Annotated in this window: 38 protein-coding genes, 1 tRNA gene and 2 pseudogenes; 22 read left to right on the top strand and 19 right to left on the bottom strand. The window is 34.4% G+C overall.

Translation table 11 applies throughout. The features are described 5' to 3' along the window. Positions 1-1,175 precede the first annotated feature (1,175 nt). The gene (locus BW942_RS16455) at positions 1,176-2,042 is read right to left on the bottom strand and encodes an MBL fold metallo-hydrolase (protein WP_000013299.1); all 867 of its coding nucleotides are present in this window, start codon (positions 2,040-2,042) and stop codon (positions 1,176-1,178) included. 188 nt (positions 2,043-2,230) lie between these two features. Here BW942_RS16455 and BW942_RS21850 point away from each other — a divergent pair, with 188 nt between their 5' ends. Both BW942_RS21850 and BW942_RS16465 read left to right on the top strand, forming a co-directional pair. After that, the gene (locus BW942_RS21850; RefSeq protein ID WP_000639084.1) at positions 2,231-2,410 is read left to right on the top strand and encodes a hypothetical protein; all 180 of its coding nucleotides are present in this window, start codon (positions 2,231-2,233) and stop codon (positions 2,408-2,410) included. Between the two features lie 638 nt (positions 2,411-3,048). Then, a complete protein-coding gene (locus tag BW942_RS16465) occupies positions 3,049-4,257 on the top strand; it encodes a DegT/DnrJ/EryC1/StrS family aminotransferase (RefSeq protein ID WP_001281953.1) in 1,209 nt (402 codons plus the stop codon). 1,257 nt (positions 4,258-5,514) lie between these two features. Here BW942_RS16465 and BW942_RS16480 read toward each other — a convergent pair. Then, on the bottom strand, positions 5,515-5,916 hold the full coding sequence (locus BW942_RS16480) for a hemerythrin domain-containing protein (protein WP_001019234.1): 402 nt from the start codon (positions 5,914-5,916) through the stop codon (positions 5,515-5,517). A 502-nt stretch (positions 5,917-6,418) separates the two neighbouring features. Between BW942_RS16480 and BW942_RS16485 the strand changes: the two genes are divergently transcribed. Next, entirely contained in the window at positions 6,419-8,086 is a 1,668-nt protein-coding gene (locus tag BW942_RS16485) for a GGDEF domain-containing phosphodiesterase (RefSeq protein WP_000512762.1), read from the top strand. A gap of 594 nt (positions 8,087-8,680) precedes the next feature. On the opposite strand, the gene BW942_RS16490 is transcribed toward BW942_RS16485, so the two are convergent. Beyond that, a complete protein-coding gene (locus BW942_RS16490; RefSeq protein WP_000254081.1) occupies positions 8,681-9,553 on the bottom strand; it encodes a hypothetical protein in 873 nt (290 codons plus the stop codon). Positions 9,554-9,629: 76 nt separating this feature from the next. Here BW942_RS16490 and BW942_RS16495 point away from each other — a divergent pair, with 76 nt between their 5' ends. Further along, positions 9,630-10,190 carry a polyhydroxyalkanoate synthesis regulator DNA-binding domain-containing protein gene (locus tag BW942_RS16495; RefSeq protein WP_000771343.1) on the top strand — a complete coding sequence of 187 codons (561 nt, stop codon included), beginning with the start codon at positions 9,630-9,632 and terminating at the stop codon, positions 10,188-10,190. A 50-nt stretch (positions 10,191-10,240) separates the two neighbouring features. After that, entirely contained in the window at positions 10,241-11,116 is an 876-nt protein-coding gene (locus BW942_RS16500) for a HEAT repeat domain-containing protein (RefSeq protein ID WP_000475809.1), read from the top strand. Positions 11,117-11,463: 347 nt separating this feature from the next. Here BW942_RS16500 and BW942_RS16505 read toward each other — a convergent pair. Together BW942_RS16505 and BW942_RS16510 are read right to left on the bottom strand one after the other, a co-directional pair. Continuing rightward, positions 11,464-11,540: transfer RNA gene (locus tag BW942_RS16505), tRNA-Val, on the bottom strand. Between the two features lie 218 nt (positions 11,541-11,758). Beyond that, positions 11,759-12,325 (bottom strand): DUF1569 domain-containing protein, encoded by a 567-nt coding sequence (locus BW942_RS16510; RefSeq protein WP_001170928.1) that lies wholly within the window; start codon positions 12,323-12,325, stop codon positions 11,759-11,761. Positions 12,326-13,733: 1,408 nt separating this feature from the next. On the opposite strand from BW942_RS16510, the gene BW942_RS16525 reads away from it, so the two are divergent. Beyond that, on the top strand, positions 13,734-14,888 hold the full coding sequence (locus BW942_RS16525) for a helix-turn-helix domain-containing protein (RefSeq protein WP_001158527.1): 1,155 nt from the start codon (positions 13,734-13,736) through the stop codon (positions 14,886-14,888). Between the two features lie 1,515 nt (positions 14,889-16,403). On the opposite strand, the gene BW942_RS16535 is transcribed toward BW942_RS16525, so the two are convergent. Together BW942_RS16535 and BW942_RS16545 are read right to left on the bottom strand one after the other, a co-directional pair. After that, positions 16,404-17,429: a hypothetical protein gene (locus BW942_RS16535; RefSeq protein WP_000551215.1), complete on the bottom strand. Its 1,026-nt coding sequence runs from the start codon at positions 17,427-17,429 to the stop codon at positions 16,404-16,406. Between the two features lie 74 nt (positions 17,430-17,503). Then, the gene (locus BW942_RS16545; protein WP_375156404.1) at positions 17,504-18,007 is read right to left on the bottom strand and encodes a tellurite resistance TerB family protein; all 504 of its coding nucleotides are present in this window, start codon (positions 18,005-18,007) and stop codon (positions 17,504-17,506) included. Between the two features lie 116 nt (positions 18,008-18,123). On the opposite strand from BW942_RS16545, the gene metG reads away from it, so the two are divergent. Then, positions 18,124-20,271, top strand: coding sequence for a methionine--tRNA ligase (gene metG / locus BW942_RS16550; protein ID WP_001089002.1), 2,148 nt, complete (start codon positions 18,124-18,126; stop codon positions 20,269-20,271). 965 nt (positions 20,272-21,236) lie between these two features. Next, positions 21,237-23,867, top strand: a complete 2,631-nt coding sequence (locus tag BW942_RS16555; protein ID WP_001130948.1) for a bifunctional uridylyltransferase/uridylyl-removing protein GlnD — start codon at positions 21,237-21,239, stop codon at positions 23,865-23,867. Positions 23,868-23,910: 43 nt separating this feature from the next. Here BW942_RS16555 and BW942_RS16560 read toward each other — a convergent pair whose 3' ends face one another. The 3 genes and pseudogenes from BW942_RS16560 to BW942_RS16570 form a co-directional block, all read right to left on the bottom strand. Next, on the bottom strand, positions 23,911-24,456 hold the full coding sequence (locus tag BW942_RS16560; RefSeq protein ID WP_000680192.1) for a YceI family protein: 546 nt from the start codon (positions 24,454-24,456) through the stop codon (positions 23,911-23,913). Positions 24,457-24,471: 15 nt separating this feature from the next. Continuing rightward, positions 24,472-25,206 (bottom strand): hypothetical protein, encoded by a 735-nt coding sequence (locus BW942_RS16565; protein ID WP_000619825.1) that lies wholly within the window; start codon positions 25,204-25,206, stop codon positions 24,472-24,474. Positions 25,207-25,678: 472 nt separating this feature from the next. Then, positions 25,679-26,644, bottom strand: a pseudogene (locus BW942_RS16570) (NAD-dependent epimerase/dehydratase family protein). A gap of 963 nt (positions 26,645-27,607) precedes the next feature. On the opposite strand from BW942_RS16570, the gene BW942_RS16575 reads away from it, so the two are divergent. The 4 genes from BW942_RS16575 to BW942_RS16590 all read left to right on the top strand — a co-directional run bounded on the left by BW942_RS16575 (position 27,608) and on the right by BW942_RS16590 (position 37,107). Further along, a complete protein-coding gene (locus BW942_RS16575; RefSeq protein WP_000947424.1) occupies positions 27,608-30,775 on the top strand; it encodes an efflux RND transporter permease subunit in 3,168 nt (1,055 codons plus the stop codon). Between the two features lie 786 nt (positions 30,776-31,561). Further along, positions 31,562-33,433: a TolC family protein gene (locus tag BW942_RS16580; RefSeq protein ID WP_001049415.1), complete on the top strand. Its 1,872-nt coding sequence runs from the start codon at positions 31,562-31,564 to the stop codon at positions 33,431-33,433. Positions 33,434-33,502: 69 nt separating this feature from the next. After that, positions 33,503-35,263, top strand: coding sequence for an acyl-CoA dehydrogenase family protein (locus BW942_RS16585; RefSeq protein ID WP_000587238.1), 1,761 nt, complete (start codon positions 33,503-33,505; stop codon positions 35,261-35,263). Between the two features lie 860 nt (positions 35,264-36,123). After that, the gene (locus BW942_RS16590) at positions 36,124-37,107 is read left to right on the top strand and encodes a sensor domain-containing diguanylate cyclase (RefSeq protein WP_000172726.1); all 984 of its coding nucleotides are present in this window, start codon (positions 36,124-36,126) and stop codon (positions 37,105-37,107) included. Positions 37,108-37,325: 218 nt separating this feature from the next. Here the strand turns inward: BW942_RS16590 and murB are convergent, their stop codons facing one another. Then, on the bottom strand, positions 37,326-38,282 hold the full coding sequence (gene murB, locus BW942_RS16595; RefSeq protein WP_001978935.1) for a UDP-N-acetylmuramate dehydrogenase: 957 nt from the start codon (positions 38,280-38,282) through the stop codon (positions 37,326-37,328). Positions 38,283-38,377: 95 nt separating this feature from the next. Between murB and BW942_RS22010 the strand changes: the two genes are divergently transcribed. Continuing rightward, a complete protein-coding gene (locus BW942_RS22010; RefSeq protein ID WP_000465702.1) occupies positions 38,378-38,503 on the top strand; it encodes a hypothetical protein in 126 nt (41 codons plus the stop codon). A 787-nt stretch (positions 38,504-39,290) separates the two neighbouring features. Next, on the top strand, positions 39,291-39,548 hold the full coding sequence (locus tag BW942_RS16600; protein ID WP_001081088.1) for a hypothetical protein: 258 nt from the start codon (positions 39,291-39,293) through the stop codon (positions 39,546-39,548). A gap of 135 nt (positions 39,549-39,683) precedes the next feature. Here the strand turns inward: BW942_RS16600 and BW942_RS16605 are convergent, their stop codons facing one another. From BW942_RS16605 to BW942_RS16625, 5 genes are all read right to left on the bottom strand, one after another. Then, a complete protein-coding gene (locus BW942_RS16605) occupies positions 39,684-40,370 on the bottom strand; it encodes a phosphopantothenoylcysteine decarboxylase (RefSeq protein WP_001212530.1) in 687 nt (228 codons plus the stop codon). A gap of 16 nt (positions 40,371-40,386) precedes the next feature. Then, positions 40,387-40,929 (bottom strand): phosphopantothenoylcysteine decarboxylase, encoded by a 543-nt coding sequence (locus BW942_RS16610; RefSeq protein ID WP_000067295.1) that lies wholly within the window; start codon positions 40,927-40,929, stop codon positions 40,387-40,389. 15 nt (positions 40,930-40,944) lie between these two features. After that, positions 40,945-42,279, bottom strand: coding sequence for a hemolysin family protein (locus BW942_RS16615; protein ID WP_000420145.1), 1,335 nt, complete (start codon positions 42,277-42,279; stop codon positions 40,945-40,947). Between the two features lie 219 nt (positions 42,280-42,498). After that, positions 42,499-45,084 (bottom strand): tetratricopeptide repeat protein, encoded by a 2,586-nt coding sequence (locus BW942_RS16620; protein WP_000803603.1) that lies wholly within the window; start codon positions 45,082-45,084, stop codon positions 42,499-42,501. Positions 45,085-45,089: 5 nt separating this feature from the next. Then, positions 45,090-46,097 carry an NAD(P)H-dependent glycerol-3-phosphate dehydrogenase gene (locus BW942_RS16625; protein WP_000690432.1) on the bottom strand — a complete coding sequence of 336 codons (1,008 nt, stop codon included), beginning with the start codon at positions 46,095-46,097 and terminating at the stop codon, positions 45,090-45,092. Between the two features lie 128 nt (positions 46,098-46,225). Between BW942_RS16625 and BW942_RS16630 the strand changes: the two genes are divergently transcribed. The 5 genes from BW942_RS16630 (at position 46,226) to recG (ending at position 51,276) form a co-directional block, all read left to right on the top strand. Beyond that, the gene (locus BW942_RS16630; RefSeq protein WP_000886252.1) at positions 46,226-46,912 is read left to right on the top strand and encodes a hypothetical protein; all 687 of its coding nucleotides are present in this window, start codon (positions 46,226-46,228) and stop codon (positions 46,910-46,912) included. 111 nt (positions 46,913-47,023) lie between these two features. Further along, positions 47,024-48,025 (top strand): metallophosphoesterase family protein, encoded by a 1,002-nt coding sequence (locus BW942_RS16635; RefSeq protein ID WP_000692533.1) that lies wholly within the window; start codon positions 47,024-47,026, stop codon positions 48,023-48,025. Between the two features lie 2 nt (positions 48,026-48,027). After that, a complete protein-coding gene (locus BW942_RS16640; protein ID WP_000155756.1) occupies positions 48,028-48,705 on the top strand; it encodes a hypothetical protein in 678 nt (225 codons plus the stop codon). Beyond that, a complete protein-coding gene (locus BW942_RS16645; RefSeq protein ID WP_000145547.1) occupies positions 48,702-49,121 on the top strand; it encodes a hypothetical protein in 420 nt (139 codons plus the stop codon). Before BW942_RS16640 ends, BW942_RS16645 begins: the two co-directional genes overlap by 4 nt. Beyond that, positions 49,102-51,276 carry an ATP-dependent DNA helicase RecG gene (gene recG, locus BW942_RS16650; RefSeq protein ID WP_000798669.1) on the top strand — a complete coding sequence of 725 codons (2,175 nt, stop codon included), beginning with the start codon at positions 49,102-49,104 and terminating at the stop codon, positions 51,274-51,276. The genes BW942_RS16645 and recG overlap by 20 nt, the downstream gene beginning before the upstream one ends. A gap of 1,475 nt (positions 51,277-52,751) precedes the next feature. Here the strand turns inward: recG and BW942_RS16655 are convergent. Then, entirely contained in the window at positions 52,752-53,099 is a 348-nt protein-coding gene (locus BW942_RS16655) for a TIGR04452 family lipoprotein (protein WP_000726214.1), read from the bottom strand. A 200-nt stretch (positions 53,100-53,299) separates the two neighbouring features. On the opposite strand from BW942_RS16655, the gene BW942_RS16660 reads away from it, so the two are divergent. Next, entirely contained in the window at positions 53,300-54,034 is a 735-nt protein-coding gene (locus BW942_RS16660; RefSeq protein WP_000836548.1) for a M15 family metallopeptidase, read from the top strand. Here BW942_RS16660 and galE read toward each other — a convergent pair whose 3' ends face one another. Further along, complete coding sequence (gene galE, locus BW942_RS16665; protein ID WP_001984071.1) at positions 54,035-54,997, bottom strand: UDP-glucose 4-epimerase GalE; 963 nt, start codon at positions 54,995-54,997, stop codon at positions 54,035-54,037. Positions 54,998-55,002: 5 nt separating this feature from the next. Next, entirely contained in the window at positions 55,003-55,782 is a 780-nt protein-coding gene (lpxA, locus tag BW942_RS16670) for an acyl-ACP--UDP-N-acetylglucosamine O-acyltransferase (RefSeq protein WP_000690880.1), read from the bottom strand. A 145-nt stretch (positions 55,783-55,927) separates the two neighbouring features. Between lpxA and BW942_RS16675 the strand changes: the two genes are divergently transcribed. Further along, a complete protein-coding gene (locus tag BW942_RS16675; RefSeq protein WP_000959560.1) occupies positions 55,928-56,275 on the top strand; it encodes an Hpt domain-containing protein in 348 nt (115 codons plus the stop codon). A gap of 369 nt (positions 56,276-56,644) precedes the next feature. After that, positions 56,645-57,576, top strand: a pseudogene (locus BW942_RS21855) (Fic family protein). Positions 57,577-57,671 lie beyond the last annotated feature (95 nt).

A 57,671-nucleotide genomic window follows, 5' to 3' on the forward strand; every position in this document is an offset into this window, starting at 1 on the left:
ACTTGACTTCTTGACTTTCCATTTCTTTTCTCCTAAAATGAAAGAGGCGGAAGGACTTAACAAAGTCGGGTAATAACACCAGCACTCCCATCGAGCGATTCGTAAAGAGCGAGATGTTGAGTTTCCTACGCGGTCGACTTTGTTGAGTCGCCACACTTTGTTGCGGTGGCCGATTTGGATTCATCTATGAAACGGGGTCTTACAAAGCCCTAACGCTACGACCCATAGGAAGTAGCGTTATTGAGTTACGAGAGCGATCAATCTGCCACCGGCCTTCTTGACTCCGTCGATTCAAGAGTATCACACTTCGACTTGTCTTACGTCCAAGAATCATACTAATCTATGAATCGCGTTTGAAACTCAGCAAAACGCTTTCCTATGGATCGCGTTTTAGGTCGTGAGCCATTTTAATTATGAAATCCGCGAGCTGCTGCGACGACTCTGGGAGTCTGCATTGAGTTTTTTATTCGCCCAGATTTACTTACGTCGAACTTACGTATTTTACTACTCAAATACTATGAACCCTTTCTAAAAATTAAAATTTTCAACATTTAATGTGAGTTTAGCGTAAGAGGAATCCATGATTCTGAAAAAAGTTAGAATCTGAACTTTACAGATCGATTCTTTAAATGTGGGAACTATTACAAAATTAGATTTTTCTGTAATGATGTGAAAACTCCCGCGAATCACGATTTTACGAACAAATTCTGAAGTTGTAGGAACTCATACTTTTAGAAAGTTCTTTCTCGTTTTCTTATGCCGAACTCAAGTTAATTAGATTGCATTTGACAATTTGCAAACTTTCGAGCAGTTCTAATCCAGTTAAATTTTCATAGTAGTTTCCACATGAGAGCTATTGAAAAGTTTGGAGATTCGCAAAACTGCTTCAATTGATAGTTTCCATGAAATAGAAACAAATGGGGAATTAATTTTTCAACAATTCTAATAGAAACAGATGGAAAATTAATTTTCAACGACTTTATTTTATGTAAAAATCAGGTTTTCATAAAACAAATCTCTTATGTCGAACTCGCGTTAGGTTAGTATGAGGAATCTAACTCAAGAAAAGTTTTAAATTACGTTTTAGGATTAACCTATGAGAAAGCCAATTGTTTATTATAATTTACTAAAGTATTATCATTTATGTCTTTAGAAATTTGGAGAATATATTGAGACTAACGTGTTTCCATCCAGACAATACAACTTTTTAAAAGATCTAGCATGATTTTCTGTTCCTTGTTGACTGGATATCCGTGTCCTGGTAAAATCCATTCGAAAGAATAATTTTTCAATTTTTTCATAGAGTTTATTTGTTCCTGCCAAGAATACCAACATACGTTTTTGAATGCAATCAGACGATCTTTTAGAGGATCATAAGCAAGATGGTCTCCCGTAAATAGGAATCGGTTTTTATAAAGTAGAACCGAATGCCCTTGGGTATGTCCTGGAACTGGAATCATTTTTACTTCGTTATCTAATTCAAAAACTTTTTCTCCTTTTAAAACGATTTCGGCGGAAGGTAGTGATTTTAAATCGTTTTCGTGAATAATTCGATCACATCCAAACTTTTCCTTAAATTTTTGATGATCGGCCACGTCATCTTGATGGGTTAAAAAATGGTAACGGATTCCTCCTAAGGATTCGATTTTGTCAGCTAAAGAAGAAACAAATCGAGGAGAATCCACGAGAATATTTCCATTCTCTCTTAGAATGAGGTATGAAAATGCTCCAAAGGAATCTTTAGAATGATAACCGCAATAATATACGTTTTCTTCTATCTTAGAAGGAAACGTTTCTTTTGCTTCTTTTAAATCTATTCTATTTATTGTTCCGATGGAGGTGGTAGGACAGGCTATTAGGGCGCGGAGTGCGGCTATTTTCTCAGATTCTATTTCTGGTTGTTTCCAAACATAAGAGCCTCCGTTTTTTTCGGCGAATGTTTTCGGAGCGACGATTCTACACGTTTCACAATCAATACAAGTGGAATCTACATAAAAATTCCCTTCTTGATTTTCCGGTCGTTTTTTAAGTTGGTTTGCCATTAATTCTTAGACTTACTACTCAGACGCATAAAAATAATAACTCATTCTGAATTTGTTTCAAAATTTAAAATGTAGGATCTCCTTCAAAAAGCCAACAAATCTGGGGTAAATGCAATTTTTTGAAAACTTCTACATCTTTGATAATATCGATCTTTAACTTTTGGTGCTCCGAAGTAGTAAGTCGATTGATGATTTATTTTTACCATAAAGTTTTATTTGGATTTGTGGGAACTAACACTTTTTTAAAAAGCGTGAATTTGATACAACACGAAAGGATCGATACGAGCGGAACTCAGCAGAACGGTCTTTCAAACTCAGCGTCTCGCTTCTTAAATCCAATGCGTCGCTTCCTGAATGCCGATTCTTAGAAAGACATTCACTGAGTTTTTTGGGTCGCGTTCAAACTCAGCAAAACCCTACCTTAACTCAAATCTCGTTCCCGACGGATCACAGATAGGTCGCTCGACAGATCAAATTCTATAATCAATTGAAACTAAAGACAAAATATTGTATTACGTTTCTTTCATGCAATTTATTCACCAGAGCTGAGACCTAGTCTTGCCTGTTTGTGGTAGCTGGATTCGCTCCAATTTTTTTACGTGGAATTCATATTAAATTATTTAGAACTATAAAATAGAGTATCAAATATTTTGTATTTAAACAGTGTTTTGCGATAAATTTATGGTAGTAGGTTTTATAGAGATTCGTAAGTTAACGATCTATTTGTCCTTGGTCTTCTGAAACTGTTAAATTAAGAATGTCACTTTCAGGATTGGTCTTGTATTTAAGAATCTGCTTATATCTATGAAATACTTTTTAAACCCAGAAATGTTTAAGTTTCGTTTTCAATTTTTAAGTTACCGTGGAAAATTGGGTCTGTTGCGGTTCGGTAAAAATGAATTCGAAGACTAAAAATTATAGTAGTTCCCACATTTTTAGTTTTACGAATGAATTTCCAACTTAGGAAAAATGTAAATCTGCCGAAATATAAAGAACACAGAGGGTTATGTCCGATATGATCACAGCACGCAAAACCTTTCTCCCGTTCGCTCTACCTTGTATCTCCGAAAGAGCCATCGAAGAAGTATCTTCCGTACTACGTTCCGGATGGATCACTTCGGGGCCTAAAGTAAAAGAATTTGAAGAGGAATTTGCTCGTTATACCGGGGCTGATTATGCACTTGCTCTCAACTCAGCTACGGCCGGACTTCACTTGGCGCTTGAGGCGATCGGAATGAGCCGTGAAGATGCGGCTATTTGTCCCGCGGTTACATTTACCGCTACCGCAGAAGTGATCTGCTATTTTGACGCGGAGCCGATTCTCACGGACGTGGACCCGATCTTCAATCTTATGACTCCCGAAACCCTTCGTGATACGATCGAAAGGGAATGTATTTATCTGAACGGAACTCTCTTTCACAAAACAACAGGAAAGACCGTAAGGGCGATCTTGCCGGTTCATCTCGCCGGAGTAATCTGTGATATGGAAGGTATATTAGAAATTGCTAAAGAATACAATCTCTATGTGATAGAAGATGCAGCTCATGCTTTTCCTGCGGTTCGCAATGGAAGAAAGATCGGGACTTTTGGAGATTTTACTGTTTTTAGTTTTTATGCCACCAAGGGAATTACTACCGGAGAAGGTGGAATGGTTACGACTAAACATTCTCATTTTGCCGAAAGAATCAAATTGATGCGTTTGCATGGAATTAATCGAGAGACCTACGATCGACCAGGTTGGTATTACGAAGTGGTATCACCCGGTTTTAAATACAACATGACGGACGTGGCTGCGGCTCTTGGAATCGTTCAACTTTCTGAAGCAGACGAACTTTGGAAACGAAGAATTTTAATCGCCGAAAACTATAAGAGGGAATTTGCCGATCTACCATTTTTGCATCTTCCTCTTTCGGCCCCAAACGGTGAACATTCTTGGCATTTGTTTCGTGTAGAAGTAGATTGTGCTTCTTGCAAAATGGATAGAGATATTTTTGCATCCGAATTAAAAAAACGTAATATAGGTTCAAGTCTTCATTTTATACCACTTTATGAACATCCATTTTATTCTTCTCGTTTCAGATTTAAAAAGGAACATTTTCCGAATGCGAACGCGATGTATGCAAGATCTCTTTCTATTCCTCTTTTTCCGGGGATGAAGGATGAAGACGTTCAGGATGTGATCAGAGCGGTTAAAGAAATTTTTAGCGCGCTTTAAATTTGCAGTAGTGCTCGCATTTAAAGAAAACGGTATTCAATTTTATAGAGATCAGTAAGATTGTGTTTTATATAGCGGAATATAATCAAAGGCTTTTTCAATTTAAGTCTCTCTCTAAAAATCGATCATTCGTCTAAAAAATTACAGTCTGATTTTTTCTTTTACTGATCTATAGTAGAATTATTGAAAAATGAATTTTCCATTTATTTCTATTTCATGGAAATCGCCGATTGAAACAGCTTTGCTAATATGAACTATGGAATTTTTTAACAACTCTATTAGGAAATCATAAATTTTAAAACGAATTTCCATTGTAAAGGTAGTGTTTTAAACACTTTATTGTATAGTTTTAAGTAAAATATGAAATGTTTTTTATAGTGGTAGTTTTTATTTAAATTGTTTAGCAAATTCTTATTTCTGTTAAAAAGTTGAATTCTAAATTTTATGGTAGAACCTACATTTGTGGGAACTACTACTGAATTTAACAATAAAAAGATGATCTAAATAGTAATAATACAAAATCTGTAGGAACTCTGGCATTTGTTTAAAATTACAGAAAAATTGTAACTGAAATTGTTTTTACTACTCAGTTGTATGAAAATAATACTGAACTTGTCCTAAAATCTCAAAAGGTATGCAAACATTTTTTAAAAATTTCTAATATACTATTGTAGTTCCCACGGATTCATCACTAACCCCACAAGTTGAATCGGATTTTAGAATCAAAATGAACTCAACAGAAAGGACTTTCTATGGATCGCCGTTCTGGGCTCAAAAAGGCACATTTTTCAAGTGTTCCGACAAGAATGAGTCTTTTTACTTGCAAAAAGTATGTTTTTCTGATAAAGAAAACCTTTCCACCTCCTCCCCCACCCAAAAATAGGGGCGGGAACTAAGTTTTACAGAAGATTTTGTCGTAATTCTGACGATAGATCTTGAGATCCAATTATTTGTGGGGTTGGTTATGATAGAGAGCGTTTTACTGAGTTTCAAACGCTTTCATAAAAGCATTTCATTGAGTTTCTTGAACTCAATGCTACTTCTCTACGGACAGCATAATAATCGCTTTCGCATTTGTTATACCGAATTCACGTTAAAATTGAGTTTTCAATTTAATAGATCACCAAAACGGCGATATTGTTCAGAAGTTTAACTTTTAGAATCACTATGTTGATAGAAATTTTTAATTTTTACGATGTGGTCACCAAATATTGATTTTATGTAAAAATTTGATTGGAAGATTATATCAAGGTTCCTTTAAAATAGAACGTAAACCTCGCTTTCTTCCTTACGAATTCTATTTCTCAAATTAAAAATTAATTTCTCCGTTTCTTCTCGAAACTGACTTTCATTTCTTAGAATAGAAGAAGGAAGTAGCCAATTAAAATAATAATTTTTAAATGAGTTTTTTAAATCAACCGTACGACTTTTAAAACCTTCAGCAAGAGAAAGATTATTTTCCAATTGTAGATTTTTAATCTCAGGATAGATCCAATTCTCCTCCAAATTCAGATGGAGTTTTAATCTCGCAGAAAAACTTGCAAGTTCATGGAGAAGTTCGTCCATGTCTTCAGAAATTTCTCCAAGCAATCTCTTTTCAATATCGTTCAGCAGTTTCTGAATTTCTGCATATTGAATCTTATAGAACTCTATATTCAAAATTTTTATTCCTAATTTATAAAATCTTTTTCTACAACTCGTCAGAAATAAACTGGAAGATAAATCCAGAAAGAGGAATATCCTTTCTTAGGCCAAGTGATTAATTTGTTTTATGTTCGGAATTTATATGTGGTTCGAAAACAAACTCGAAATCGATTTTCTTTTAAAAAAACGATTCAACCATATCTACGATTTTATTGAAAAAAATCTTTAAATCGTAACCTCTTCTTTTTCTTAAACTTAAAAATCGACTGTAAGATAAATTCAAGTTTCAGATAAACAAACGTAATCTATTTTAACATTTCAAAATAAAAAGTTTTTCCATTCAGAAGAAAATTCTTATGGATTCAATCTATCCATCGAATTCATAAAAAACTAAAATTATTTTCTAAATCAAACAATCTGTAAAACATTCATTTTTTCATACAAGATTATAATAACATACTTTCTGAATTATAGAACGAACTTCATGGTTACGGTTTGACATGTTAAGATAAAATATATGGGAATACAAAACCTATCTCCATCTTTACAAAAATCGTTATTATATTTTTCAGATCAATCTGCAGAAGGAATTGTTGTTTTAGATCGAGATTGGAAGACAGTATATGAAAATCATAAGTTTCAAAACTTTTGGTCTTTTCCTAACTTCCAAGTGCTTTACGAAAAAATCATTCCACTTCTTAAATCCAAGAAAAAAGAACGTTTCGAAAACGATATAAGCATATCCAATCTTCTTCAAGAAATTGAAGACTCAAAAGATTCGTTTTTAAATGAAACAAATTTTCAACTCCAACTCAGTGTTCATGATTTCGAAGATTCTTATATGATTCGATTTAAACCTCAACCAAATGCTCAACCCAAAATAGAATACGAAACCGGTCATTGGGATCGAAACACTAATCTTCCCAATCAAAAATATTTTTTAAATCACTTCGGAAATCAAATCTCTGAGGAAACAACCTTTCTAGAAGAACATTTTTCTTTTTTAATTTCAATCTCCAATCCAGACGCAATCATATCCCAAGAAAGAAATTCCTATTTTGAATCCATTTACGTCAAAGTAGCAGATCGGTTGAAAAAACACCTAAATCGAAATGACCATCTATTTAGAATTGAGAGTGATAAATTTTTAATTTCATCCTTGCAAATAGATTCGGAAACCAAAGCGGAATGGTTCGCGGAATGTATTCGAATGCTTTTTGATTTTCCTTTTACTTACGAAGAAAGAGAATTTCATCTTAACGTTAATATAGGTTATACGAAATTCGATTTGAAATCAGGCTCGGACATGAACGCGCTCGGAATTTTAAAGGAAGCACTTCATCGTTCTTGTTTAATCGGTCCGAATTCTCTATTTTATTATGATCAAAATGCAATCATAACCACTTACGAAAAAGCGAAAATAGAAATCGATCTTAGAAAAGTATTAAATCGAAATGAACTGGAAATACACTTTCAACCTATTATCGATCTTAAAGAAAACCGCTTTTTTTCTATGGAAACCTTGGTACGTTGGAATCATCCGGAAAAAGGCAAACTTCTACCCGGTAGTTTTATCTCAATCGCCGAGAGTTCCAGTTTTATCAAAACCATCGGAGAATGGATGATCTGGGAAACGTTTCAATATTACGAAAATTCAATATTAAGATCCGAAAATATTTCTCTTTCTCTAAATATATCTCCAAAACAACTAGGAGATAAAAATATATTTCCTCTTCTTAAAGAAGCGAGTGATTATTATAAAATAGAACCTAATAATATCATTTTAGAAATCGTAGAAGATTCCTTCGACTTTAGAAAGTCTCAGATCAGCAAGGTAATCACCTCTCTCAAAGATTACGGATTTAAATTTGCAATCGACGATTTCGGGAAGGGATATTCTTCCTTGGGAAGACTGATCCATCTTCCAATCGATTACATCAAACTGGATAAGATGTTTTTATTTAATTACTTTCAAACTTCCACACGAGCTGTGATTACTTCTATGGTAAACTTAGTGCAAGCGATGGGTAAATCAATCATCGTAGAAGGAGTAGAAAACGAAACACAACACAATCTTTTAAAAGAACTCAATTGCGATTTCGGACAAGGGTATTATTATTCTCATCCGATGGAAATCGAGCTCGCAGAAAAACTAATTCAAAATAAGGCGATCCCCGCTACTTAAAAATGTAAATCCGACTTTTTGTCCTCAGATTTCCGCTTTTAAGAAAATTCCATTCCAACGTTAAAAAGTTCCTTCTATACGACGTTATTATCAAAAATTTGCTCCGAACCTAAAAATTTTTTTGAATCTCTTTGTAAAACGTGGCTGTTCTCACAGATTAAATCTCATTCCAGTATTTTAGAGATTCCGAAAGTTCGTAAAATTAAATATGAGTTTATTACAATAAATTAACATGAATTCGGTCTAAGAAAACGAGAAAGAATTTTCTAAAAGTATGAGTCCCTACATTTTGAAAATTTTACCGTAAAATCTAAGTTTGCAGTAGTTCCCACAAATTAAGTCGCATTGGCCCGTATTGAAGTTTAAAACAGATTTTCCATACTAATATTCATGTGGTAGTTCCCACATTTTAAGAATCGATTTGTAAAGTTCAAACCCTAACTTTTTTCAGAAAAATGAATTCATTACGCCGAACTCACATTAAATTAACGTGAGTTCTGAATTGTTATTTTTTTGAAGGATTCTAAGTTTTGAAACAAGCTCAATATAATACTCGTCCGAGTAGTAAAAAACGTAGTCTTCAAAAAGGAATTTCTAAAGAAACTCATTCATCCAATCGAGAGTTTTTTTCAATTTAATCTTTTCTAAATCTGATCCTAAAAATCGAATTGACTCGTTTTTTTCGATTCTCATTCCGGTAGGTTGAATTCCAGTTCTAAATTCAAATATTAATCTTTTATAATTTTCGGAAATATAATTTTCCTCTTCCAAATCAAAGATAGAATTATTCAATATACCTAATATTTGCTTTTCAGAATATAACTCCTGACAAAAATCCCTGATCCCAGCGGAAAGGTCCTGAAAAAGATTTTCCCTTTTTACATCTCTAATACCGATCACAGGAGGAAAAGTCGCCCTTTGAGGTAAATTTTTTAATCGTTCCACTGTATTTTTAACGTTTAATCTTTCCCAATCCACAAACAACAAACCAGGTTCATATTCTTTAAATTTTTCCGTAAGTGCGACTAACTCTCTGCAAGGAAACGTTTCCCATCCTAATATCTTAAGATGAGCGCGTATCCTTTGAAACAAAAGAGAATCGGGTCCAATCACGATCGAATTTAATCCTTTTTTTTGAGTCAAATTTTCTAAAGGTATATCGACGATTTGAGAAGTTTGAAGATCTAAAAAGTAATTTAGACCTTGCTGAAATAGTTTTCTTAAAAAGGAAGTTTCTATTCTTCCAATCAATATAGGTCGTTTAGACCAATCGATCGCGGTTTGCAAAGAATCGATCTCTATGTTTTTACGAACTACAATTTGCCCAGAACCAGACTCTGGAAATCTTTCTCCACTCGTCCATTCTTGCACTGAAAATTCTTTCCAATCTAAAAGTGAAAATAAAAGTTTCTCTTCCTTTTTTGAAAGTCCGTTTAAGAAGATACAATCGAACAGTAGGCTTACCATGGGTATTTTGCTTGACCGAAGACTTTTTTAGCGAATTCTAGAATTGTGCGATGCGCAAAAGACGCAACCAATTAAAATGAAACTTCTAAAACGATACGCGAATCGAAGACTCTATGATCCTGAGACGAGTAAAACAATCACTCTAGAAGACGTAGCAGAGATGATTATCAAAGGAGAAGAAATTCGCGTGATCGACAATATGTCCGGCTCCGATATTACTCCTAAAATTTTAGGACAAACCTTTCTAAAAGTTTCTCTCGGTCAAAGAAACGAAGAATTTTCAAATTTCATGCTTTCTTCTTTAATCCGCGAAACCGGAAAAGACATAAGTTCTTTATTCGGCAGATTGGTGTTAGGTGGAATTGGAACCAATTATCTAACCCGAGATCGTTTGGAAAAAATTCTACAATCCATGATTGCATTAGGCGAACTCAAACTCGAAACCGCCACCGAATACAGAGACGATCTATTGACCCGTTTAGCAAACAGAGCATCCGAGAATAAACTTAGGATTCAAGAAGACCTTAAAAAAATCGGTAAAGAACTGGAAGAGTCGGCGGAAACTGATTTACCCTTGGAAGATTTATCCGAAAAAATTCGCAAAATCGCAAAAAGCGTAAAAGAAAAGGATAGTTGAAACTTTAAGCCGAAGATTCCGAATACCGATATAATAAGAGAGGGAATTCCATGTTTAAGAATATTTCGATTTCTATCATTTTGTTTTCTATCAGTATTTTGCCTTTATTCTCCTCCGATAAAGCGATAGAATACGCTGATAGGGCCTATTTCGAACAAATCCGTAAACTTGAATCCGGTTCTTACGAAGAAAAAGTAGACGCAGCAGATTACCTCAAATTCGTAAATAACAAACTTGCGGTCCGACCTCTAATCAACGCACTTCGCGGAAATCCTAAAATTCCTAAGTCTCTCGAAAATCATCCTTATCTCAAATTTACGGTCGCACAGGCACTTGCAGTAATCGACCACGTGGATGCGATTAAACCAACTATAGAAGAATATAAAAAATTGGAACCCACCATCCAAGAGAAGGATGAACCTTACTTTACTTCAAGAGAAGACTATACAATGGTAATTGCCGCCGGTGAAATTTTAAGAACGATCGGAAGTTATCCTTATATGAAAGAATCCGAAGAAGTTTTGGTAAACGCATTAGGTCATACAAATTATTATATCCGTGCCTCCGCAGCAGATGGATTGAAGTACATGAATCGAAAGGAAACAGTAAACTTTTTAGTTTCTACCTTAGAAAAAGAAAAAAACGAATTTACCAAGGCCGCAATTTTAAATGCTATCGTTAATATTATGAAAGTTGCTGATAAAAGCTTTTATAGTCTCTGCGATATGTTAAAAAGTGAAAATCCTTCGGTTCGTTATCGCACTTCGATGGCTTTAGGAGAAGTGGATTTAAAAGCCGCCGAATTTTATCTTCGTCAGGCTCTTTTGGTAGAAGATAAACAAAACGTCAGAGACCAGATTCGTAAAGATTTGGCATCCGTCCTAGGTTTTAAACTACCTACAATTTCTGTAATCTTTGCAGAATAAAAAATTCAACTTTGAAACAATTCTAATACGAGCGAATTTAGTTTAAACTTTTTGCTTTAATAAACTGGATTTTATAAGATAAATCCAAAAATAAAAAACCAAACCAATGTCCTCATTCGAGGACATTTATTTTTGGGAAATTTCATAAAATGAATTTTTTATAGAATGATTAGAGATCACAAAACAGTGACTTTACGAACAGATTTTAAAATTGTAGTAGTTGATATTTTTTTAAAAATTTTTCCTAACTTTCTTACACCAAACTGATGTTATATGAAATTCTATTTATTGATTTTAAAATAAAAAAGAAATTCAATTTCTTTTAGAGAAAAAACAAACTGTGCAAGTGGTGGGAGATACTGGGATCGAACCAGTGACCTCTACCATGTCAAGGTAGCGCTCTAACCAGCTGAGCTAATCCCCCTACAGGTTCGTTTCCCAGAATTTGTTTTCCTTCTAATTCGTAAAGAAGATTCGCTTCTATTCTTAATTTTAATGAATTCTTAATCTGGCAATAATCCCAAAAACAAGTTTAAAATATGTTTGAATCAGTTTCAAAAATAAATTCCTTATACTAACAAAGGCTTTTAAAAATAGGTAAAATGTTTTTGAGACAATTTTAAAATTCAGAAACTTATTATTTTAAGACTGAAAAGTCAAAAAACTAAAATGATTAGCGATATGAATCGAGTGAGCCAAATCATATTCCTCTTTGGTCAAAGTCCCATATGCAAAATGAGGTTTTAATTCTCCTTCGTAAGACTGAAACTTAAGAATCGTTTCCCGTAAAATTGAAATACTTTCTTTCCAAGAAGTATCGGTTCGAATTTCCGTAGCTCCAGGAATTGGTGCTTCTAAATCGTGAGACATTTTTTGAGAAAATGCGAATTTTAAGAAAACGAGTTTTCCAATTGTATTTTGAAAAAATTTACTTTTATTTTCCGGATAACCTTGGATTGAATATTCAATTGACTGTGCACAGTGAAGAAACACTTTTCCAGCGTCCCAGGTTCCGTAACCCTGAATTGAATTCAATTTTTTGAATATTTCAAGTTCATTTAATACTTGAGATAGGGAAATAAAGGACAGGTTTTTATTGACAACCCCTTTAGGTCCGGAATTACATTCAGTAACACTAGCTCCCGCGCCAATTAAAATGAAAAACTTTAAGGAAGAATTTAAAAATTCTTTTCTATTTAACTTTTGCATATTGAAGTCCTATTATAATTTTTAGGGAAAGGTTTTTGCAAATCTAAATCGACAAATTTCCTAAGAAACTTGTCCCAAAACCTCAAAAAATTTTTACACGATAATTCTTTAGAAATTTTTAATAAAATGCAGTAGTTCCTACAAATTGAATCGCATTTGGCAATTTACGAACTTTCGAGTAGTTCTAATGTCGTTAAATTTTCGTAGTTCCCACGGACGGTTTTGGAACAAGCTCTAATCATTTCAAATATTTTTACGGATCCTTATATATTAGAGTACCATGAATTTTGAAAGAAATTCAGTTTTAGAAACAAAATTTAGAAACTCTATTACATAGAGTTCTAAGTAACGTGGGTTCGGTATAAAGAATCCATGATTCATTTTGTTAAAAAAATTAAGATCTGAACTTTACAAATCAATTCCTAAAACAGGGAACTACCGCAAATCACGATTTTACAAACATATTCTAAAATTGTAGGAACTCATACAAAAATTATAATAGAGTTATTGAAAAACAAATTCTCCATCTCTTTCGTTGTATATAAATGTACAATTGAAGCAGTTTTACTACGATTCACTATGGGATTTTTCAAAAACTTTACTATAAATCATTCAATATAACGATTTTTGTGGGAACTACCATATTTTTGGGGATTCTTCAAAGGTTTTGGAACAAGCTCTCAATTTTATCTTCATCTAATTTATAAATTTATAAAAAACAAATTGAGACTTCAAACAAGTTCTCTAAAAAATAAATCTTAACGTTTTATACCAATCTCAAAGACAATTTAAATTTTTAAAACGGTTTATAATTTTTATCAGAGCTTCTCCAATCAAAGTTTAAGAAGTATTTTCACATTTTAATTGTTTGGTTATAAAACCGAATAAAGATTTTTTCAAAAACAATCTACTTAGAATTGATGATCTATCTTACCAGGTTTCTAAAATACGTTAAAAAATATTCAAAAATATGTTTCTTTGGTTTCAAAAATTAGCCCTTGGAGACTTTTGGAATTTGCACGTTAGCGACGTTCGGATCTGTTTTTTAGAATTTAAAAGTTATTTTTAAAAGGATTTCAGAATTTTTGCATTTCATACAGATTTTTCTATAATTCGGGAAGAAGCTAAAATTTTCATACACAACTCAATTTTAGCGAAAAACCAAATTTATGAACTTCCGAAATTGTAAATTTTTTCAGGAATTACAAATTATAATTTTCAAAAAATAAAAAACGGGCAAAAGCCCGGAAATGTTTTGTTATAACTGATACAGAAGAAAACGACACGCTGAAACAAACATAAAGGTGTGTATTCAAAGAAATGTTTGCAGTTTCTCTACAAATATTTCTTCATTATAGATAAAAGTTTTTGGAGAAAATAGGAGTAAAAAAAACAAAAGGAATTGGATGTGCAAGAAGTTGAATATTATTCTTTAGCAGCAACATTGTATTTTATGATTGCTGCATTTGGGATTTTGAAAAGAAACAAACAAAAAAATATCGGTACTCCGGTGCTGTTTTTTTTGATGGCTTGTGTTTTTTGGTCTTTTACGGCTACGATTTTTATCTCGGAAAACGTTCTCGCAAAGAAGTTAGCTCAATATTTTTATGCTTATTTTTCAATGGCGATTGCTTTCTTTTTTATGAATTTTGTGATAAATACGAAAAAAAATAATTTACCGTATGTTTATTCTGATTTTACCACACTTCGAAAACTTCTTCTTCGCAGTTTTGCCTCCACTGCTGCGATCGTAGTCCTTTGGGACTTACTTGATGAATTCAAAATTCCTAATATTTCTGAAATAGTTTCTCTGGGAATTCTACTATTTTTCGTCTATCTTTTATTCCAAACCTTAATTCTTTTATATTCTTCTAAAAACAAGGATACCTTATTAAAAATTCTTCCATCCATCGGTCTATTGCTCGTCATTAAACTTACGGAAGTGTTTCGTTATTTTGAAGGTTCTAAAATCATGGAGCCGATTCATACGTTCCATTATTATTTCTTAATCCTTTCTCCAATCATACTGAATGAATGTATTTCAATGATCTCTTCAGATATTCAAAAAACCCAAAATAAATTTCTGTTAGACGATTCTACAAAAAATGAAACGGATTCTCCAAGAGATTCCATTCAGGAAAAAAGATCTCTTTTAGAAGACCTTAATATTGAAAAAGTAGAAAGTAAACTCGCAGAATTGATGCAGAATGAAAAAGTTCATCTGGATGAAGAACTTAGACTTCCTTCCCTCGCATCAGAAATGGGCCTTTCCGTACATCACCTTTCTGCTTTTTTAAATGAACATATGGGAATGAATTTTAATACCTTTATCAACCATCACCGGGTAAAAGAAGCAAAGGTTATGTTGTTAGAGGAACCAGATCGTTCCATTCTTTCCATAGGAATGGCCGTAGGTTTTAGTTCTTCTTCCGCATTCCACAGAGCATTTTTGAAAGAAACCAAAAAATCTCCGAAAGCTTTCAGAGAAGAAAATCTTCCCAATTATAAAAGTAAAGAAGATGAAATGGAGAGTTTGGATCCTAGATACTCTCATTCGATTTAAGAATTTGTACTCGAATCAATTTGTAGCTTGAACTAAAAGTAGTTCTTACAAATTTCAATTTCTTAAGATGATTTATAAATTTCCGGAGTATTTAAATTGTAAGAGTTCCCATATTTTTGTAAAAATAAATTGTCTCGTTTTTATGGTTGCTCGACGTCTTGCTAACACGAGAAAACAGAAAAATAAATTCTATGGAAAGCATGCTCGAAACTCAGGTGCTGAATGCCATCCGGCATTCGCCGGGTTTCTAAGGGCGATACTTAGTAAATCGTCACTATTTTATAAAATCAAAATATTCTAAATAAGGTGAATTTGGCCATAACTCATTTTTCCACAAAAAGTTGGGATCTAAACTTTGTAAATCATTCTTACTATGCGAGAAGGGAACGATCGTAAATCACGACTTTACGAACATATTTTAAATTTGTAGGAACTCATACTTTTAGAAAATTTTTCTTATTAGAGTTGTTGAAAAATTCCATAGCGATGATTAACAAAACTGCTTCAATCGATTATTTCATAAAATAGAAACAAGATGGAGAATTAATTTTTCAATAACTCTATTTTATTATACCGAACTCACATTACTACTCGAACGCATAAAAATAATACCAAACTTAACAATTACCAAAGATGTGAAAGTTTTCAAAAAATGAAATTTAACCCAAGTTTATTGGCTTTTTGAAGTAGATCCAACATTTTAAGTTTGGAAACAGATTCAGCATAAGTATTATTTTTATACGCTTTAGTAGTATATAAAATCCAAAAAGAATAACCGTTTAATTAAGTTTTTGTATAAAACCACCGTTTGGTGACCCTTATAAAAATGAAAAAGCTATTTTATATAGTTTTTTTAAATTCATAAAAATAAATCATAATTCAAAAAACCGAATATTTTAAATTCATACATATCATACTTTGTATTACTGCTCTTTATCAAATTGAGTATCGTAATTTCTGATCACGGAACCCTATTGCAGGACAAAATAATGGGTATCTTATTTTATAATTTTGAGCAATAAAAGGAACTAAAACAAAAAGGAAAGTATATGCAGAAATAAATATCCACAATATGACTTTTTTCAAAAAATATTATTTTATTATAAATTTATAAATAATTAAAACTTATAACGTTTGAATTTTTGAGATAAGTTTTAAGTAAAATTTTCTATCAAATGCAAAATTCACAAATTATAATTTTTTCGTAAAATCGTAATTTGTGGGAATTCCCACATCTTAGGAATCGAGATCACAACTTTTTTTAGAAAAATGAACCATGGATTCCTTACGTTGAACTCGCATTAGATTAGAGTTGTTGAAAATTAATTTTCCTTCTGTTTCATGGAAGCGGTTAATTGAAACAGTTCTGTTAATCTAAAAACTATAAAATGTTTCAACAACTTCTATTACTCAAAACTATATAGTATTCTGCTTTAAAATAGGACTTTACAATAAAAATTTACAGTATTCCATTTTATATCTTTACAATGCGTTTTTAAATCTTTAGATACAACTTCAATTTAAATCTTGTGGATGAGAACGATTTCTTCCTATAATCGTATATAAACCTTTTGCTACCGTTTGGAGCATTCTAGTCATTACTCCTTTCAGTTTAATTTTAAGAAATAATTCCAAAACGAGCTCTTTAAGCGCAAGATCGAAAGGTAGATTATAATTGTTCCATAAGATTGTAAAATGAAATGGATAACTTTGTTCTGGTTTATTCTGAGAATTAGGAGCGAAATGAATTAGAGTTCCTTCTACAATCGTTTCATCCTGATTAATATGTTTAAATTCCACATAAATCCGAACTCTATTTTTAAGAAACGGAAGAGGAATTACCTGCAATCCGGCAAGCTCAGACCAAGTAATGTCGCTTAACGATAAAAATCCCCTCGTTTCCCCACCTAAAACTCCGATCTTGAGCGTTCCTCTTTTTCCAAGTCTACAAAATCCGTTTTTAGTCCTGAAAAGAATTTCAAGAGGAGAACCGGAATCCATATATCCGCCTTCTATCGATATATCATGCAGTTGAATTGAATAGGTAGGGGTTAAGGTTTTATCCACAATGGAAATCGATCCGTTTTCTATTTTCATATTTTGGAATACGATTTTTCCCCGCTTAGGCATGAGTCCTATTTTTTTCTGGGGACTTATTATATTCGTATAATCCATATGAAAATTTTTGAATATAGAAAAAGGAATCCTCAATTTACCTTTGAAAAGCGAAAAAAAGTCGATCTTTAGATTTAAAAAAGAAACCCTCGCATAAACTTGATCCGTTTTTAATATTCCCGGAAATTCGATCGTACAGTTTTTAGAAATTACGTAAAAGATAGGCAAAAGTATTCCGAAAGAGATCCATTTAAATTTAAAATGTCGAAAGGAAAAAAAATTAATCAGAAGTTGTAATACAGGACCAGATACCAAAAACTGAAGGCTGGTATATACAATTAAAAGATAAAATGTCACCTCCCAAATCCAATTCATAAGAATTTTACCCACGGGAAGGCCACACCAAACAGAAAGGGCGTTATGCACCCTTTGTAGATGAAATAATTATCGGCTTTAAAGGAAACCGAAAAGACAAAAGAATCGTTTTTCAATCGAGGCGTTTACTTCTTTTTCTCAAGAATTCTATTTTCGATATTCTTCTTATCCATAGAAGAAATCTCGAGTTCCTTTGCAAGGTCGTCTAAAAATTCTTTTTCCTTTTTGGTGAGAGCACCGTCCATCGAAACGATTACACACGCGTCTTCATAAAAACCAGCTGCCATAATCGGATTTCCTTCCGAAAAATTACGAACCGTTTTTACTGGAAGAGGATTTTCAAACACTTCCGACAATTCTCCGATGATAGAAGTTTTTTCGCTCTGATGATCAAAGAAGATACAACCTTCTTCGAAAAGTGCTTTTACCATCTGTCCGACAAGACTTCCTTCTTTTTGATGAAAAATTCCGTCGGCCATACAGGAATAAGACCAGATGCTGACTAGAACCTTTGCATAGTTCATCTTTAAATGGAATATCTCCTGCTCCGGGTTCATTTCTTCTCTGAACTTCTCATAGAATTCATGCCCCGGCAGAACTTTACTTGCAAGGGATGAAAGATTTTCCATTGGCATCGGGGGTTCCTCCAGGTTTTCAGAAAATTCTATCCGAACCATTGATTTTGCAATGAAAATCCGAAAAGAAAGACGTTGATTTTGACCTAAATTTTAAGAACCTGACTTTTGTGAACTCTTCTTCATCTCATAGAAATATACTAGTTACTTCGGCTCTTCCTTATGCAAACGGTCCGATTCATTTAGGTCACGTATTAGAAGGAATTCAAACAGACATTTGGGTTCGATTTCAAAAGGCAATTGGAAACGAATGTTATTTTTTCTGTGCAGACGACACGCATGGAACCCCCGTAATGTTAGCGGCGCGTAAGGAAGGGATTACTCCCGAACAACTTATCGAAAGAGTAGGACAAGAACATTATAGAGATCTAACTTCTTTCGGAATTGAATATGATCATTATGATTCCACACATTCGAAAGCGAATCAAGAAATTTCCAAAGATATTTATCTGAAACTAAAATCCAAAGGTCATATCTCGAGAAGAAGTATAGAACAGTCATACTGCGAAACAGATAAAATGTTTCTTCCAGATCGTTTTATCAAAGGCACTTGCCCCAATTGTAAATCCAAAGATCAATATGGAGATAATTGCGAAGTTTGCGGCGCCACTTATAGCCCTAAAGATTTGATCGATTCTCACTGCTCTTTATGCGGAACTTCTCCAGTGGTTAAAAACTCGGATCATATATTTTTTAAATTGGGAGATTTTCATAAAAAAGACGAAAAATCGACTTCATTGGAAACGATCAATCCATCCCATCTAAAAACTGATTTTGATTTACAATCCTGGATAGAAACGAGCGGGGTTGTTTCCGAATCAGAAGGTGTTAAAAAGAAACTGAAAGAATGGTTCGATGCAGGACTACAAGATTGGGATATTTCCAGAGACGGCCCTTATTTCGGTTTTGAAATCCCAGATGAAACAAATAAATATTTTTACGTTTGGTTAGATGCTCCTATAGGTTATATGGCTTCTTCCAAAAACTTTTTTGAAAAGAATTTTCCAAACGAACCGAACAAGTTTGATTCCTTTTGGAAAAACAAAAACTCAGAGATCGTTCACTTTATCGGTAAGGATATATTATACTTTCATACTTTATTTTGGCCAGCTATGTTAGAAGGTAGCGATTATAGAGCTCCTTCTAAAGTTCACGTTCATGGTTTTATCGGTGTCAACGGTGAAAAAATGTCCAAATCAAGAGGAACGTTTATCAAAGCAGAAACGTTTGTAAAATATCTAGACCCTGAACATCTTCGTTTTTATTTAGCCTCTAAATTAGGCCCTGGAATGGATGACATTGACCTTTCCTTTGAAGACTTCATTAACAAGGTGAATTCCGATCTCGTAGGGAATTTGATCAATTCCGTTTCCAGGGTTTCTACTACTATTTTAGACGCATTAGACAGAACATTAGGAGTCGTTTCCAAAGAAGGTCTTGCTCTAATAGAAGAAATCTTATATCAAACTGTAAAATTCGGTCCAGGCGAAGACTCAATTCAAAATATTATAAAATACGCATACGATCAAAGAAATTACGCTAAAGTTTTGAGAGAAATTACACGTCTTGGAGATAGGGTAAACCGTTATGTCAACGACAATGCTCCATGGAAACTCATCAAAGAAAATCCGGAAAAAGCAAGAGAAGTTGTAACTGTAACCTTAAACGCAAGCCGATTTCTTGCGATTTACCTTTACCCTGTGGTTCCTAAAATTTCAGAACAGATTTACAAGCTACTGAATTTACAGGATTCTCCTTCGTTTAAGGATTTAGATAAAAACAGAATATTAGAAAATATCAAAGTATTACCTTACGAAATGATTTCTAAACGAGTAGATGAAAAGGCGATCAAAGTTATGTTAGAAGAAAATAAACAATCAGAACATTCTAAAAAAGTAGAAACTTCCGAAAATCCAGTTCCAGAAGAACGACTTGAAATTTCAATAGACGACCTTTCTAAAGTAGAATTGAGAGTGGGTCAAATTGTGGAAGCCGGCCCGGTAGACGGCGCAGATAAGCTCGTAAACGTAAAAGTGGATCTAGGTGAACTAGGAATCAAAAATGTTTTTGCCGGAATTAAAGTCGCTTATCAACCGGAAAATTTAAAAGGTCTAAAGGTTGTGGTCGTTGCCAATCTCAAACCTAGAAAAATGAAGTTCGGGATTTCCGAAGCGATGTTGCTCGCTTCCGGTGAAGGTGAATCTTTAAGTTTATTTATACCTCATAAGGACGCTAAACCGGGAGATCGATTAAAATAAACGACTTGTTTGGAAATTGTATTAGAGTTGTTAGAAATTAATTCTCCATCTGTTTCCGTTGTATTAAAATGGATGATAGTTGAAGTAGTTTTGCTAATTATCCACTATGGAATTTTTCAACAACTCTAATATAGGTTCTGCCGTGATTCATTTTTCTGAAAAAAGTTAGAATCTGAACTTTACAGATCGATTCTTCAAATATGGGAACTACCACAATTTATAAAATAAAAGTTTATAACCATTCAATCTGTCGTATTCCAGTGCAGGAACTACCACAAAACTTAGATTTATCTATAAATTGATGTAGGAACTATTACAAACCACGATTTTACGGACAAATTCTAAAATTGTAGGAACTCACTTTTAGAAAATTTTTTCTTATACCGAACTCACGTTAGATAATTATTCTTTAGAAATTTTTAATAAAATGCAGTAGTTCCTACAAATTTCGTGTAGTTCCACATTTTGTGAAACTCAATCGGGTTCGGTTCTCAGCGTCTCACTTCTTGAACTCGGCAAAACACTTACTGAATGCCAATTCTTAGGTCGCGTTCAAACTCAGCAACACCTCTTTAAACTCAAGGCATCGCTTCTATGAGCGCTCGACAGGATTTGGGACAAGCTTTAAAATTTATCGTGCTCAATTTTATAGAAATCAGTAGTTGTTCCGACAATAACTAAAAACAAAAAAGGATTGAATTTTTTAAAAATAAATCCGGACAAAAATCATTCAAAATAAGATACAATACTAATAATTTACTCCTTTCGGATTATATAAAAATTTACAACAGATTCTTGCAGTCTAAATTTCAACCCAGTAAACTTTAGTTCTGGAACAAATTCAAAATAAGATTATCAAAAAATGAAAATTCGGATTGTATGTTTTAATCGAAACCAGAATATTCCATTCCGGAAAACAAAACAATAAGACAATCTTCTTTTAAACTCTGGAATTCATTTTTAACATGCCTTTACAATTAGATATAACCTACAGTTTTCAAAGACTCTTAGAAAAGAGCAGGAACATAGACGGGCGACTCGTCTCAAGACAACTCACGCATATCGTAGATTCTTTTATACTTTCCAAATTTGAAAGTTCAAAAATCGGATTAAAGTCCGGAGACGAACTCTGCATCGTAGCAATGGGCGGATATGGAAGAATGGAAATGGCACCTCATTCTGACATCGACCTGTTGTATTTACATAACGGAATCAAAGAAGAAAGATTAGAAACGATTATTTCCAAGATCAACACTTATCTATACGATTCTGGAAAAGAAGTCGGACATTCCTGCAGAACAATTAAAGAATGTTTTCGATATTTAGATAATATGTCTACTTATCACGCGTTTTTAGACGCCCGTTTTCTTGCTGGATCAAAATCTTTATTCGAAAAATTTAAAACAAATTTTCTGGAAAAACTTCCGGTAAAATTAACAAAACGTTATAATGAAATCAAAGAAGAAATTTTAACCTCTCGGTTTCTCAACGAAGAGCGTCCGATTTTGTTAAGCGAACCGAATCTAAAAACAGACCTTTGCGGGCTTCGAGATATACAATATATGTTTTGGATGGAAAAACCGTTTCGCAATCTTCCATCCTTAAGTGGACTATCTATACTTCCAGCCTTTCAAAGAGGAGAAATTCAACTTCTACAAGAAGCTTACGATTTTATTCTGCGTGTAAGAATTGCAATGCACACAATCACTTCCAGGAAAACAGATCGATTAGATCTAAATCTTCAACAAGAAGTTGCGGAATACTTAGGTTACGGTAAAAAAGAAGAACTCTCCTCTGTCGAAAAATTTATGCACGTATTATATCGCCATCAGAAGAATATTTACTTTATCATCCGTACTTACTTAGATTCCATTCTTGAAAAAAGAGGAAGTTCAAAAGGAGAAAACTTTTCCTACGAAGATCTTAATTTTTTTAAAATAGGAGATACCGTTTTTCCTCCGACAACCGGAACATTATTTACAAATCCGCATACGATTTATAGAGACGTTATGCTTTCTTTCAGGATGATTCAAGAAAAGAATCTACAAGTTTCCGGAACTCTATTAAACGAATTTAGGTTTGCGTCAAATTTTCTGGACGACGATTTTAAATATTCATCTGAAGTAAATGAGGAATTTTTAAAAATCCTGAGAACTCCCTCTCAAAGAGGAAGAATTTTAAAATTAATGCATGAATCCGGAGTTTTAGGAGCGATTCTACCCGAATTTGGCGCTTGTACCAACTTTCCATTATTCAGTTATCACCACGAGTACACTGTAGATGAACATACATTATTGATTTTGCATGAACTCGATCTTCTAGATCGAGGAGAATTTCAAGACGAAGAAATTCAAAAAACCTACAACGAATGTTCCAAAATCGAACTTCTGGCACTTGCAATTTTATTACACGATGCAGGTAAAGTAAAAGAGGGGGACCATTCCGAATACGGAGCGGAGTTAGTTGTATCTCTAGGAGACAGATTAGGACTTGATGAAGAAGATACGGACTTATGCCGTTTTTTAGTTGAAAAACATACTCTCATGTCGGAGTTGAGCTCTAAAAGAGATATAGGCGATCCAAAATTGATTCTTGACTTTGCAAAAATTGTAGGAAGCAGAGAAAGATTAAGAAAACTTTATATTCTTACCGTAATCGATACAAAGTCTGTTGGGACAGGAGTACTTACCAATTGGAAAAGTGCAATCTTAAATACACTCTATCAAAATACAATTCCCTATCTTGCAGGAGACTCTAAAGATAATTTCGAAGAAACAGGACCTACTCGAGAAATTCAATTAGAAAATCTAAAAAATTACCTAATCGACAAAGAAGACTTAAACGAAGAAATTTCTAAATCTATCGTCGAGTTCGCCAATCAAGTTGTTCCATCCTCTTATCTGAATACAGTATCTAATCGCAAAATATTAAGAAATTTTAAATCGATTGGAATACTCGCGCAAAATCCTACTTTTAAAACAATCTTTGAAACAGAACAAGATCCAGCGTTTGTTACGATTGATGTCGTTACATCAAATCAGCCAGAAATTCTCCTGGATCTATCCTGCGCCATTTCTTCCGAAGGGTTAAGTCTTTTAGGAATGAAAAGTTATGCCCTCGGAGAATATTGGATCACGACAGTCCAATTAACCGATTCGACCGGAGGAGGAAATATTCCACAAAACAAACTGGATCGAGTCGAAAACAAACTCAAATCAATCTCATCCGGAAATTTAAAACGAGAGAGTATCGCGTTCCAAAGAACGGATTGGAATCCTAGAAAACCAGCACCTGAAAGTATCGTCAATCGTTCCATTCAATTTTATAACGAGGATCTTCCAGACGTAACAATTATGGAAGTTAGAATGCCAGATGTTGTAGGTTTGGTTTATAGAATTCTTCAAATTATTCTTTATCTAGATCTTAAGGTTTGTTACTTGAGAGTTTCTACCAGTGCCGACTATGCGTATGATTCTTTTTATCTGCAAACATCTAATGGCTGCAAGCTGGAAGATCAGAACTTACTTTTGAAATTAAAAGAAAAAATTCTCACCATCCAGCTCGGAGAGCAGATTTTAGAAGAGGTTTCTATTTAAACGGAAAATTTTTTTGATTCAAAAACTAAAATACAAAATGTTTTTATATCTTAATTAAAAAATCATATCCAATTTCAATTTCTTCTTTTGTTTTTATAAATAAAAGAGAGGGTCTTTCGAGATTAAAATCGGAAAATTGAATATTCACTTTTCCAAATATACGAATCTGACCCACCCCATTTGGCTCAACTTTTCCAGAAGATTGAAAGTCGCGAGTAAATCCGTGAATCGAAAGTTTACCACGAATTAAATACGTTTCACCAACGGCTTCGGCGGATTCTACGACAACTATAATTTCCGGAATATCAGGATAACCTAAAATTTCCATGATATGAGAGTCTCTGTTTTCATCTCCCGAATGAATTTTCAAAATCGGAATTTTAATTGTAAAAGGAGAATTCAATTTATAAACGGTTCCGCTCGTTTGAATTTGAGGAGAATCTACTTGTATCTCCTTACAAGCTCCATGAACTTCTTTCATAGGATGAATTGCTAAAAAAGTGATTTCTTTTTTAAGGATCTCTGAAGCGTAACTTTGAGACGTAAAAAAAATCAAAAACGACAAAACGAGTTGGTTAAAATGTTTCATATATATTAAAATTCCTTAAAATGTAATTACAAACAAAGACAAAGTAAAGGCTCCAAAACCCGCCCATCCTACTTGCTGCATATCTCTCGCCGCTTCAGGGCCATGTTTCTCGATCCTTTGTCCCAAAGAAGGTAAAATCAACATTGCCGCTAAATGTAAAGGAATCAAAGCCTTATGAGCGAAGATGGGGCTATAAATATTTACACCCGAATCTTCCGAATCTACAACTCTTTGAGGAGCAAAAAAAGCTAAACCAGCAGTTAGAAGATACATTCCAAAAGTAGAATATGCTAATTGTTTGTGAAAACTTCCAGAATGTTTCGCTTCCCATTCTTCATTAGATTTTAATGCAAAATATAAAGGAAAATTATTAGCGGGATCTTTAAAAAGAAAATACGTGGCGGCGATACTATTCTGGTCTAAACCTTGAAACAAAGAAACCGAATAAAGCGGATCATTGTTCGAATACTCAGGACGTGTAAGAAGCAAAATTTTAGCATATTCATCCGACTTTCTATATAAACTGTCTTTTGCCTTTTCACCTTCCAAATTTGTAGCTAACCAAAGTCCTAATGTGATAAAACCCGAAAGTTGATGAAAATCTAACATCTTTCTTCGAATTAAAATCTCTTCCTTAGTCGTTTTAGAATTCGTCTTTGACGAAATCGCAGGAGTTACAGATTGAGCGTCTAACGTATTCCAGACGAAAAAACTCGATAATAACAGAATAAAAAACCTTTTTCGAATCATAATAAAATCCTTATTCTATTTCAGTTCTTGGAGAGTATAAAGGGAAAATTTCTATTACACAACAAAATTCTACAGATTTTTTCGAAATGATTGATTTAGGAATTTCTTTTTCGTCTACAAAAGAATGGATTCATAAAATGATATTGAGTAGTTTTATTTAAGAAACTTTCATAAAATCCAAAGATAACAAAGTTTTTGAAAAAACCATACCTACTATCAACAAATTAATTCTTCAAAAAATATAATATACATTCTCTCGATAATAAATATGCCTACTTTTGTTTTATTCATATTTACAAAATTGAATATCTAAACGTCTATTCCAACAAAGTGTCTCTTCACGTAAGTTCAATAGAATCAATGCGAAAGCAAATCATTTGGGTTGGATATTCTATTAAGTAGTTCCGAATAATTATTATCCTTTAGAACTCAGAAATATATAAAGCAGATTCTATATTCTAACTTTTGAATGTCACGATTTTAGAACCGGCATCCCTTCGAGCCCTTGGCGAACCGTCAATAAGGGAGAATAACCTAAATCTTTTTTAGCATTATCTATTTTAATCGTACAATCTCTGGACATGATACTTGCGCTAAAACGGGTCAAAGGAGGTTCATTTTTAATACCAAATAATTTCCAAACCGCTTCGACAATTCTTGCTAAAAAACGAGCAAACCATCCTGGAATCGAACGATTTGGCGCCGTTACCTTCTGAGTCGCTAGTAGAGACTCTAAAAAATTACGAAAATTGAATATTTCATCATCCGTTACAAAATAAGCACTACCGCCTTGACCTTTGGTAAGAGCCAGTTCAATGGCATGTACTAAGTTATAAATATGAGTTGTACTAGTTAGAGCTTTTCCGCTGTCAATCCAAGAAAATTTTCCTTCAGCAATCATCTTCAAAAGAATTGGAAGAACCGTTTTATCTCCCGGCCCCCAAATTAAACGAGGACGAATTGAAAGCGTCTGCATCTCGGAAGAATTGGCTTTTAGTACTAATTTTTCTGCTTCGGCTTTGGTTTTAGAATAAGGAAAAGGAGAATTTTCCGGATAAGGATAAGATTCATCTATATCGATCATCGGTTGTCCGTAAAAAAGTGCCGCTTCGGTTCCGATAAAAATAAATCGTTTAACACCCGCTTTGCGAGACGCCTCTAAAAGCTAAGCAGTCCCCTCCACATTTATTTTCCAAAAATCTTGGAAAGGTCCCCATTGCTCCACATAAGCCGCACTATGAATGACCACGTCGATCCCTTGTAGGGAACTTGGATTTACCGAATTAAGTTCACATCGAACCGGTTTTCCTCCTGCGTTGGATATGACTAAATCCGTTTTTTCAGATCGAGACATCGCTAAAATAGTATGTTTTTTTGATAAGGTCCGGGTTGTTGCTTCTCCTACAAAACCGGACGCTCCTGTTATAAAAATTTTCATTTCTTTGCTCTCCTTAAATATAAATAATTTATTATTTTCTAAAGTTTATTTATTATATTAATAAATATTGATTTTCTAATATTAATTAATATATACAAAGCTATTGGTAGAGTTTTCGATGCTACTTTTTAAAAGCAATCTTTATAAAATCTAAAATAAATGCTCGTATAGTCAGCTTTTTGCATAAAATCTTTGTTTTGTGACATTCATCAAATGGAAAACCCATTTTTTATAGGTCTCAAAAATTCTCCGGTCCAATGAATAGAAATCCTTTGTTGCAAGTTTTAACAAAACGTGTTAGTTCCCACGGATTACGTCTCTTTAGAAACGTTACCCTTTTAGACAATTGTAAGAGTTTCCACATTTTAAGTTTTAAGACAATCTCTTAAAAAACGCAAAATTGACAACTTTCTAAAAGTAACAACACCCTCATAAATATTCAGAAAGTTCAAAATCAGATTTTGGGAAGTTTACAAGTTTTGTATATGTGCAAAAGTAAGTGAAACTTAGAACTGATATTTATTCTTATTCAGAACGATACAACAGAGCATTTAAAATTTCAACTGAAATGGTAATTACATTCAAAATTTATGATACTCTATATGCGTAATTACAAAAGGATCTATATTTTATTTATCTTTAATATTAGAATGAATCTCTACCAGAACTTATCTCAAAATGCTGTATCTTTGCCTAAAGTGCCAATCCCGACTATTCTAAGATATTTTTGAAATAGCTTTTCTTAACCATTAAAAGAATAGGTAAACTTGACTTTCATTCTCTGAATTTTATAAGAATCAAACCGGTCCCCCTTCTCAATTTTATCTTAAATTTCAATAAATGATTTCATAATTAACGAACTTCCAATTAAAAAATTGGACCCAGAAAATAAAAATTAGGTCGAATTATTATTTAAGGTTCATTTCAATTTTCGTTTTAATTGGACCTGAAAGAGGTTTTTACTTGCTTTCCGCAGTTTCTATACGCAATCCGATTTTCTCTTGGATGATGATGGCAGCGATCATTCTTTTTGGATCAATTGGTTTTTCCAGGATGGGTGTTTCCCAAATGCCAGACGTAGACTTTCCGGTTGTAAACGTTTCTCTTACTCTCACCGGAGCCAACGCACAAGTTATGGAAACAGACGTCGTAGACCCAATCGAAGAAGTTCTTATGACCGTAGAAGGTGTCACCGAAGTTAGATCGATTTCCTCAGACGGTTCTGCTGCGGTCACCGTGGAATTAGAACTGAGTCGAAACGTAGACGTCGCCGTTCAAGAAATTCAAACAAAACTCGCTCAGGTCTCCAACAAACTTCCGGAAGAAATGGATCCTCCTGTTATCACTAAATCCAATCCAGATGATACCCCAATTATCTGGGTTTCCCTCACCGCAGTCGATAAATCTGAAAAAGAAAAAATGCTCTTCGTAAAGGATTTTCTTAAAGATAAATTCCAGAAAATTCCAGGTGTGGGTGAGATCATTTTAGGTGGTTACGTTGATAGAACCATCAATGTTTATTTAGATCCGACCCAACTTTCCAGAAACGAAATCGCGGTAGACGACATCGTAAACACTTTAAAAGAACAGAATTTAGAAGTCCCTTCCGGAAGGTTAGAAAATAGAACAAACGAAATCAGTCTTCGTGCCGTTGGCGAAGTTCCTACTGCGGAACAATTTGGAAACATATTTTTAAATTCAAGAAGCGGCTCTCCCCTTTTTAGATCGATTCGTTTGAAAGACATTTCGATCGTAGAAGACGGGTTAGGCGAAGTTCGCAGAATCTCTAGATTTAATGGTATTTCTGCGGTTGCAATCGGTATCAAAAAACTCAAAGGAGCAAACGCGGTTCAAGTAGGCAACCTCGTTAAAGACAAAGTCAAAGAATTAAAACCGAAACTTCCAAAAGGTTATGATCTTACCATTTCGAACGACAACACAGGTTATATTCGAGACAGCGTAAATGAACTGGAATTTACCCTAATCTTTTCAGCAATCCTTACCGGTTTTGTTTGTAGATTGTTTTTAGGAAACTGGAAGAGCACCGGAAATGTTCTTCTTGCAATTCCTACTTCCGTGATTGGAACCTTTTTGTTTTTATATTTTGCTGGTTTTACAATTAACACATTTACTATGTTAGGTTTATCACTAGCAACAGGGATCGTTGTAGATGATGCAATCATGGTTCTAGAAAATATTACCAGACATAGAGAAATGAAAAAGTCCTGGTTTCAAGCCGCCCTGGAAGGAGCGACTGAGATTCGATTTGCCGCTCTTGCGGCAACGTTAGCCGTCGTTGCTATCTTTCTTCCTGTCGCTTTTATGAAAGGAATTATTGGAAGATATTTTTTAGAATTCGGTGTTACAATCTCTGTTTCAGTTCTCCTTTCCCTTTTTGAAGCCTTAAGTTTTACTCCCATGCGTGCTTCTTTGTATGCGGAAAATAAAAAAAAGAACGATAAGAAATCTATCTTTTCTGTAAGTGCTCACGAAATTTGGAATCGATGGATTTCAAAAATTTCTATTTTCAAAAAGATGGATCCGATTATGGAACGTTTTTTAGAATACATTACTATTTTTTATGAACGTTCTATCGACTTCGTATTAAAATTTCCTCGTTGGATTGTATTCGGTTCCACCATCTTGTTTATTGGATCTCTTGGATTTTTTTTCCTCTTAAAGAAAGAATTTATTCCTCCTCAAGATATGGGACGTTTTATCGTTCGAGCTAGACTTCCTTTAGGTTCTTCTTTACAAAGAACTGACGAAGCCATGAAAAAAGTAGAACAATATCTGATCCAAAGAAAAGAAATAGAAAAGTATATTTCTAACATAGGTGGTTTTGGAGGAACGGAAGCAAATACCGGAATGTTTTTTATTACGATGAAAGAAATGGGACACAGACCTAAAAATCCTAAAACAGGAAAAGAAATCACTCAAGCCAGCTTATTTAGTATATTAAGAAAAGATTTAAAAGAATTAGTTCCGGAAGCTACATTTTCGGTACAAGATCTTTCTCAAAGAGGGTTTTCTGCGGGAAGAGGTTACCCCGTGGAACTCGTGTTAACTGGTCCTGACTGGAATACGTTATCCTCTCTTTCTGTAAAAATTTTAGATAAACTCAAAGAAAGTAAAATTCTACTAGACGTGGATACAGATTATGTAGCAGGACAGAAAGAACTTAGACTTGTAACAAACCGAGAAGCAGCCGCTCTGAGAGGAGTAAGCATGGCTAACGTTGGAAATACCGTCGGAACATTGATGGGAGGAAAAAATGTAAGTCGTTTTACAGAAAACGGTCGGAGCTACGACGTTAGAGTCAAAATTCAAAGGGAAAAGGGAGAAACCATCTCGGTTATTCCCAACATTGGAGTTAGAAACACATTTGGAGAATTTGTAAAATTAAAAGAAGTTATAAATATCCAAGAAAAAGAAGCTCTTAAAACGATTACTCGAATCAATCGAGAAAGAGCGATCCGAGTATTTGGAAACCCTGCTCCCGCTTTGGGTCAAAACGCTTCTACGGAAAAAGCATTAGAAATTGCTAAAGAAATTCTTCCGGAAGGATATTCGGTTGCCATGACCGGTTCTGCAAAAACTGCAAAAGAATCAGGTAACAGCCTAACTCTTGCTTTATTATTCGGAATTCTACTTTCTTATATGATCCTTGCAAGTCAATTCAACAGTTTAAAACAGCCTTTGTATATTCTACTCGCAATGCCTTTTAGTTTTACAGGTGCGTTAGTCGCTCTTTATGTATTTGGACAATCTTTTAACATGTATAGTTTTATCGGACTCATTCTTCTTTTAGGGTTGGTAAAAAAGAATTCCATTCTTCTCGTAGAGTTTGTAAATCACGTTCGCTCTACCGGAAAAAATATTCAAGAATCGATCCGAGAAGGTTGTCCAATCCGTTTAAGGCCTGTGCTAATGACTTCTTTTAGTTCTATCGCCGCAGCAATTCCGCCTGCGTTGGCGTTAGGGCCAGGAGCAGAAACTAGAATTCCAATGGCAGTGACCATACTAGGTGGTATGACCCTTTCAACTTTGATTACACTTTTAGTGGTTCCAGCTGCGTATTATTTAGGAGAAAAGGAGGTAAAAATTCAACCAAAGATCAATAAAATATAAGTTTAAAGTAGATCCAATTAAACGATTAGGTGTTACTTAGAATTATATAATAAAATGCTCAATACTTTGTAATAAAAATTTATGACACTTAATTTTACAGAAATCATAGTAGTTGAATTTCTTTTCAGAAAATTACATTACGAGTATTTCTTATCTGAAATAAAATTTTTACAAAATTGTTTGAAGTTGATTTTCTACAATTCTTATGTAGAGTCTATTTTAGAATTAAAGATTATGAATATTTAATAATAGAGGGACTACGAAAAAATTCACAAACATACAGGTACAATATAATTGCGGAAGTTCGGCAGTTTATTATAAATTTTCAAAGTATTATAAGTTTATACTTTTTGAAATTTTAGGATAAATTTATGATTTTTTCAAACCTGCTCTTACGCCCAATGAATCAATAATTATATGGATTCATTTTTAAATTTAGGACAGTGTTCGTTAAGTAAATTTTTATAAAATAGAATTAGGTAGTTTTAATGGGGTCTCTAAAAAATTAATTACTCTTTATTTTTTTATTACTCAGAATTATACAATAAAATACCTAATATTTTTTACTCAGAGGATATTGAAGTCATCAAAACTTATAAAAATTTGGGAGCTCATACATTCTAAGTTTTGGAACAAACTCACAGAATTATTTCCATGAAAATAAATAGCAAATTCAAACAAATAAATCTTTATAGATTAGAAATAAATAAACATATTAATATACTAATATATTCTTTTAAAAAAATAACTCGAAAGTTCAAAATATTCCCAGAAAAATTCTATAAAATGAATTTAAAATTTGATGATAGTCGCAAAATGAAACTTTCATGTAAAAATTTGATTGGACAGTTATTTTTTTTAGACTTTAGAAGGATTGATTTCAAAAACAATTTGCAACTTAAAAACTTTTTCTGTTACCAAATTTATCTTTTATCCTTATATAAATTTTGGGACGAGTTTTCAAATACACATCGGATTTTTTCTGTAAAAAAAGAAAATAAATTTAAATTTTTTTCCAATTTTGGAAATTTCTGGAACATAAAATCCGAAAAGGCTATTTCTTTAAAAAAACTTAAATCTAAAATTATGTACACATTTTCAATAAATACATTTATAAATAATTATAAACTTATATTCTATAACATAAATTCATTATTATTCCAAAAACATAAAGTATATTACAAAAAGAAACCGAATGCAAAAAAAGTTTTAAAACTCCAAAACGTTTTTTTTACATTCATTTCTTTTTTTATATTAGTGTTTACATCTGAATGCACGGACGATTCCGGAATTCGAACAGGAGACGGAATTGTTGAACCCAGACTGGAAGAAGTAACCGGGATAACTACCGAAAAAATCAAAAGTATTTTACCTGAACAAGAACTGACTATAGATGAATTATATGCTTTCGCTGTAGAAAGAACGGAAAGAATCGCTCTCAAGGAAGAAGCGATCCAACAGGCCGATGCTCAAAAGGCTGCCGCGTTCGCCTCCTTTTTTCCCTCTTTATCTTTAGTGTATAATAAATTTTATAGAATTCCAGGGCCAAATTCCCATTTTAATCCTTTTTATACAGAACCAAATCCCCTCACCGGAAGCTCTTCTACAACAAGCAGCCTCCCGCCCACGGTTGGCCCTGGAACGAGATTACTTTTGAGTATTCCAATCTTAAACGGAGTAAGTCAATATACTACTTATAAAGCCTCTGGCGCTTTAACCAACGTGAGACTGAACGAAGCTCGCTACGAATCAGGAAGACTTTATCTAGAAATTGCACAAGCATATTATAATGTTCTACAATTAAAAGAAATCATTCTTTTAGAAGAAAAAAAGACTGATTTGGTTCGTAAAACAATTCAAGAAAGAAGAAGACTTTTTTCCTTAGGAAAAATTACTAGAGCGGACTTAAGTGGAGCCGAGGCTGATTTCTCCAGATCCGAAGCATACTTAGAAGATTTTAAATATCAATTAAAACAGGCGGAAATGGCGCTGGAAAGCCTTATAGGAGCTGGAGAAGGTGGTCTACGATTAGCAATTCCTAAGGAAGTAATTTCCATTCCTAAAAACTTATTACCCGAAGAAAGAATCGCAAAACGATATGACGTAATCGCTGCAAAAGAAAATCTAAAGGCAGCGGAATTCAATCTGAAAAAAGCCTGGGGCGGGCATTTACCTTCAGTTACATTAAACAATTATTATACAATTCCAGAACACAACACAACCCCAAATAAAGATATTACGATGCAACTATCTATCAACGTGCCTCTATTATCCGCTGGAATCGTCACAGCAGGAGTTAAACAGGCAGAATCTGCATTAAGACAAGCAGAACTACAATTGTCTCAAACAAAAAGGATTGCGACTGATGAAATTCGAAAGGCATATGAAAGCTCCTTAAATTCCGCTCGTTTATTATCCTTATATTCAAAAGCCCGCAATTCTGCAGAATCCAACCTAAGTTCTCAGAGAAGAGGTTTCAGTTTTAAAACAGTTTCCCGTCTTGAACTTTTAGTATCAGAAACTTCTTTTTTAGATTCCGAAATTGCTTATAGAAAGGCGTATTATCAACACTCTTTGAATACGATTTGGTATTCAGTTGCAATTGGCGAACTGCCAAAGTTAAAAAAATTAAAAGAAGAGGATAAGACTACAAATTAGTTTTCTTTGATGCTTGACATCTCTTCTCGATACTCTTAATTATTGGGCATAATTAGAGGTATAAACTCAATGATTATCAGCAATTACTTTCAAGACAATGAAGATCTCAAACTCGTTTTTAACCAGTTGATCGATTGGAAAGAAATCATTCACGCGTACGAACATAAATTCGAAGACGCAGAAGAATATAAAAAAACCGGCAATGAAAGATTGGCTTATGCACCTTCCAATGTTGAAGAAGCAATAGAATATTATAAATCCGTTTTAGAATCTTTAGGCGAAATTATGGGAGAATTCGTAGCTCCTCGCAGCAAGGAAATGGATCAAATCGGACTTAAATATGAAAACGGAAAAGTGATTTTTCCAAAGGCACAAGAAGAATGTTATAACACTCTTCGAGACGCTGGTTTAATGCCGGTTTCGCTTAGTAGAAAATACGGCGGCATGGGACTTCCTGCAACGGTTCAATCTTTTATGATGGAAGTTGCTGCAAGAGCAGATGCGGCTTTTTGTCTCTCATACGGAAATATAAACATTGTAGAAATTATGGAAAGATATGCTTCTTCCGAAATGTGCGAAAAATGGATTCCGGAAATTTCCGCAGGAAAATACAGCGCGGCAATGGCACTCACAGAACCAAACTATGGATCAGATCTTCCTAATGTTCAAACAAGAGCCACTCAAGATGCTAATGGAATCTGGAGAATTAACGGAGCCAAACGTTTTATTACACACGCTTGCGGTTATATTAATGCACCTTCCGTAATTCTTACGTTAGCGAGAACAGGCTCGCCCGAGAGTGGTGCAAGAGGTTTATCTTTTTTTCTCGTAAAAGGAAGCGACGTACATATTGCGGGTGTTGAGCATAAGTTGGGGCTTCATTGTTCTCCCACTTGTGAAGTAGTTTTTGATAATTCTCCAGGAGAACTGATCGGTAAGACTGGATATGGACTCGTAAAATATTCAATGGGAATGATGAACGCTGCCAGACTTACAATTGCTACTCAATCTTTGGGAATTGCAACGGCCGCCTATTACGAAGCTAAAAAATACGCCTCTGAAAGAATTCAATTCGGAAAACCAATCGAACAAATTCCAGCAGTAAGAAAAATTTTGGATCGTATGGAAAGAGAAATTTTAGCTACCAGAGTTCTAATTGCTGAAACCGGAAAGGCAATCGATCTTTATCACTGGCCGAAAGAACATCTTATCAAAATAGAAGGTAAATCGGAAAAAGAAGTAAATCAGAATGAATCCATTCGTCGTTGGGAAAAACTTGCAGACCTTTTTACTCCACTAAGTAAGTATTACGCTTCAGAAGGATGTGTTGCAATTGCATCGGACGCATTACAAATTCATGGTGGAAGTGGTTACACTGAAGACTACGACGTAGCTCGAATTTATAGAGATAGTAGAATCACTACGATCTACGAAGGAACAACCCAATTACAAATCGTCGCCGCAATCGGAGGTGTTGTATCCGGAATGTCTCCAACCGGACAACTCAGACAATATTCGGAAATGGAACTTTCTAAATTCTCCGCTTCCGAAGACCTCAAAAAAGTTTGGAAAGATTTAGATACAAGTATAGGACTTTACAAATCCATTCACAACGGAGACTTAAGGGATTCTTTAGCATTTGAAGTTGTAGAAATAGCGGCTCGTTTTCTATGCGGGCTTCTTTTGGAAAAATCTTTGAAAGTGTTAAATGGAAAAGAACTCGAAAATCGAAGAACGATTTCTCAAGCCTATAACTTGGATAGTATAGCTATCACTAGCGCGAACTTGATCAAACTGGAAAGAACTTCTAAACAAGCGATTGCAGTTTAACACAAAATAAACTCCTAGGCAAATCCTTCGCCCGATGATTGGTTTGCCTTTGTATTAATTTGAATATAATAAAATTATTAACTAATTTTAGTTTATTTTAAAAAAAATTTTATGACTTCTTAAGTAGATAAATTCTTACTAATCGAGCTTTTCTGTTCATTCTTTAAAATAGAATTGTTGAAAAATTAATTCTCCATTTGTTTCTATTTTATGGAAATGGGGCAATTGAAGCAGTTTTGTTAATCGGAACTAGGGAATTTTTCAACAACTCTAATGTAGGAACTATTACTTTTTAAACGATCAGAAAAACAAAAAACCGCTCGCTCAAAGAAGTTTGTAGATAAAGGTAAAAGAGACATTGAAGAAAAAAAGATTTTACGAATCTAATTTATAAACTTAGTCGACTACCGCAAATAATAAAACTACTCCCCGAACTATACAAATAGAGTGCCAAAATTTTGCTTCTGAACAAGAATTTATTTCAAAATTTATGGTACTTGATTGTATAGAAATCAGTATTTAACTTTCTTCTCACCAATATTATTGCAATAATGATTTTTATAAATTGTAAATGTTCGAACTCAATACAATCTAAGTTTCTAAGTAATGAATAACGTATTATTACATTCAATATAGTCTCTAGTTTCAAAAACTTGTCCTCGAAAAAAAGAAACTTGTCTGCTCCAAGCGTTACATAGTAGAATTTTTAAAATTCTACATTACACAACGGATTTGTTTTAAAATTTATAGTGTACCATTTATAGGGATCAACACTAGAATAAAATTATAATTTTCCTGGAAATATCTTGATAAATAACGCTTCAAACTCTTAATAAAATAAAAAAGAGCAAAAAATACCAATGACCTTAAAAGACTCAAAACCGGAATTAATTAAATTATACTCTTCTCTTGGAAAAATTATTACCTCTTCATTAGAGCAGCAAGAAGTACTAAGCGCAGTAATGGAAGAAGTTCGTTTATTTTTTAGTCCTAAAAATTGGAGTTTGATGCGTTACGATGAAAATTCGGAAGAATTATTTTTTCTAATAGCGGAAGGAATACAATTCAATCATATTAGAAGCATTCGATTAAAGTCGGGAGAAGGAATTGCCGGTTCAGTTGTCCAAACAAAGTCTCCGATCTTTGTAGAAAACGTAAAAAATGATCCTAGATTTTCCAAAAAAGTCGACGAAAAGACAGGGTTTGAAACAAAAACGATCATTGCGGTCCCAATGATATTCAGAGGAGAGGTTCACGGAGTTATCGAATTAGTAAATCGTTTTGACGGATCATCTTTCTCTCCTGAAGATTTAGTCATTCTTCAGACGATAGCCGATTTTACTGCAATTTCGTTAGCACATTCAGATCAATACGAAAAAACAAAGATACTTGCGTTTAGAGATTCATTAACTGGAGCGTTTAACCGTAATAAGTTGAATCATCTCAAAGAAAAATGGTCTAACAGGACAATGGAAAACCAAATTGCGTTAGTCGCTCTTTTAGACTTAAACGGTTTTAAAATGATCAACGATACTTATGGCCATAAAACGGGAGATCAAGTGCTTTGTTATTTTGCAGATATTCTTCGCTACGTAATTCGTGGAACGGATAAAATATTCAGAATCGGAGGAGATGAATTTTTAATTTTAGTACGACATGAAAATCAGGAAAAAATACTCCAAACCCAAAATCGATTTCGAGAAACAATGTCCGTGCTTCTAAAAAAATGTAAGGAGAACGATCCTCCTTTTAATTTTACTTGGGGAATGTCGATCGGCTCTATTCAAAAACTAGATGAGTTGATACACGAGGCGGATTTATCTATGTATGCATCCAAAGGATGATCCAAGATTTATCATTCTTCATAATCCACAAACAACATGTAGTATCTAATCTTCAAGCTGTCATAAATCTATTAGAAATTCATTATAAATATCTAAAAGATCAATGCGAATGCAACCCTTAAGTATTACTTGCGTAAAAACCCATATTATTTTTACGTATATGGATAGAGTAAAGACTCATTTTTAAGCGTCTTCATAGTAAAAACTCCGAAAAAAAATTAAGGAATATCTCCGAAAAATTCGATCTCTCTGTTTAAAAGAATTCCAGACGTTTGATAAACCCTATCGACAACTAAATCAATCAGATAATGTACATCGGAAGCGGTAGCCGTTCCTAAATTGACTATAAAATTACAATGTTCAGGAGAAATCTGAGCACCACCTTTGATCTGACCTCTCAAACCAGCTTGATCAAGCAATTCCCAAGCTTTAATTTCTTTTCCATCTTCACGAAAAACTTTGGGATTTTTAAAAACAGAACCCGCGCTTTTTTTATTTTCGGGCTGAGAAGAGTTTCTTCTATCTCTTTTATCTTTTAAAGAAGATTCAATCTCTTCTAAGTTTCCTTCTTTAAGAAGAATTTCAATTCCTAAAATAATGGAATCTTTTTGATTTAAAAATTCGGTAAATCGATAACCGTATTTGATTTCAGATGGTTTACGAACAAACACTTCTCCGTTTCTCAAAAATTCAACGGATTCAATCAAATCAAAAAGTTCTCCGCCGTAACAACCAGCATTTTGAATCACTGCTCCACCGGTCCAACCTGGAATTGTACTTAAAAACTCTGCTCCCGTATAACCAAGCTGAGAAATTTGACGAAACGTAGGAGTGGTATTGGTCGCGGCCCCAATTTTAAACTTTCCATCACCTAAAGATACAAACTCCTTAAATTTACCGGACAAGCGTAAAGTAACAAAATTATCAGGGTGATCCGAAATCAAAAGATTAGAACCTCCCCCTAAAATTTTCCAAGGAATATCGAATTTAGAAAATATGTGCAAGATTTCCGAAACTTGGGAAGAAATTTCGGGTTCGACAATTACAGGACAAACACCACCAATTTTGAAGGAAGACAAAATCCCCAATCTAACTTCCGAACGAAAAGGTATTTTAGAAGATTCTAAGGTATGTTTAAAATCCCGAAGTTGGGATTCGGAAAGAACAGGAGACATATGAATAAAAAATGAACTTCCCCAATTCTCTACCACAAAAAAAAGAACTCAAGGAAAATCTGAAATCGGATCGATCTTAAAGAAAGAGGTGATTTATGTTTTTTCTATTGTTAGAATCCATTTATCTCGACTTTGCATCCGGACGGACTGACTGGGAAACCTACTGCGAATCCGTAATTCTATTGGCCCAAGACCAAGAAAAACTGGCCGGATTTGTATAAAAAAATCAAAAAGAAAACCGAATAAAAGTGACGCATGTTCGGATATGTTTCTTTAAATTTTAAACCACCGACCACCAGAACTCAGTATTATCGGGTTGAAGCACAATGATCGACAAATAGGTTGTGCCTCAACTTTAGTTAATAAATTTCAAAAAAGATAAATCAGAAGTTTATTAACTAAAACATAAAATCATAACGAAGTTAGCGAATAATCAAATCAATCTTTTACAAAAATATTTTATAAAAGTATAATAAAAAAAATTTCTAAAATAGAATTTATATAAACTAAAAATATTTTTTTGAACGTTAAAGTGAAATCTGAGCCCATAAGCCTTGTTTTGAGATAGACTTTTAAATTGTTACAACTTATTCTAAAATTCTTATGTATAAAACTTTAAAAAACGTGAGTTCGGCGTAAGAGAAATTGGAAAATTTTTTCTAAAAGTAAGTTTCAAAGTTTGACCGTAAAATCTAGATTCGTGAGAGTTCCCACGGATTAAGTCACATTATGAATTTTTAAATATTCGTTTTTTGCGATTGGAATTCGTATGAGTTCCTACATTTTCAAAATTTAATTGTAAAAAATAGATGTTGTGATAGTTCCACATTTTATTTTTATTAGAGTTGTTGAAAAATTCCATAGTGCCGATTAACAAAACTGCTCCAATTGCCGATTTGCATAAAATAGAAACAGATGGAGAATTCATTTTTCAACAACTCTATTGAAAAATTAGGTTTTATAAAATAAATTTCAACCATCTAACTCACGTTAAAAGTGAGGAATTAATTGAATCGTTTATCTCTAAAAGAACTAGAAGAAATCAAGAGACGTTGGGAAGCTTCTACTCCCGGACCGTGGAAATCATTCATTGAAGGTAGAGATCATACTTCAGGTTCCGATTTCATTCGAACATCAAAAAACGATATAGAACTTTCTGGAGCATCACTTGCAGATCAGGATTTTATTGCAAACGCAAAACAAGATATACCTCGTTTAATTGCGGAAATAGAACTTCTATGGAAAATTATGCCTAATATTGAATAGAGTTGTTGAAAAAAATCTTTTCTACTATTAGAAAAACAGAAGAACGTTAAATCCTTCAATAGCTCTAATAAATATTTTAGTCAAATATATATTAGAATATTATTATAAATAAACATCATTGAAAACTCCACCCAACTAAAACTTTACGAAAGGTTTGGAAGTTTCCATCTTTAAAAACTCTACAATCTTATCGGAAATTACTTCCTTAGAAAAAGGACCAATTTGAGCGACTTTCCCAAAAGCGGAATAAATAAAAACCGTAGTATCGACTTCGCCAAAACCTTTTTCATTCTTGCCCACGTAGTTACCAATGATATAATCTAAATTTTTATTTTTCAGTTTGTTTTGAGCGTATTCTTCTAAAAAATCCGTTTCAGCAGCAAACCCAACCAAACAACAACCGGAAATCTCTTCTTTAGCAATTTTAGAACTTACCGTTTTTAAGATATCTGGATTTTTAACTAGTTCCAAAACAAAAGTTTCGTTTCCTTCTTCTTTTTTAATTTTAGATTTTTCACTTTTTGCAGGCCTAAAATCTACAGGAGCCGCCGCCATAATTAGGATCGTATCCGTTTGAATCTCCGCAAGAACCGAGTTGCAAAGATCGGATGTGGTTTCTACAGCAATACTTTTAGAACCCTTAGGATTTTTATAATTTTCTAATACTTGACCGTGTATGTAAACGACTTCAGAAACCCATTTAGAAACAGATTCGGCGATATGAAAACCCATCTTACCCGAAGAAGCGTTCGAAATATATCGCACAGGATCGATCCATTCAATGGTCGGTCCAGACGTAATGATTGCTTTGGAAAATCTCACTTTAATTTCTCTGAATCTAAAAATTTCTCTGGTATAAATCTAAGATCATTTTTTGTATTATAGAAATTTCGGCTAACTTTCCATATCCTTCGTCCCCACAGACAACTACCCCCTCAGAAGGATCCGCAAGCGTCACACCGTCTTCGATCAATCGTTTTAGGTTTCTTTGAACTGAAGGATGAGCATACATAAAAGGATTCATAGCAGGCGCGATAACCACAGGACAATTCGCCGCAAGATAAGTAGAAGTGACAAGATCATCCGCAATTCCGTTCGCCATTTTACCGATTATGTTTGCTGTGGCGGGAACAATCGCAATGACGGACGCGGAATTTTTTGCGTCTATATGAGCCATTCCTTGTTCATATTCATCCACACGCACTTTTTTACCGGTTAAAGCTTCAAACGTAATCGGGCCCACAAACTTAGTCGCGTTCGCCGTCATAATTACGCTTACTGGATAACCTTCCTTAGTAAGATTTCTTACAAGTTCACACGTCTTGTATGCGGCAATACTTCCCGAAACAGCAACGAGTATTTCTTTTTTAAGATTAGACATAAACGTTTCCGATTCTCATTTTTTAGACTGAGCTCGATTATTTAAGCTAACTCTTGTAAAACGAACCGAAAGAATTTTATTACCTTCCATTTTCTCAACGGTAAGAGTTCCTGTTTGAAGAGAAATTGTAGAACCTTCTTCCGGCATATCTTCTAAACGACCTAAGATAAAACCTGCAATCGTACGAATATCTTTGATCTCTTCTTCTTGGACTCCTACAAGAATTTCTTTTAGATCGTCTAACTCCGCTTCGCCGTCGATCGTAAAACTGTCTGAATGTTGAGTAGGGAACGGATCCGTCTCATGATCGTCCGTTTCATCTCGGATCTGTCCAAAAATTTCTTCGATAATATCCTCTAATGTAAGAAGACCCGCAACTCCACCGTACTCATCTATAACGATCGCCATGTGTTGTTTGTTTTCTCGGAGTTTTTGCATCACCTTTTCTATCGAAAGACCTTCGGGAACAAAAATCGGAGGTTGCATAATTGCGGTAACTTTTTCTTTTCTACCTTTTTTAGAATTAGACAACCAAGTAAGATACGTCTGAACGTGAATGATTCCAATAATTTTATCTGTACTGCCTTCATAAATAGGATATCTAGAAAAATGGTGTTCTGCAATGATAGAAATCAAAGAATCCATAGAAGTATCATGCGGAATCCCAATGATACTCAAACGATGAGTCATCACATCCTTTGCTTGATGTTCTGAAAACTGAAACGTATTCTGAATGATTTGAAATTCTTCCTGATCGATCTTACCTTGTTTGTTTTGCTCTTCTATGATGATCATCAATTCTTCAGGAGAATGCATCATTCTGCTTTTGTTTGCTTCGATTCCAATCAGCTTCAAAAGAAAAGATGTCATTTCATTTAAGAAGAAAGTAATTGGATAAAATAGATAATAAAAGAAGAATAAAGGAATGCTAATAAAAAGTGCAATCGTTTCCGTGTTCTGAATTGCTACTGTCTTAGGAAGAAGTTCTCCTAAAAGTATATGTAGAAACGTAATAATCGTAAACGAAATAGTAATCGCCAAACCGTGAACAGTTGCTTCGTTTGCGGAATAGCCAAACATTTCCAAAAGAAAAATAAGCCATCTAGAAACGTAACCTTCCCCCACCCAACCTAACAAAAGACTGGCGATGGTAATTCCTACCTGACATACGGATAACATGTCATTGAGTTTTTGAGCCGCGCGTTTGGTAATAAATGCAAGAGGTTTATTTTCCTTGATCAATTCCTCTAAACGAGAAGGACGAATCGAAACCAAAGCAAACTCTGCGGAAACGAAAAATCCGTTCGCAAATATAAGTAAAACGATTATAAAAAAGCCGATTAATTCCATTGTAGGAGAAAGATCAAATTGGATCTAAGAATATGTGGGTTTAGGACAACCTTTGAGTTTAGAAAGCGGAAATTCAGTATCGCTGGAATGTAGAACTGACTACCTTCGGGGTCCATGTGACTTACTGGAAGATAGAGTCTTTGAATTGGCAAAAAATGTCGATCGTTTAAAAGAAAAAAACATTAGATTTTATAGAACTAACGTTTTGAAAAACGACCTTTATTCGATATGTTTGCGAATTCTAATTCCTCGAAACGAGGGTTCTGGTTCGTTTGTTTCTTGAGAAATTTTTTCCAAAAGTTTTATGTCCGATTCTGAACTTAAGTTCAAAGATGGAATATAGTACATTCTATAAACCCCTGAATGGATCCAGAAAGAAACCCAATCTAAAAAGTCTTCAGATCTTCCTTTCCAACCGTTACCACTCAAAGAGTCTCTTGTAAAGATTAGCCTCTGAGGAGTATTTCTAAAGTCGTAACGCCTGTGCAATCTCGAAAAACGAATCTGTTCTTCTCCACAACCCCAAGAATATTCGTTTAAATTTGAAACTGAATTATCCGCAACTTTTAAATTCCAAATCATCATAGAACGATTTCCAGTTAACAATTTATTTCCTTCAAAATATGTGAAGGCAACTTTTTCAAAATTGGTATTTGGAAGATCATCTGTATGATTACAATCACAAACGTAAATACGTTCCGATTTAAAATTATCGTTCTTTTTACTAAATCTAGTAAAAAATCTAAAATCGATTTCTGGAAATTCTTTCTTAAGATAATCGAAAGATTCCATTCCGGAAACGTTTAGATAAATCTGAACATTGTCCTTTTTATATAAAGATTCAATTAAAGATTTTAATACGACTTGAACGGTAAAAGAAGAAGCAGACTCGGAAGGAATCTCTTTGAGTTCTAACTCCTGAGAATTACCTTGTTTCCAAAATACATAAGTCCTTTTATCCCTTACAAAAACGCTTAACACTGGAATATGAGATTTTTTGATTTCTTGATTTCGGAACGGATCGGATTCTTCTAAAAGTCGTATAACTTCTGTTTGGCGAATTTCGGACCGGACCGAAGTCAAATGTTCCTTGGGTCCCGGATAAAATCCTCTAAAAGAAGAGATTCTTCGGCTCGTATCGATGATAGAAACGAGAGTATTTGGATAAGCGGAATTTCCCATCGATTCTTTCTGTTCTAAACGGGATAAAAATCCTAAAAGCTCCATCGTATGCCCGTGAACGGCATAATATTGGATCGCTGCATCCGTAAATTCCCGAACTCCGTAGACAACAGGAAGATAATTTTTCAATTGAAGAAGCATATCATCCGGTCTTCTAAGAATCATAATTGAGACGGCTTGATCCAAAGCGCCCTTGACCGTCTTTAAAGATTTAGATTCCTTATGAGAATAAAACAAACCTGTAAGTCGAATCCATTCTTCTGTATAAATTGGGTCCGTAGTTCTTAAAATTCCATACGCTTTTGTAAACTCTATGATCGCTTTTCTAAGATCGTTCTTTTTATAATGAATAAATCCGTTTAACAAGGTAGAGGCGTACTCTACTCTTTTCCATCCCTTACTTTGAGCCAGAAAAGTAATTTCGGTTGCCATCTTTCCCGCAACATCTGGTTCATCATTCATCAAAATTTGTACAATTCGAAGACGTGTAAATAAATCGTCTTCGGTCAGATTTTTAGGAGTAGAAACGGACTTGAGTGCATCTACAGCCTTAAAGGAACTTTTAGATCTCCAAATCGCCATCGAAATCAAATCCCTAGCACTGTTGATCGAAATTGGTTCTCCTAAAAACGGATTTAAAATCGTAGATGACCATTCTAAAAAATCTAAGTTTAAATAGTAATCTAGAGATTTTTTATATTCTTGATTGAGATAAGCAATGGTGCCTAACTTTAGATAAAGATTATTTTTATAAGAAGTCCTTATATCTGGATGATACTTAAGAATATAATCCAATACTTTTTCAGCAGAAACTAGATCTCCTCCGATTAAATAATAATAAGCGAGTTTTTCATAAGAATATCCTATGATTCTACCGCTTAAATTTTCGGAGATGATTAGAATTTTCTGAAAATGAACCGCTTCTCTGGAAAGTCCCAATTCCGCGAGCTGATCGGCGATATTATAAATCATATTACTTAAAAAAGGAATGTATTTCAGTTCCGGATCTTCTAAAAACGGTGCGAGAGTTCTGTTTAAATTTAGATATTCCCTTTCGTGGGATTTTGCTTTTGGAGAAAAATCAGAAAGATATTTTTTTAGACGTAGGGTTTTACAAAGAGAATAATATACAACTTTTCTGGAACACTTTAGATTTTCTGGATTTTTTTTTTCAAATACGGAAAGATCAAATCCTTCCGCTAATTCCTTAAGATACGGAGAACTTTCGTTCTTGAAAAATTGAATCAACAGATTGCGGGAAGATTCCTTGGAATTAAAATTCAATTCTTTGAATATTCTTAGAAAAATTCCGCCTAACACGAGTTCACTTTCTGCGTTTTCGGTCAGTTTTAACAAAGATTCATATCGACGCACATCTTTGTTGAGAATAAAATATTCCCCCGCAAAAAATAGATAATCCGCTTTTTCTAAAAGTGTGAGATTTTCGGGAAAGGATCTAATTTCATCTTTGGATTGAAATACAGTTCTTCCATTTAAATTGAAGGAAAAACCTTCTGAACTTTTGGCCCATCCAAACTCCTGCTTAGTTTGAGTCGAAATCGAATTAAAAGATACAAGACTCAAAACCAAACAAAGATGAAATTTAAAGGAAAGAGGTTTCAAAGTGATCAGACTGAAACGCCCTCTCTTTTAAGATCGCGCTTCATAAGGTCTTTCACAACTTCTCTTGGATTCTTACCTTCGTAAAGCATTTTATAAACTTCATTTGTAATCGCCATTTCTATTCCCAACTTCTGTGATAACTCATACGCGCTTTGAGTAGTCTTTACCCCTTCGGCAACTTCGTTCATGCTAGAAAGAATTTGTTCCAAGGTTTCTCCCTTACCTAATCGAAACCCTACGGTACGATTTCTAGATTGTTCTCCACAACAAGTCAAAATCAAATCTCCCATTCCAGAAGGTCCTAGAAAAGTCATCGGATCAGCTCCCAACTTCAAACCTATTTTTGTAATTTCATTCAAACCTCTTGTAATCAAAGCAGCTCTTGTATTTTGTCCAAAACCTAATCCATCACTTACGCCCGCAGCCAAAGCGATCACATTCTTCAGAGAACCTCCCACTTCTACTCCGATCACGTCCGGAGTCCAATACGTTCGAAAATACAAAAAACTGAATATTTCCTGAACCTTACGTGCGGTCGTTTCGTTTTTAGAAGCAATACTTACAATGGTCGGTACTTTTTGGATAATCTCTTTTGCAAAAGAAGGTCCAGATAAATACGAAAGATAAGAATGATATTTTTCGGGAAGTTCCGATTCAAAAATTTCGGAAACAAGACGTAACGTTCCATTTTCAATTCCCTTACTCGCGGAAACGATAGGGACTTTTTCTGGTAAATATTCTTTGATTTCTCTTAAAACTTCACTTAGCGCATGAGAAGGTGGAGAAGATACGATCATATCTTTTCCTTGAACTACGTTTCTCAGATCCTTACTTGCTGTGAGTTTTTCCGGTAGAGTAAAATTAGGAAGATGTTTGTTATTGATATGATTGCGATTGATACTTTCAACTTGAGAATCATTTCTACACCAGAGAGTAACTTCATAACCTTTATCCGCAAGAAGACTTCCCAACGCGGTTCCAAAACTTCCCGATCCGATCACTCCAATTTTCATGTAAACTCCTCATGTGAGGTTAAAATCGAAAAAATTTTTCTACCAAACAATTTCGAAACAACCGTTCCCAACTTGGAATTAATAATTTAGTTTACTCTTCTTTACCCGCAAACTATTTTTGATCTCCCATGCTCGATTTGAGGAAACTCATCTTCAATCCTTTTGATTTTTTTACCGGACATCCTTTTGCAAAAGAAAACCAAAAGAGCAATTATAAGATCACGGTTAAACTTCATTCTTTAAATAAAATTTTGAAGAAAAAAATTTCTGAATCAGACGATCCTTTAGAATCTCTCGAGTTTGATTCTGAAAACGGAGTTTTGATTTTAACGGGACATTTTTCGATCCAAGGTTTATTCTGGTCCCGATTTTTAAAAACTGAATTTGTAGATTACAACGTTAGACTAATTCCAGTTAAAGTGATTCAAAATCAGGTTCGTTTTCAAATTCATTCCTTTCGTTTGTTCAGTCATACTCCAATAAAGTTGGACCCTATCCGCATTTTTTCTAAAATATTTCAATTTCATAGAAGATTGATTTTAGAAACTATCGTCGAGGAAATTCCAGAAATTCTTCGTCTAACAGGGATTCGAAATGTTATCACTGTAAACATAGATTATTTTCTTTCGGAAATTCCGGATCTCGCCGGTAAAATCACTATTCAAAAAGTAATTCCGGAAAAAGGAAACGTATTCTTATTTGTAAGATCAGGAACCATTTTAAAACCTCTTTTAGATTTTTTTGGTCCGGAATACATCCGAATCGAACCCATTTCAGAAAATCAAGACTCACTTCTACTCCTTTGGAGAGACTAATTTTTAGAAAGATTGGACAATTCCATAACCTATTTCTAAATTGAGTTTATAGCTTTCTTTTTCATTATAAAATTGTAGTATAAAAGAGACGGCAACTCCGGATCGATTCCAATGAAGATCATCTACTTGACCGATATTCACGACGGCTTAAGAGGCTTAAAGGAAATTCTACAACAAACGACTGCAGACTTATATCTATTCTCTGGAGATATTATTTATAAGGCTTTCTTTAGTACAGATCGTATTATAGAATTCTGTACAATCCAAGAAGAAATGTATCGTATCTCTCAAGACCAAAAGGAAGAGATCAACGCTTACGATTATGCTACGAGAGCAATCCGTTTTCCCGAAAAATACAGTCCTGATATAGTAGAAAAATCTAAAGAATACAGAAGTCTGTTTCATCAAGCAGCCAAAACGATGAAGGAAAAATACGAACTCATTGAAATCATTATACAAAAATATTCCAGAGCTCCGGTAAGAGTTCTTCCAGGCAACTATGATATAGATCTTCAATACAGCGCTTTGTATGAAAGAGATATTCATAGAAAAACTTTTGAACAAGACGGTTATAAGTTTGCAGGTTATGGTGGCGCTCCGATTCTTACTTCCGGAATTCCGGAAAAATTGGCGGTTAAGTTTCACGAATACAATCGTAATGGTAAGAGTTATAGCGAACCGGAAGATTTTTTCAAAGAAGAACAACCAGACATAGTAGTCATTCATAATCCTCCTTATGGATTTTTAGATAAAATTCCGAATTATGGAAACGTAGGTTCTCAAGGAATTAGAAGATACTTAGACGAATACAACCCTTCTCTTGTTGTTTCAGGGCACGTTCACGAAGACCAAGGTATTATCAAAAAAGGGAAAACCGTTTTTTTAAATCCTTCCAACTTCGGCGCCGTGGATTCCGTTTTTGGCTTTCAACCAGGCGGATTTTTCTCAGAAATATTTTTAGAAAATGGGCTTGTGGAAACCGTAAAATTGAATAGACTGGTGGACCACAAAATTCGCCTCTTAATGGAAGTAGATTGTAAGGGGAATGTTCCTTCGGTTACGTTTGTAAGCCAAGATTCGGAGGTATCTACAGAAGATTTTGTGAGAGTCTAACAATGACGATCTCAGGTTTTAAAAATAATCCCACCATCCAAAAGTTTACAGGATTAAAAAGATATTTCCGATCCCATGAAACTACAGTCTCTCGAGAAAGAATCGAAGACTTTAAAAAATTTTCCAAATTAATCAACTTTGGAGGAGACGTGGTCGCGTTCGACATTTTAGGTTCGCTTAACTTTGGTCAGGCGACCGCAGAATCGGATACGGATATTGTAATGTACACTCAATGTGAAAATTCTAAAATGGGCGAATGTGGCATGGAAGATTGTTATAAGATCTCCTTATTTAAACATTTGTTTATGAATCTTGTAACCTACGAACACAATACCGAAGCCTATAAATTAGAAATTGTAGACTGTATCAATCTCAATCAACTGGAAGAAGATATTTTGAACGGACATTCCGATTCAGAAATGGTAATTCGATTTTGTTTCTATCGATCGATTTGCAGAGGTGTAAATCGCAAGTTGTTGAGAAAATACGAACAACAGATCGCTTCTAATATTTCTTTAAGTAAATCCTTAGAAGAATCGATCGAACATTGTTTCGACGGAATCGTTCAAACTTCACAACATACGTATTCATTTCATAAATATTCCCACAGATTGCAAGACAAAGGAATTGGACTTCCCTCTACGATGGCCGCAAAAATTAAGGACTACTTAAAACAATGACTGGTTTTTTAACCGTGATGTTATGTTTAGGAGTGGCTGCGGTTTTTTTTCATCTTCTTTATTCGGTCGATACCAGAAGAATAGACAAATCCGAAAAAAAAAGAGACTTAGAAAATGGAGTGTCAAAAGATTATGGAGATCCTAAAAAAGTTTATGGCAAAAATTGGGATTCTAATCTTCCCAAACCTAGAATTTGTCCGGTTTGCGGAAAATACTTGCAAAAAACAGAATATTTATACGCCATCATTTCGGAACCTCCTTCTCCCGGTATCAAAAGACACGCTAGAATTTACGGCTGTAGATATTGTTATCTTGGATTAGAAGAAGAAACGGAAAATCGAAATTTGGTATCTTCTGAAATTCCCGATCCGGAATGGACTCCAACGCCAATCAACGATGAAGAACTCGGTCTCTAAAACTGAAACCCAAAGCAACGGACTTCTTTTACCTGTAACAGTAATCAAAGGAGTTGGTCCTTCCAAGGCGGCAGCGCTTGCGTCCATAGGAATTGATACCTTACAAGACCTTCTCAACTTTTTTCCGAGAAGATACTTAGATAGAAACCTAACCGACAACGTACTTTTAAAAACCGGCGAAACCGTAACCTTAATCGTAGAGGTTATAGACGCATACCTTGCACACGGTAAAAAATCCAGACTTGTAGTCGGTACTAAAACCAGAAACAACGAAAGGATTTCGATCGTGTTTTTTCGTGGTGTTAATTTTTTTCAAAAAATATTTCAACCAGGAACCACGTTAGTCGCCACAGGAAAATTGGAATACTTCCGAGGTTTTCAACTGATCCATCCAGACTATGAAATTTTAACGAGTGCGATCAAAACTACTTATCCTATAAGTTCGACTGGTTCTAAAAAGAAAAAACAGGAGCAAGAACCGGAAGAAGAATTGTCAGAACTTCCTGAAATGATCCATGCAGGTAGAATCATTCCTTTATATCCTTCAGGTGAAGTTCTCAAATCGGAAGGTCTTGATTCCAGAGGTTTTCGTAAAATTCTTTATTCCGCGTTGGAAAAATTAAAAGGTAAAATTCCGGAAATCCTTCCAAACGAAATTGTAAAACGAAGAGGTTTGATTCTAAGAGAAGAATCATACCGAGAAATACATTTTCCGACGGATGAAAATTCTTTAGACACCGCGAAATACAGATTGAAATATGAAGAATTATTTTATTTTAATCTTCTAATTGAACATAAAAAGAAAGAACGGGAAAAAATCAAACGAGTACTTTGGCCTTTACCGGAATCAGAAACCGCAAACAAAGTTCGTAAAAATCTTCCGTTTCAACTTACAGAAGATCAAAACTCGGCGCTTCAAAAAATTAAGGAACTTACAAATAAAGAACAACCGATCGCCGTTCTTTTACAAGGTGACGTAGGTTCTGGAAAGACGTTAGTTGCTCTTTTGACTGCTTTGCGTTATATAGATAACCAAATTCAAGTGTGTATGGTTGCACCGACTGAAATTCTCGCAAGACAACACTACCAGACCATTCTTTCTTTTTTAGGTAACATGCCTTTTTTAGGAATCGAACTTTTAGTTGGCAAAGAACCTAAAAAAAACAGATACGAAAAACTCTATAGAATTAAAAAAGGAGACACGTTATTTGTCATTGGAACACACAGTGTTTTTCAAGAAGACGTTTACTTTTCTGAGTTAGGTCTTGTGATCATAGATGAACAACATAAGTTCGGAGTGGATCAAAGAGAAACTCTCCGTTCTAAAGGAAAGAACCCTGACATTCTCGCCATGACGGCAACCCCGATTCCTAGGACTCTTTGTTTAACCCTTTACGGAGACTTGGATCTTTTAACGATCAAATCCAAACCCAAAGGTAGAATGCCGATTCAAACAAAATGGTTTCAGGAAGATCGAAGAGAAGGAATCTATAAATCCATTCGTAAATACGTTTCCTCCGGCAGACAATGTTATATCGTTTATCCATTGGTGGAAGAATCGGAAAAAGTAGATCTTAAGTCTTGTATCGAGGCTTATGAATATTTGAAGCACGAAATCTTTCCTGACTTCGAAGTGGGACTTGTTCACGGTAAAATGGAAGTGGAAGAAAAAGATCGTGTTATGCGAGAATTCTCCAAAAATAGAATTCAGATTTTAGTTTCTACGACCGTGATCGAAGTCGGAATCGATGTACCGAACTCGACCGTTATGGTGATCGAACACGCGGATCGTTTTGGTATTTCCCAACTACATCAGCTGAGAGGACGTGTAGGTAGAGGAGATCAAGAAAGCTTTTGTATTTTAATGACAGATTCCAAAGTTACAGAAGACGCAAAGGTCAGATTAGAAGCAATGGTAAATTTTTCTGACGGATTTGCGTTATCCGAAATCGACCTTCAATTACGAGGTCCGGGTGAATTGATGGGAGTTCGTCAAAGTGGTCTTCCAGATTTTAAAATTGCAGACTTAAGAAAAGATTCCAATCTAATAGAACTGACTAGAGAAGACGCGACCTTATTTGGAAATCCGGGCGACTTGGAAAAAGAGGAAATTCGAGGTAGATTTAGTGAAGGAAGACTGTTGTTTTCAAATTAGATAAATAGTATATTTTCTGCTTAAGAGAACCTCTATAAAATCTAAAAAAACAATTAATCAAATTTCTGCATCAAATCGCTGTTTTGTGGTCAACATCTCAATCAAAATTTTTTTGAACTTGTTCCAAAACTAAAACCGACCTGCAGAGCGACCATAGAAGCGAGACGAAAAACTCAGTGAATGCCTCTGGCATTCAGGAAGTGAAATTGAGTTTCACAAAAATATGGAAACTACCCATAACTATATAATAAAGTACCTAATATTTTGCATGAAATCAGTGTTTTGTGATAAAATTAACGGTACTCAATTTTACAGAGATCATTAATGCGAAAATTTAACTACACGAGAGCTGCTTGAAAGTTCGTAAACTATCGAATGCGACGTAATTTGTAGGAACTACTGCATTTTATTAAAAATATCTAAAGAATGATCACGTAAAACTTCTTTAAGGTTTTTGGACAATCTCTGATAATTTTTTAAAAAAATTACTAGTAAGATAACCTACTGAAAAGTCCACAAAAAACAAATGCAATCTAATCCGTGGGAACTACAATAGCCTACGTGAGTTTGACATAAGAAAATCTTAACGAATCGTTTGCAAATTTCATAATGAACTGCTCGGGACCTAAAACGTTTCACTGAGTTTTTCAAACTCAATTTTGCGTCCTATCAACACATCGCTTTCCATTGGTTATATCGAATTCACGTTATTTTATCTGCAAATCCAAATCTAAAATGTTTAATTTTCCTTTACTCATCTTAAATGTTCTTTTCAATTTTTTTACACCTAATACACGTTAAAGTAATATTCAATTAAAAAATTCGACCAAATTACTTACAACACAATGGTTTAACTTCAATACAAAGTTTTGTAAGAACCTCTACAGTTTAGAAAAATATCTCGTACTAGTTCCCACAATTGAATTAAACTCTTATAGCTTTTTTGAGGAAATTCCTATATTAGAATTGTTGAAAAATTAATTCTCCATCTGTTTCTATTTTATGGAAACGGGCAATTAAAGCAGTTTTGTTAATCGGAACTAGGGGATTTTTCAACAACTCTATTCTAAATTTCATAAAATTTATTTATACCAAATCAACATTAATCTTGAAACGATATTAGAAATTTCAAATTTGTTTTAATTTTCTATAATAAAAAATGGTATTATTTATGAATTTAAATCTAACAATAAAAATTGAATATTCAAAAAATTAACTACTGTAAAAAATCACATCGAACTTATAAGATAAAAAATAATCAGAAATAAAACTAACTAAACGATTTCCCTGAGTCTTGCTTTCGATTGTGAAGGTGCTTATGTATCTTCCATAAGAACTTTCCATTTAATGCTGATTCAATAAATTAATTGAACTTACAAGCATATCTCAAAATTATTTCACCTTATCAAACAACATAAGAATCTACCCAGATAGCCGACAAATTCTTATGTTGTTTAATCTACAAAATATAACCGTCAATAAACATACTTAAAAATATATTCTCTCGGTTCCAAATTACAGGTAAAACCTCCGATATTGATCGTAACCAAATTGATAATCATAGCAAAATTCGCACAATCATCCACGTCGGCTTTGTTATAATAACGATCCTCTTCCACCTTTGCAAGTTCGGGAGCTAATAATGCAAGAACCGCAGTATCGTCTGGAGATATGGCCGCTCCGATCAGAGCGCTTGTAAGAATTTGGTCTTTTGCCTCTTTTCCAGAAACGGCATCCGGAACGGAAAAACCCGCCGTATCAAAAAGAAAACAATTCGTTAATAACAAAAAAGGAATCAGAAAAATGATAAATTTTTTTTTCATTGAAAAAATCTCCTATATGTTATCCGAACTAGAAAGCTCGGAATCGCGGATTCACCAAACATACCGTATTCGAGAATATTTCAACCCTTATATGGACGAATTCCAACAGAATCCTATAAATTGAATCCCCAAATTTTGAAAATGATTTCCTTCAAAAACCCATTGCAAGAGACTTTCAATTTTACATTCTGACGATAGATATGAAAAGTATATGGTTCCTAATTTTGATTTTCTTATTTCAAAATAAGATTTTTTCACAAACGTCAAACGAAGCCTACGTCTTAGGAGACTTCAAACAAGAATCGATATTAATTTCCTATTCCAATCCGGGAGAAACTAGAATTCATTATCTTAGAAAAGAAGTTTTAGAGAAACTTTTGGAATTGTTTCAAGCTTATCAAAGAGAAAATCCAAGCGAAAAGCAAAAACCGTTTATCGTATCTGCATTTCGCTCTTTTAAAGATCAAAAGGGAATCTGGGAAGAAAAGTATTCCGGAAAAAGGAAAATGCGAGAATCCGTAAAAGGAAAAACCCCTCAAGAAATCATCTCTTTGATCTTAGAATTTTCAAGCGCTCCCGGAACCTCGAGACATCATTGGGGAACGGACGTAGACCTAAATGCATTAGAAAATTCTTATTTTGAAAAAGGAGGTAAGGGAGAAAAATTTTATAATTGGATGTTTAAAAACGCAAAACGTTTCGGATTTTGCCAGCCTTATACACCTAAATCTTCAAGAGGAAACAAAGGTTACAAAGAAGAAAAATGGCACTGGTCTTACGCGCCAATTTCGAACAAATTACAAGAAGACTGGGTTCGATTATTTCAAGAAGGAAGAATTCAATTTAAAGGAAAATTTTCAGGAGGAGAATTTTTACAAAACCTTCCCTTGGAATACGTGACTTCGATCAATCCAGAATGTAAATCAATTCGTTGACTAAGCCGGATTTTGATATACGTCCCACATCGTTTTAAGAAGTGTTTTGGCCTCACTGTATTCTGGGACCCATTGTAATAAACGTTGAGCCATTGCAGAAGAAGCCAAAAGTTTTGCGGGATCTCCAGCCCTTCTTCCCGAAATTTTATGAGGAATCGATCTTCCGACCACCTCCTCCGCAAGACGAACCATTTCTAAAACGGAATATCCCTTTTCAGAACCTAAATTGACCGTGAGAGATTTCTTTTCAGAATCTAGATAATCCAAACTCAAAACGTGCGCCTTTGCCAAGTCGGTCACATGAATATAATCGCGTACACAACTTCCATCCGGAGTTTCATAATCCGTGCCAAACACCTCAAAATCTTTTCTTATCCCTACTGCGGCTTCCATAATAATAGGAAGAAGATTTGCAGGAGTTCTTTCTAATCCTCGAACTCTTCCTTTTGGATCATAACCAGCAGCATTAAAATAACGTAATGCAGCAAATTTAAATCCTTTGAGAGTTTCGTACCATTTTAAATTCTGTTCGATCGCAAGTTTTGTATAACCGTAATAATTTTCCGGACGAACGGGGTGTTTCTCATCAATAGGAAGATATTCCGGAGAACCATAAACAGCCGCCGAGGAAGAAAAGATAAACTGATTCGTTCCGGCCTTTTCCATAAAAGTAAGAAGTTTGAGAGTTCCGTTGATATTATTCAGAGCATATTTAGAAGGATCGGTCATAGATTCGCCCGCAGCCTTCCATGCAGCAAAATGAAAAACCGCGTCGATAGGTTTTGAAAATGCATTTTCCAACACAGATTCGTCTTGGATATTCCCCTGAATCAATTGTGTTTCAGAAAAAAGATTAGATCTGTTCCCTTTTTCTAGATTATCTACGATTACAAGTTCGTGTTTTTTTTCAAGAAGAAGGGCAACTACGTGACTTCCTATATAACCGGCGCCTCCGGTAATCAATAACCTCACCTGTGATTTGTAACTCCCCGATCACTATCTCTAAAGAATTTTATAATATACTTAACTTGTTCAATTAAGTTTCCAGAAGCTTCCAATTCGTCCAAAGCTTTTCTTGTCGAAATTCCGGAATGATAAATAACTTTATAAGCGTGTTTAATCGCGTTTCTTACTTCCGGAGAAAAACCGGCTCGTTTCATTCCCACGCTGTTTAGTCCCACGACAGTACTTGGATTTCCGTCCACTGTGGAATAAGGAGGAACGTCTTGAACGACCTTTGCAAGTCCTGCAACCATTGAGTAATCTCCGACAAAACAAAACTGATGTACAGCAACAAGTCCCGAAATAAACGCAAAATTACCCAGAGTCACGTGACCGGCCAACACCGCCCCGTGTGTCAAAATATTATTATTTCCTAGAATACAATCGTGACCTACGTGAGAATTTCCCATAAAGTAGTTTTTATTTCCGATCACAGTCGGAGAATCTTCTTTTGTTCCCTTATGAATGTTAGAATATTCTCGAAAAATATTATGATCACCAATAACAGTTTTAGTTAAAAGTTGTTGATTAAATCCCAAATCCTGAGGCATCACTCCGATCACTGCACCTTGGTGAAAACGATTGAATTTTCCAATTTCGGAACCAGCACAAATTTTTACATGTCCTTCGATTATAGTACCTTCTTGAATCGAAACATTCCCTTCGATAATAGAATAAGGACCAACCTCTACGGACTCATGTAGTTCCGCCTTTGGATCGATAATAGCAGTCGGATGTATTTTCATTTAAACCTCGCACAGGCTCTAAAATACAAAAATTGACTCTGCTTTTTTATTCAAGCTTTTAAAGATGTCTTGAATAAGAGTAATATTACTGGAAAGTAGCTTTTTTTAACGCGAAAAAAGGAAAAACTTAGATGAGGTCGCAAAGATGCTTGTGGACTGGAATAGACTAGATTCTTTGAAGCAAGGAGACGATGAAGAAGAAGCCGCTTGGCTCAGGGAAATGGTCGAATCCCTTCTTACGAACATGGAAGTTCGAGTTAATAATATCGCTCATTTTACGAAAGAAAAAAAAGACGCTGAACTTCAAGCTGAACTTCATCAAACCAAAGGTGTTTCTGCTAATTTCGGATTGGAAGACTTAAGAGCTTTGGTTGCAGAAGCAGAACAAAAATTGAAATCCGGAGATGCCAATGTGTCTTATATATTAACTCTTAAAATACCGGAGATTTGGAAATCGACCAAAGAGGAGTTGAAGAAGAAATTTGGAATTTAATACGACTGTTTAGGAAAGAAAATTTTTATCCGATTTCAGATTGCGGACATCTTGATCCAGTTTTTTTCAAATCTTCTTTAGAAAGATAGAAGTAATCCATCTAAGTCTTGAATCACTCTTGATGGAATTATCAATTTGCTAATTTTATAACTTGGACTTACTCAATGAAATCCTTATTTCTTAAGAATATTGGATCGAGCGCCAATTCGAGAGAATCAATTCAACAATTTGAATACGTTTGAACGAAAACTTTGAAACTGCAACGGCGTATAAGGAAAAAATCGTTCGAATTCGAATGTTCATTCCGCCTTCTGATTGAAAATAAATCATTGATTCATATCGGATATCTCTATTATTTACATATCCGATATGAATCAAAAATTATTCCAAAGTATCGAAGGAAAGAAAAAGGAATTAGATAGGTTGCGTCCGCTTTCCAAGTCGATTTTGGAAAAATTGCGGGAACAGTTCTTTTTAGAATGGACTTATAATTCCAACGCAATCGAAGGAAACACCCTCAGCCTACACGAAACCGATTTGGTGTTAAGACAAGGGATTACAATAGGAAATAAAAGTCTTCGCGAACATTTCGAAGTTCTGAATCATAAAGAGGGAATCGATTTCATCGAAAACACAATCAAGAAAAAAAAAGATATTTCCATCGATTTGATTCGTGAGATTCACGGGCTTATTCTTAAAAACATCGACGACGAGGAAGCGGGTGTTTTTAGAAGAACGAATGTCCGCATTACGGGCGCCTCGCATATTCCTCCAAACGCGGCTAAAGTCTACGATTTGATTCAAGAATTAGTGGAATGGTTTTATCGTAACAAAAAAAAATATCCGTTCCCGAACTTGCGTCTTGGTTTCATTACAAACTCGTTTTTATCCATCCGTTCATTGATGGGAACGGAAGAACCGCTCGATTACTTATGAATCTGATTTTAATGAGGGAAGGATATCCGCCCGCCGTCATTATGCATTTGGATAGAAAAAAATATTATAGAGTATTCAAAGAAGCGGATCGTGGTAAACCCGAAGATTTCCTGGATTTTGTAGGAAGGTCCATCGAAAGATCTTTAATCATTTATTTGAATTCGCTTAAGCAAGACACTTCAAAAGGCAAACAAGGGTATATCAGTCTGAAGGAAGCAACAAAACACTGCGATTACTCTTTGGAATATCTTTCGTTTTTAGCAAAGACTGGGAAATTATCCGCCGTTAAATTCAACAGGAACTGGGTGACTACGATTTCAGCGGTTGAAACTTACATAGAAGAGATAAATCCCAAGAAGAAATAACTTTCAATCCCATCTTTTTTGAAACCGATCAATCGATAAAAATCGTTTTTTCTTTGTGAAACATAGACGGAGCGGGGCTATCGTATTGAAGGTCG

Source organism: Leptospira interrogans (assembly GCF_900156205.1).
Lineage (GTDB): Bacteria > Spirochaetota > Leptospiria > Leptospirales > Leptospiraceae > Leptospira > Leptospira interrogans.

Bases quoted from the DNA above. Each gene is read 5' to 3' on its own strand.
- BW942_RS16560 (WP_000680192.1), bottom strand. From the start codon at position 24,456: ATGAAACATTTTAACCAACTCGTTTTGTCGTTTTTGATTTTTTTTACG.
- murB (WP_001978935.1), bottom strand. From the start codon at position 38,282: ATGTCTCCTGTTCTTTCCGAATCCCAACTTCGGGATTTTAAACATACC.
- recG (WP_000798669.1), top strand. From the start codon at position 49,102: ATGAAGAACTCGGTCTCTAAAACTGAAACCCAAAGCAACGGACTTCTT.
- BW942_RS16590 (WP_000172726.1), top strand. From the start codon at position 36,124: ATGACCTTAAAAGACTCAAAACCGGAATTAATTAAATTATACTCTTCT.
- BW942_RS16655 (WP_000726214.1), bottom strand. From the start codon at position 53,099: ATGAAAAAAAAATTTATCATTTTTCTGATTCCTTTTTTGTTATTAACG.
- BW942_RS16675 (WP_000959560.1), top strand. From the start codon at position 55,928: ATGCTTGTGGACTGGAATAGACTAGATTCTTTGAAGCAAGGAGACGAT.
- BW942_RS16625 (WP_000690432.1), bottom strand. From the start codon at position 46,097: ATGAAAATTGGAGTGATCGGATCGGGAAGTTTTGGAACCGCGTTGGGA.
- BW942_RS22010 (WP_000465702.1), top strand. From the start codon at position 38,378: ATGTTTTTTCTATTGTTAGAATCCATTTATCTCGACTTTGCATCCGGA.
- BW942_RS16630 (WP_000886252.1), top strand. From the start codon at position 46,226: ATGCTCGATTTGAGGAAACTCATCTTCAATCCTTTTGATTTTTTTACC.
- BW942_RS16465 (WP_001281953.1), top strand. From the start codon at position 3,049: ATGTCCGATATGATCACAGCACGCAAAACCTTTCTCCCGTTCGCTCTA.
- BW942_RS16545 (WP_375156404.1), bottom strand. From the start codon at position 18,007: ATGGAAAATCTTTCATCCCTTGCAAGTAAAGTTCTGCCGGGGCATGAA.
- BW942_RS16565 (WP_000619825.1), bottom strand. From the start codon at position 25,206: ATGATTCGAAAAAGGTTTTTTATTCTGTTATTATCGAGTTTTTTCGTC.
- BW942_RS16640 (WP_000155756.1), top strand. From the start codon at position 48,028: ATGACGATCTCAGGTTTTAAAAATAATCCCACCATCCAAAAGTTTACA.
- BW942_RS16610 (WP_000067295.1), bottom strand. From the start codon at position 40,929: ATGTCTAATCTTAAAAAAGAAATACTCGTTGCTGTTTCGGGAAGTATT.
- BW942_RS16490 (WP_000254081.1), bottom strand. From the start codon at position 9,553: ATGGTAAGCCTACTGTTCGATTGTATCTTCTTAAACGGACTTTCAAAA.
- BW942_RS16585 (WP_000587238.1), top strand. From the start codon at position 33,503: ATGATTATCAGCAATTACTTTCAAGACAATGAAGATCTCAAACTCGTT.
- BW942_RS16510 (WP_001170928.1), bottom strand. From the start codon at position 12,325: ATGCAAAAGTTAAATAGAAAAGAATTTTTAAATTCTTCCTTAAAGTTT.
- BW942_RS16615 (WP_000420145.1), bottom strand. From the start codon at position 42,279: ATGGAATTAATCGGCTTTTTTATAATCGTTTTACTTATATTTGCGAAC.
- BW942_RS16495 (WP_000771343.1), top strand. From the start codon at position 9,630: ATGAAACTTCTAAAACGATACGCGAATCGAAGACTCTATGATCCTGAG.
- lpxA (WP_000690880.1), bottom strand. From the start codon at position 55,782: ATGAAAATACATCCGACTGCTATTATCGATCCAAAGGCGGAACTACAT.
- BW942_RS16485 (WP_000512762.1), top strand. From the start codon at position 6,419: ATGGGAATACAAAACCTATCTCCATCTTTACAAAAATCGTTATTATAT.
- BW942_RS21850 (WP_000639084.1), top strand. From the start codon at position 2,231: ATGATTTATTTTTACCATAAAGTTTTATTTGGATTTGTGGGAACTAAC.
- BW942_RS16645 (WP_000145547.1), top strand. From the start codon at position 48,702: ATGACTGGTTTTTTAACCGTGATGTTATGTTTAGGAGTGGCTGCGGTT.
- BW942_RS16455 (WP_000013299.1), bottom strand. From the start codon at position 2,042: ATGGCAAACCAACTTAAAAAACGACCGGAAAATCAAGAAGGGAATTTT.
- BW942_RS16555 (WP_001130948.1), top strand. From the start codon at position 21,237: ATGCCTTTACAATTAGATATAACCTACAGTTTTCAAAGACTCTTAGAA.
- BW942_RS16635 (WP_000692533.1), top strand. From the start codon at position 47,024: ATGAAGATCATCTACTTGACCGATATTCACGACGGCTTAAGAGGCTTA.
- BW942_RS16500 (WP_000475809.1), top strand. From the start codon at position 10,241: ATGTTTAAGAATATTTCGATTTCTATCATTTTGTTTTCTATCAGTATT.
- BW942_RS16660 (WP_000836548.1), top strand. From the start codon at position 53,300: ATGAAAAGTATATGGTTCCTAATTTTGATTTTCTTATTTCAAAATAAG.
- BW942_RS16580 (WP_001049415.1), top strand. From the start codon at position 31,562: ATGAATTTAAAATTTGATGATAGTCGCAAAATGAAACTTTCATGTAAA.